Below are 55,444 nucleotides of genomic sequence, written 5' to 3'. Positions count from 1 at the left end.
GGAACAGACGCTACGCGAGCGCGCCAAGAAGGCGGAAATCACCCTTCTTGCCCAGCAATTGCCGAAGGCCGGCACGGTGAGCTTTACACGCCAGCAGGAGCCGCTCGGCCTCGGCCATGCCGTCTGGTGCGCCCGCGAGATCGTCGGCGACGAACCCTTCGCGCTGCTTCTGCCCGACATGATCATGAAGGGCGACAAGGGCTGCATGAAGGGCATGATCGACCTCTACGGCCAGAGCGGCGGTAATATCATCGCCGTCGAGGAATGTGCCCCCGACCAGGCGCATAAATACGGCATCGTCGGCGTCGGCGAGGCGATCGGCGATGGCTTCCGCATTACCGGCATGGTGGAAAAGCCTGCCAAGGGAACTGCGCCCTCCAATTTCTTCATCAACGGCCGCTATATCCTGCAGCCGGAGATCTTCAAGATCCTCGAGACCCAGGAGCGCGGCGCCGGTAACGAAATCCAGCTTACCGATGGCATGCTGAAGCTGCTGAAGGAACAGGATTTCGCAGGCTACCACTTCCGCGGCACGACCTACGACTGCGGCGCCAAAGACGGCTTCATCCTGGCGAACGTCGCCTACGCCCTCGAACGCGCTGATATCCGTCCGTCGGTCGAAGGCGGCTTCAAGGAGCTGCTCGCCGGCCTGAATTGAAGTTTAAGCACAGCTATGAATGATCGAGCGCCGCGCCTCCCACCGGGGGACGCGGCGTTTAGCGTTTCAGCTTCAGGCCGACGCCGGCGCGCAATTGCTGTGAGTCGTCGCCGTCTTTGCGCGTGGTCAGCTCGTAGCCGAGCGTGCTGGTCAGATCGAGATAGCGGTTGATGTTCCAGGTCAGGCCGGTCGCCGCGGTATAAACGATCTCGTCGTTGATGGTGCTGTCAGTCGGATAATCGCGCCATATGACGCCGCCGATTATCGTCCCGACCAGATTGTCACGGAGCTGATGGGTGACCTTCGTCGTCAGCGCGTGCGAGACGTACCCGCTCTCGCCTGCCGTGGTCGAGGGCTGGATGCTCGTCTGCAGGTCGAAATTGACATCGGTGCCGCGGATCGGCGACCAGAGCAGACTCGCATCGAGCGTCGCCGTATCGATCGAGGATAGGCGGCTGTCTTCGAAATCCGCCATCGCATAGCCGACGCCGACTTCACCCTTCAGCTTTTCGCCGAGATCGACCTCGACGCCGGCCTTGGCGCCATAGCTGTGGCCGGAACGTTCGTAACCGGCGGAGTCGCGCGTTTCGTCATAGATCGTGCGGCCGACCGTGGCTTCGATGAAGGGGATGAGCGCGGGTGACAGCTCATAGCCGACGCGGCCGCGCAGCGTGCCTGATGTCTGATTGCGGTCGCTCAAGGCGACGGTCGTGCCGTTTGCAAGCGTGGCGTCGGAATAGAGCGAACGGCTGAGAGCCAGTGCCGTCGTGCCGCGCAGGATGCCGAAATCGCGCTGTACGGAGGCGCCGGCGGTGAACTCCTGCACATCGGACTGCTGTGTGGCATCGGCGATGGCGTCGGGGTCGTCCGTATCTTCCCGGTAGAAATTATAACCGGCCGTGAGGTGCGCGACCGTATCGTCGGCAAGGTCCAGCCGGAGATCGCTGTTGACTTTGAAGGACGGCTGCTCCTCGCCTTCGCCGCTGATATTCCTCTGCCAGGCGCCTTCCGAGGTGACGGTCAGCTGGTGCCGTCCCCAGTCGGAGGTGAGCGTCGCGGCTGCATCCGTTTCAAGGAAGGCGCGCTGCTGCCTGGTATTGCCGTCCTTGGTGGTCTCGGTGTTGATGCTCTGGGTGACGCTCGGGCGGAGCACGAAGGTGCCGATCGGAACGCCGGGCGTTTGTGCCGTCGAGGCGCTTTCCGCAATCCTGCGGCCAGGCAGCATCTCGTCCACCCGCGCTTCGCGGGTGTTCAGCCGGCGCATGTTCTCATCGAGGATGGAGCCGGTAATGTCGTCACCGGATTGCGCGTCCGGTATGGCGGGCCTCTGCTGGGTATCATCCGAGCTTGCCGTCGTGCCCGTTGCCGCAGGAGCGGTGGAAACGTCGATTTCGCTGTCGAAGCCGGCGGTTGCGGCATTGTTCGTGGTGCGGCTGTCCTGGCTGGCGGAGCCGCTATTAGCAGGCTGTGAGGCGGATTGTGCGAAAGCCGCAGTCTGGCCGAGAAGCAGGCTGCCGAACGCAGTAAAGCAGACGACGCGCCTCATCGCGCGGAGCGGCGTCACACTGCTCGTCTGTTTTGGCTGGCCCATCAATTCGCCTGACATGCTCTCGGTTCTTACCCAAAGGTAAAGCCTTGTGGTTAATCATTCGTTGCCGCCGACGAGGGCTGTTCACAATTCGGAAATGGTGCGGGGTGGACTTGGAAAGTGAAAAGGTCTAACGCATCTCCATGAACAGAAGAGCGATCAAACTCGTTGAAAACAGCGTGCTCGAAACGGCAAAACGCACGATAGAGATCGAAAAACGCGGTCTTGAAGCGCTCGAACGGGCCTTTGACGACGGACTGGCCGGTCCTTTCACCCGCGCCGTCGAAATCATCGGCGACATTTCCGGGCGTGTCATCGTTACCGGCGTCGGCAAGAGCGGGCATATCGGCGTGAAGATCGCTGCGACCCTTGCTTCGACCGGAACGCCCGCATTCTTCGTGCATGCTGCTGAAGCCAATCATGGCGATCTCGGCATGATCGGGCAGAGCGATGCAATCATCGCAATTTCGTGGAGTGGGCAGGCGCAGGAACTCAAGGCGATCCTCTCCTATTCCAGGCGGTTTTCTATCCCGCTGATCGCCATCACCTATGATGAAAAATCGAGCCTCGGCCTTGCCGCCGACATCGTCCTGAAGTTGCCGAAGGAGACGGAGGCTTGCCCGCACGGCCTGGCGCCGACGACCTCGGCGATCATGCAGCTTGCGATCGGTGACGCATTGGCGGTAGCGCTGCTCGAAGCACGCGGCTTTACCGCCACCGATTTCCACGTCTTCCATCCCGGCGGCAAGCTGGGTGCCAGCCTGATGCATGTCGGCGATATTATGCATACCGGCGAGAAGCTGCCGCTCGTTGCCAAGGGCACGCCGATGCCGGAGGCGGTCACGGTGTTGTCGCGCAAGCATTTCGGCTGTGTCGGCGTGCTCGACGAGGACGGGCGGCTCTGCGGCATCGTCACCGAAGGCGACATGGCGCGCAACCTGACGCGCAACCTCGCCGAACTTGCTGTCGACGACATCATGACGAAGACTCCGAAGACGGTGAAACCGACGATGCTCGCAACGGCGGCCCTCGCCCTGCTCAACCAGCACCACATCGGCGCGCTGATCGTCATCGACGAGGACAGCCGGCCGGTCGGGCTGGTGCATTTCCACGACCTGCTGCGGATCGGCGTCGCCTGATCCGAGTTGTTTGATCAGACGGGTTCGACCCTGAGGTCGCGGCCGTTGCTCGAGACCACCTTGACCTGCGTTCCCACGGGTAGATCGGGTCCCATCACCTGCCATAGCGTATCATCGAGACGGATGCGGCCGCGGCCCTCGCGGATCGGCTCCTGCAGCGTCGCAGTGCGTCCGACGAGGCTCGCGCCGCGCTGATTGAGGAAGGGCTCGTCGGTGGCGGCATTGCGCAGCGTCAGCCGCCGGCCGGCGAAGGTCGTGGCGACGGCGAGCAGCGCAAAAAGAATCGCCTGGAGTTCCCAGACCCAGAAGGCGCTGTCCCAGAAGAGCAGCGACAGTGCGCCGACAATCAAGGCGGCAAGGCCGATCCAGACCAGGAAGAAACCGGGCACGATCATTTCCGCGGCAAGCAGCACAAGGCCTGCAACCCACCAACTCCATGGACCGAGTTCGGCTATGACCTTCGCCAGCATGGCTTATCGCTCCTGATCCGGGTTGAAAGGATTGGGGGCCGGGGGATTGATGGGCGGCGTCGAGCGGACCGGCGCGGGACGCGGACGCGGCGGGGGAGGCGGCGGCGGATTGCCGGCGTCACCGAAGACTTCGCGGGCGATCGCGCCGATGCCGCCGAGCGAACTCAGGATGGAAGAGGCTTCCATTGGCATCAGCACGATCTTGGAATTGGGCGCCGAGCCGACCGAGGCGAGCGCTTCGGTGTACTTCTGGGCGACGAAATAGTTGATCGCCTGTACGTCGCCGGCGGCAATCGCTTCGGAGACCATCTTCGTTGCCTTGGCTTCGGCCTCGGCCAGACGCTCGCGGGCTTCGGCGTTGCGGAAGGCAGCTTCGCGCTGGCCTTCCGCTTGCAAAATAGCCGATTGCTTGGCGCCTTCGGCTCTCAGGATCTGCGCATTGCGTGAGCCTTCGGCCTCCAGCACCTGGGCGCGCTTTTCTCGCTCGGCCTTCATCTGGCGGGCCATTGCGTCGACGAGGTCACGCGGCGGCTGGATATCCTTGATCTCGACGCGGGTGACCTTGATCCCCCAGGGCTGCACGGCCTCGTCGACGACGCGCAGCAGCCGATCGTTGATGGCGTCGCGATTGGAGAGCAGTTCGTCGAGATCCATCGAGCCCATGACCGAACGGATATTGGTCATGGTGAGATTGAGGATGGCGTTTTCGAGGTGGGAGACCTGGTAGGCGGCCTGGGCGGCGTTCAGCACCTGATAGAAGGCGACGGCATCGGCGGAAACCGAAGCATTGTCCTTGGTGATCACCTCCTGCGTCGGTACATCAAGCACCTGCTCCATGACGTTCATCCGGGCGCCGACGCGTTCGATGAAGGGGGTGATGAGGTTGAGGCCGGGCTCCAGCGTGCGCGTATAGCGGCCGAAGCGCTCGATGGTGTAGCGATAGCCCTGCGGCACGGTCTTGATCCCGGCGAACAGCACGAGGATGACGAAGATGACGAGCACGATCACGACGATGTCAAAGCCGCCGAACAGCATGAAAAATTCCTCCCATCGGCGCATGCGCCGCGCCCCACAACTGATGTGGTGAGTTAGCATGTTCTTTGCGAGGAAGAAATGATGGCTAAGCGAGCAGGCGCCTCCAACTCGAAAGGAGGTAATCTCGCGAACCTTTAAGGTGTGGCCGCAGCTGCTCGTCGAGTCTCTTAAACCCAGCCTTGCAATTCGCGGCGAACGACCTTTTCCAGCACCTTCATGCCGTCGTCGCTGTCGTTGAGGCAGGGGATATGGGTGAACTTGTCCCCGCCGTTCTCGTGGAAGGAGTGGGCGGCCTGTTCGGCGATCTCCTCCAGCGTTTCCAGACAGTCGGAGACGAAACCGGGATTGATGACGGCGATGCGCTTGACGCCGTTCTTGGCGAGCTTCTCCACTGTCTTGTCCGTATAGGGCTGCAGCCATTCCTCCGGCCCGAAGCGGGACTGGAAGGTGACCATGAAATTATCCTTGGTGAGCCCGAGCCGCTCGCGCAGCAGCCTGCCGGTCTTCTGGCACTGACAGTAATAAGGATCGCCCTGCTTAAAATAGGACATCGGAATTCCGTGGAAGGAGGCAAGCAGCATCTCCGGCTTCCAGTCGAGCGTCGAAAGATGTGTTTCGACGGATTGGGCGAGGGCTTCGATATAGGTCTCGTCGTCGTGATAGTTGGGCACGGTGCGTAGAGCCGGCTGCCAGCGCATCGAGAGAAGCTTTTGGAAGGCCTTGTCGTTGACGGTGGCGGTCGTTGCCGCCGCATATTGCGGATAGAGCGGGAAAAGCAGGATGCGGTCGCAGCCTGCTTCCTTCAGCGCGTCGATGCGCGACGCGATCGACGGCGTGCCGTAACGCATCGCCCAATCGACCTTGACGTCGGCAAGATCCTGCAGGCGCACGGTCATTAGCTCCGACTGGTTGCGCGTGTAGGTGCGGAGATAACTTTCGTTCTTCTCCTTGTTCCAGATCAGCTCATAGGCCTTGCCGACCTTCTGCGGACGCCTGTTGAGCACGACGCCGAACAGGATGGGGTACCACTTCCAGGGCGACCATTCGATGACGCGGCGATCGGTGAGGAATTCCCTGAGATAGCGGCGCATCGAGATATAATCGGTCCCATCGGGCGTGCCGAGATTGACCAGCAGCACACCGATCTTGCCGGATTTTACGGCCGGATGGTCCGCCGGACGAAGTGAAATATCTGCAGTCATTCTGGCCCCACGCTTTTGTCCGTCGGTCTAACGTGGCCTCGGGATCATGGTTCACCCTATAGAAAGAAAAACCGGCCCGGGAAACCCCGGACCGGTCATGGCAATCGGGACAAATTGTCTTATTTTGCCGGAACTTCGATCTCCTTGCCGATCGTCAGATGGCGCGGGTTCGGGCTGCCGTTAGCCTCCGAGAGCTTCCGCCACAGCGTGCCGTCGCCATAGAAGCTGACGGCAAGATCCCAGAAGGTGTCGCCGGCCGCGATGACATGGGTGGACGGCGTCGTTGCAGCGGGTGTGGAGGCTGCCGGAGCCGGAGCCGGTTCCACAGCGGGCGCGGGTGCTGCAGGCGTTGCCGGGGCCGGCGCAGCAGGGGCAGGCTCGGTGGCTGGTGCCGGTGCTGCGGGGGTCGCAGGGGCAGGCTCGGCAGCCGGAGCGGGTGCGGCCGGCGCCGCAGGGGCCGGAGCGGGCTCAGTGGCAGGCGCAGGTGCTGCTGGCGCGGGAGTAGGAGCTGCCGGTTCGGTAGCGGGTGCCTGGGCTACAGCTGCGCCGGTTTCGGTCACGCGGCCATCCGTATAGGGCTTGTAGGGCGAATGCGAGGCAACGTATTCGGCGGTCACGTCGGCGAGATCCGGGCCGTAATCATAGGCGTTCTTGCCTTCCTTGAAGATCGAATAGCCGTCGCCGCCTGATCGCATGAAGTTGTTGGTGGCGACCTTGTAGGTCTTGGCAGGGTCGATTGGCGCGAAGTTGTCGCCCTCCTTCACCTGGACATCGCTGACGCGGCTGCCGACGGGCTTCGACTGGTCGAACGAGAATTTCAGGCCGGCGACCTGCGGGAAGCGGCCGGCGCCCTGATCGATCTGGCTGACGCCGTTTTCGAGCGCCTTGACGACGTCGGCGCCCGTGGCTTCAAAAGTCGCGAGCGTGTTCTGGAAAGGCAGGACGGTGATGACCTCGCCCTGGGTGACATCGCCGCCGTCAATCGAGGCGCGCAGGCCGCCGCCGTTCTGAACGGCGATGGTGACACCTTGGTTCTTCGTGCGGTCGAGCATGGCGTCGGCCACGAGGTTGCCCATCGAGCATTCCTTGACACGGCAGACTTTGCGGTCGCCCTCGATCGGGCCTTCGGCGGAGCCGATCACCTTCTTGCGCAGTTCCTCGATCGGTTTTGCCAGTTCGGCAACTCGGGTGACGACGGCCGGATCGGGTGCGAAGGACGAGTCGATCAGGATGGGATCGCCCTTGGCTTCCTTGACGACGCCGTTATCGTCGAAATTGACGACGACGTCGCCGAGATACTTGCTGTAGGAGGCAGCCTGGACGACCGGCACCTTGTAGCCGCCGGGATTATCGACCATCGTCGGATACGGGCCTTCAGCCTTCGGATCGGTATTGGAGAGCAGGCTATGGGAGTGGCCGCCGACGACAACGTCGACATCCGGAATCTTGGCGATGAAAGCGAGATCACGGGGATAACCGACATGGGTCAGCGCTATGATCTTGTTGACGCCCTCGCTTTTCAGCTCCTGGACGGCTGATGTGATCGTCTGAACGTCATCTTCGATCGCGACATTCGGGCCCGGGGAGGAGAGCTCCGGCGTATCATTGGTGACGGCGCCGACGATGCCGATCTTCTGACCGCCGACATCGAGCACCAGCGAGGGCTTGATGCGGTCGCCGAGCTTGGAGGCGGCGCTCGCCTTGACGTTCGCCGTCACGACGGGGAATTGCACCTTGTCGAGGAAGGTCGCAAGTCCGTCCTCGCTGTCGTCGAATTCATGATTGCCGACGGTCATGGCGTCGAACTTCATCATGTTCAGGAATTCGGCTTCGGCCGCGCCCTTATAGGTCGTGTAGAAGAGCGAGCCCTGGAAATTGTCGCCCGCATTGAGGAGAAGGACATTCTTGCCCGATAGCGCCTGACGGCGCTGGTCGATCGCGGTCTTCAGGCGGGCGGCGCCACCGAAGCATTCCTTCTTGCCTTCCTCCTCGGCCGAGCAGGTGGAATCGAACTTGTTGATCGGCTCAATGCGTGAATGGAAATCGTTAATATGAAGAATATTGAGTTCGTAATCTGCGAAGGCGGCGCCCGCGCTCAGCGCCAGCATGGACGCGGTCAAAAGACCGAAGCTGAAAGACTTCGTCATCCCTGTTCTCCTGATTGAGGCGAGAGATCCCCCTGATCTCCGCCGATCCTTCCAAAGTCCGCCGGGGCAGTTTCCCGGCACGCAGATGTTCCATGACACGGCATATGACCGCAAGGGAAAGCTGGGCCAGACGGTACGCTTTCCAAGGGGGACGGGATAAAAAAGCCGGCTGCCGGCAGGGCTAAGATCAATAGCAGCAGGGGCCGTCGCTATCGCGAGCGGCGAAGCCCTGGGCACGATAAAGGTTGACCGGCAGAACGACGGCAAATGCGGCAAGCGGTATCGCGGGCAGAAGAAGAGGTAACCGCGAAGGCCCGCATGCCCGGCCTAGCGCCTCGTCCTTCAGCCGCGGCGGGAAAGCGTGAACTGGGCGCCGGAATCAGAGGTGCAATTGAGCTGGCTCGGATTGATGAGGGCGCAATTGACCTTGGATTGAGTCTTGCGCACCAGCGAAGTCATATTGATCTCCACCAGGGTTGGCGAGGTATTGATGTAGGTCCCTGAGGCGAGAAGCTGGTTGCTGTCGGTGGTGCGGGTCGTGAAGGTGCCGCCCTGGAAGGTGGAAACGATGCCGTTGGGATCGCTCCAATTGCCTTCGACGCCGGTGGGGGCGGGCGTGGCCGCAATCGGCATCGGGCGCGGCTCCGGTGAAACGCAGGCGGCAAGAGTGGCCGCTGCACCGACAAGAACGAGACCAGTTCTGATTTTCATAAGGCTTCTCCCGGCGAATCGGCGTGGCGGTCACCCGCTAAGTTCGGGCAAAACATGGCGTGCACTCGCCTTGATGGCAAGGCTTGGAGCTGTAGGAGGCGGCATTTATACAGCCAGCGTTACAAAAATGCCCGCCTTGCGGCGGGCATTGTCTAAATCCCCTGCGGGCGATCTCAACGAACGAGGATATTCTTGAACTGCCAGGGATCCTTGGTGTCGATATCCTCGGGAAAGAGGCCAGGACGGCCGTCGAGCGGGGTCCAGTCGGTGTAGTGTCCTTCGACCGGACCGAGATAGGGCATCTGCACTTCGAGGCAGCGCTTGTAATCGATCTCGTCGGCTTCGACGATGCCGGCCGTCGGATTTTCCAGCGCCCAGACCATGCCCGCGAGAACGGCGGAGGTCACCTGCAGGCCGGTGGCGTTCTGATAGGGGGCGATGCGGCGGGTTTCTTCCAGCGACAGGCGCGAGCCATACCAATAGGCGTTTTTCTCGTGGCCGTAGAGCAGGACGCCGAGTTCGTCGATCCCGTCTTCCAGCTCGTCTTCGTCGAGAACGTGATGGACCGGCTGCGGCGCGCCGCCGTTGCCGAACATCTCATGCAGCGAAAGCACGGCATCATTGGCCGGATGGTAGGCATAGTGGCAGGTCGGGCGGAAGGTCACTTCGCCGTCCTTGTCGCGGACCGTGAAGAAATCTGCAATCGAGATCGACTCGTTATGGGTGACGAGGAAGCCGTATTGCGGGCCTGGGGTCGGGCACCAGGTGCGCACGCGGGTGTTGGCGCCGGGCTGCTCCAGGTAGATCGCCGCCTGATTGCCTTTCTTGTGCTTCTTGGCGTTCTTCGGCATCCACTGCTCATGTGTGCCCCAGCCGAGTTCGGCCGGCTGCATGCCTTCGGAGATGAAGCCTTCGACCGACCAGGTGTTCCAGAAGACGTTGAGCGGCTTCGGATGCTTGGTGCGCTGGGTGTCGCGTTCGGCGATGTGGACGCCTTTGACGCCAAGCTTCTTCATCAGCTTGGCCCAGCCTTCACGATCGTGCTGGTCCGGCTCGTCGAACTTCACGCCGGTGTCGTTGGCGAGGTTGACGAGCGCCTGCTTGACGAACCAGGAGACCATGCCGGGATTGGCGCCGCAGGTGGAGACGGCGGTGGCGCCGCCCGGGTTCTTCGCCTTTTCCTTGCGCACGGTTTCGCGCAGCGCATAGTTGGTGCGGTCGGCATTGCTCATGCCCTTGTCGAAATAGAAGCCGAGCCAGGGCTCGACGACCGTATCGATATAGAGAACGTCGAGCTTGCGGCAGAGCTTGATGATGTCGAGCGAGGAAGTGTCGACCGAGAGGTTGACGCAGAAGCCCTGGCCTTCGCCTTCCGTCAGCAGCGGCTTCAGCAGCTCCTTGTAATTTTCCTTGGTGACATATTCCTTGATGTGGCGAACACCATGCTTCTGGAGGATCTCCATGTCGGCGGGCTCTTCGCGCGGGTCGATGACGACCATCCGGCTCTTGTCGAATTTGAAGTGGCGCTCGATCAGGGGCAAGGTGCCGCGGCCGATGGAGCCAAAGCCGATCATCACGATCGGACCGGTAATTTCGGCATATACCGGATAGTTCTGTTCCGTCATTCTTTTCTCCTGTGGAAGGGGACGAAGGCGCGAAGCCCGAAGAATTGTTGTGAAATTGCCGCAGAAATTGCGAAGTGACCGGCTCTAACCACAAAACGGCGTCACAATAAAGAGCGTTGACTGGGAAACGGTCAAATATCGGGAGGGGCGAAGCGGCCCGACCGAAACTCAGCGTTTCAGGATTTCCAGCCCCTCAACCGTCGTCGTCACGGCAATTTCAGTGATGTCGTATTCGGCGACGCCGTGGATGGTGAAGGGATCGGCGGCGACATAGGCTTCGATCGCTGCACGGTCACCGATGGCGAGCACCGCGCCGCCGGTGCGCGGCACTTTGCGGCCGGAGGCGAGGAACCAGCCCCTGGCATAACCTTCCTTCACCCAGGCCATGTGCGGTTCCATGTGGATGTCGGCCTCGTCGCTGGATTTCAGGTAGGTGAGGGAGAGGATGAACATGATCAGTTCCTGATGAGTTTTGCGCGGATCAGGCCGCGCAGCGAGTTGCCGAGATAGAAGGCGCCGGCATCCAGATCGGCGAGGCTCAAGCGGCCGACGCGGGCCTTGCGCGCGCAGATGAGTTCGGTGCGCAGCACCCCGGCCAGCAGGCCGCAGGAGATCGGCGGAGTGCGTAGAATGCCGCTTCCGTCGTCCAGAAAGATTGAGGTGATGGTTCCCTCGCAGACCTCGCCGCGTTCGTTCAAGAGGATGACTTCGTCGGCTTCTGCTAGAGCATATTCGGAGCGCGCGGTTTCGTAGACGGCGCGTCGCGTGGTTTTGACACGCAGCAGCCGGTCGGCGGGATCGAGGCGCGTTGCGGCAAGGCGGACGGTCCAGATAGTATCAGGCGCCAACGGGACGAAGGGCGCGCTCGTCACCTCGATGCGGCCTTGTGCGTCGAAGGTCATGCGGATGCGCAGCGGGCCTGTTGCCTCTCTGACGGTTTCATCGAGCTTTGCCGCTGCGCCGAGCGGCTGCGGAAAACCGAGTCGGCGGGCGGAGCGGGAAAGCCGGGCGAGATGCAGGCGCAGGCGAATGAAGCCTTCGCCGGGCTGCCAGCGCAGCGTCTCGATCAGCGAAAAATCGGTCATCGCGCGATCCACTGGTCGCCGATGGCGAAGCGGGCCTTGAGCAGACATTCCTCATATTCGGCCTCGGCGGTAGAATCGAAGACGATGCCGCCGCCGACATTGAAGACCGCCCTGCCGCCGTCAAAAAGCGTGACGGTGCGGATGGCAACGGAAAAACGCATGGCGCCGGTGGGCGAGATCATGCCGATCGCACCGCAATATGCGTTGCGGGGATCATCCTCGAGTGCGTGGAGGATTTCCATCGCCCGAATCTTCGGCGCGCCGGTGATCGAGCCGCAGGGGAAGAGGGCGGCAAAGATATCGCGGATCGAAAGGCTCTGACGAAGTCTTGCCTGCACATGGCTGACCATCTGGTGAACGGTCGGGTAGGTCTCGATCTCGAAGAGCTTCGGAACATCGAGCGTGCCGACCTCGGTGATGCGGGAGATATCGTTGCGCAGAAGATCAACGATCATGCGGTTTTCCGCCTGCGTCTTTATATCGGCGCGCATCATCTCGATGATTTCGGCGTCCTCGGCGGCGGTGGCGCCGCGTTTTGCCGTGCCCTTCATCGGATGAGTCTCGATCCAGCCCTGTTCGTCGGTGCGGAAAAACAGTTCGGGCGAACGCGACAGGATGACGGGACCGCCGAGATCGACCAGCGCGCCGTATTTAACCGGCTGGCGCTCGATCAGCGACCAGAAGGCGGCGCGGGGGTCTCCGCTCCAGCGGGCTTGGACCGGCATTGTGAGGTTTGCCTGATAGACGTCGCCGAGCCGCAGGTGCTCGTGAAGACGGTCGAAGCGCTCTTTATATATAGAGAAATCCCAGGCGGCTTTCGGGGCGGTGAGGAATTCCTCGTTTTCGAGGCGCTGTTTCGGCTGGGCGAGCGGGTGCGTGTCCGGCTGCGGAGCATCGAATACGCCGAAACAGAGGAGCGGCATTTCGCGACCTTCTCCGGCGAAGGCAGCGAGTTTTTCTTCGAAGAGATATCCGGCCTCGTAACTCATGTAGCCCGCAAGCCATTTTCCCTCGGCTCTGGCCTCTTCCATTCTGTCGAGGCCTCCGAAGAACTCGGCGCGCGTTCTGGCAATGATGATTTCAGCGGGCTCGGCGAAAAGCATCACCTGCTCTGACGTGTCGTCGCGGAAGAGAATATAGGGTTGATCGGCCACGCAACGCTTTCGGTTTGTTCTGCTCCTCATTGCTCAGATGCGTTCGGGAGCGTCAGATATTTTCTCTCTTCTCACGGGGGAGAAGATGCCCGAAGGGCAGATGAGGGGGTGGAGCGAAGCGACGTCCTGAGCATATGCGAAGGAGAGATTTTGCCGTGTCGCCCCCTCATCCGCCCGCCGGAACCTTCTCCCCGAGGGGAGAAGGGACTCGCGCTCACCCCTTATCTAACGCTTCCAACTCGTCGATCAGCCCTTCGATCATCGACAGGCCCTGGCTCCAGAACGACGGGTCGGTGGCGTCGAGGCCAAAAGGCTTGAGCAGCTCCGAATGATGCTTGGTGCCGCCGGCCTTCAGAAGTTCGAAATACTTCTCCTGGAAGCCCTTCTCGGCCTTCTGGTAGACGGCATAGAGCGAATTCACCAGGCAATCGCCGAAGGCATAGGCATAAACATAGAAGGGCGAGTGAATGAAGTGGGGGATATAGGCCCAATAAGTCTCGTAACCTTCGGAAATGTTGATCGCCGGCCCGAGGCTTTCCGACTGGACGGAGAGCCAGAGTTCGCCGATGTCGTCGGCTGTGAGTTCACCAGCCTTGCGGGCGGTGTGCAGCTTGCGCTCAAACTCATAGAAGGCGATCTGGCGCACGACCGTATTGATCATGTCCTCGACCTTCTGGGCGAGCATCGCCTTGCGCTCGCGCCTGTCAGCGGTCTTTTCCAGGAGCGCGCGGAAGGTCAGCATCTCGCCGAAGACGGAAGCGGTTTCGGCAAGTGTCAGCGGCGTCTGGCACATCAGCGCCCCTTGTGCGCCGGCGAGAACCTGGTGGACGCCGTGCCCGAGTTCATGCGCAAGCGTCATCACGTCGCGCGGCTTGCCCATATAATTGACGAGCACATAGGGATGGGCGGAGGGGACCGTCGGATGGGCGAAGGCGCCGGGCGCCTTGCCCGGGCGAACCGGCGCATCGATCCATTGCTCATCGAAGAATCGCCTGGCGATATCGGCCATCTCGGGGGCGAAATTGCCGTAGGCCGATAGCACCGTGTCCTTCGCCTCGGACCAGGAGATAACGGCGCCGGACGTTTCCGGAAGGGGCGCGTTGCGGTCCCAGAAATTCATCTGCTCCATGCCGAGCCATTTCGCCTTCATTCTATAATAACGGTGCGAAAGGCGGGGATAGGCTTCGCGGACGGCCGCGGCCAGGGCGTCGACAACCTCGCGCTCGACGCGGTTTGCCAGGTGCCTGGAGTCGGCGATATCCTCGAAGCCGCGCCAGCGGTCGGAGATATCCTTGTCCTTGGCAAGCGTATTGGTGATCAGCGTGAAGACGCGGATATTCGCCTTGAAGGTTTCGGCGAGCGCCATGGCCGCCTTGCGGCGCACTTCCGGATCCTTTTCCTGCAGCATGTTCAGCGCCACTTCGAGCGGCACTTTTTCGCCATCGATCTCATAGCGCAGTTCCGCCATGGTTTCATCGAAGAGGCGGTTAAAGGCGGAGGCCGATGTCATCGACTTCTCGAGGAAGAGCTGTTCCAGCCTGTCGTCGAGCTGATAGGGCTTGTCTTTCCGCAGGTCGATGAGCCAGGGGCGATAATGGCCCGCATCGGGATCATTAGCGATGCAGGCGTCGATCACGGCGTCGTCGATTCGGTTCAATTCCAGCGCGAAGAAAAGCAGATGGCCGGAGAATTCGGTGATCTTGGCCTGCACGTCGCCGTAGAGCTTGCCGTTTGCCGGATTGGTGGTATCGGAAAAATAGGTGAGGCCGGCAAAGGAGCCGAGGCGGCCCATGATGTCGTCAAGCGCCTCATATTCCTTGAGCGCAGCGCCGATGCCCTCAGTGCCGGTCTTCGCCGCAGCGTCGGCTAGCTTGCCCTTCCACTTTTCTTCGAAAGCGATTGCGGCCTTGCCGGCCTTTTCCATGTCAGCGACAAAGGCAGTCGACGTGGCAGAGGGGTAAAGATCCTGCAGCTTCCAGACCGGCAGGTCGCCGAGCGCCGGATCGGCCGCCGCCCCGGCTGACGCTGCTGGCGAGAAGAAAAAACCGACGTGCGGGAGCTCAATTTCCATGGGCGCAGTTCCTCTCCACTTTATTACAGGTCTGTTTGAATAAGCGTGAGAAGGCCCGGCATCAAGGGCCTTTCGGCGCATAAAGGGCCTCGCTTCGGCACGAAGTTGGCCACTTGCAATCGTTAAAATGCAATTATTTCTCAAAACTGGATGTTCAAGCCTTTCTGCCAGAGTGCCCTTCATGGTTTCGCATGAAGTGGAGCGACAATGACCGGTTACAATGAGCTCAAGGGAGCAGGGCAGATCCTGGTGGTCGAGGACGACCCGGTGCAGCGCCGTCTGCTCAAGAACGCAATCGAGCGTCACGGCCATGTCGTGCACCAAGCGGAAAACGGCCGCATCGGCCTGGAAATGGTCAAACGCGACAGCGGCCTTTTCAACGTCATCGTGCTCGACCTGATGATGCCGGAGATGACCGGCCTCGAATTCCTCGACGCGCTTCACGAGTTCGGCACCCAGATCCCTGTGATCGTCCAGACAGGGCAGGGCGGCATCGAAACCGTGGTGCAGGCGATGCGCGCCGGCGCCTTCGATTTCGTCGTCAAGCCGGTTTCCCCCGAGCGCATCGCCACTTCGATCTCCAACGCGATGAAACTCGACCAGCGCGAAGTGAAGGCGCGGGCCGGACGCCGGTCGCGCTCAGGCTCGGTCGGTTTCGACGATATCGTTTCGGCAAGTCCAGCGATGATCCGCGTCATCGATCTTGCCCAACGGGCGGCGCAATCCAACATTCCCGTCGTGCTCGAAGGCGAGTCCGGCGTCGGCAAGGAGTTGGTCGCGCGCGCCATCCAATCCGGTGGGGATCGCTCGAACAAGCCGTTCGTCACCGTCAATTGTGGGGCGATCCCGCATAACCTCGTCGAAAGCATTCTTTTCGGCCACGAAAAGGGCGCGTTTACCGGCGCGACCGAACGTCACATCGGCAAGTTCATGGAAGCAGATGGCGGTACCATCTTCCTCGACGAGATCGGCGACTTGCCGCTCGAGGTGCAGGTGAAACTCCTGCGCGCCGTGCAGCAGGGCGAAATCGAGACCGTCGGCGCACGCACCGCGCACAAGGTTAATGTCCGGCTGATTTCGGCGACCAACAAGGATCTGATCGAAGAGGTCAAGAACGGCCATTTCCGCGAGGATCTCTACTATCGCCTCAATGTCTTCCCGATTACCATTCCGGCGCTGCGCAAGCGCAAGGAAGACATCCCGCATCTGGTGCGCGTCTTTACCGACCGCTTCTCCAGCGAGCAGAAGAACGGCCGCCGCATGACCGTGAATTCGGGCGCGCTGGCGCTGCTGACGGCCTATGACTGGCCGGGCAATATCCGACAGCTCGAGAATGCGATCTTCCGCGCGGTCGTTCTCGCCGAAGGGCCGGAGCTGACGGAGGCGGATTTCCCGCAGATCGCCGCACAGCTTCCGGAATATGAAGTGGTGGACCACCTGGCGCTGGTTGCAGACAATACCGGCCTCGATCCCGACGAGAGCTATGGCGAAGATTTCCGGATGTCGGCGCCGGCGGAGGTGCATCACCGCCTGTCAGAGGCTTCCGAAAATGCGATCGCCAGCGTCAATCCCTCCGGAGACGTGCGCAAGCTTGCCGATGTCGAGGAGGAGCTCATCCGATTCGCACTCAAATTCTATCGCGGACAGATGAGTCAAGTGGCGCGCAAGCTTGGCATTGGCCGATCCACACTTTATCGCAAGCTCAAAGATTATGGCATAGATCCCGATAATCCCCAGAAGGATGCGGCCTAAGCCCTATTTGTTAAGACTCAGGCAACCACGATTTGTTACTAATCATAAACCACTTGTTAGTGGCCCGTTCACTATGTAAAGAAAAGGTTGATCATGTGTGGCATTTTTGCCATCGTGTGACCGCATTTGACAGTCATCTGAGACAGTACGGGACATTGTCTGTCTGACGGGGATCGAGTTGCCGAATCTGAATGGGAATTCCAAGCCTTCGCGCTTGAGCTGGCGTTCTTTGTGCGCCGACATCTGCGGAAAGGCATTAAGGACGGCAGCGGCCGCCCTTCTTGCGCTCGCGGTTTCCTCACCGGTATTCGTCAGTACCCCGTCTCAGGCAGCGGGCGACACCCGCAGCCTCAAGCTCTATTTCATCCATACCGGCGAAAAAGCCGTCATCACCTATAAGCGGAACGGCAAGTTCGACCCTAAGGGTCTGGAGCAGCTGAACCGCTTCCTGCGCGACTGGCGCAAGAACCAGCCGACCAAGATGGATCCGCGCCTGTTCGACCTGATCTGGGAAGTTTATCGCCAGAGCGGCTCGAGGGACTATATCAACGTCGTCTGCGGCTTCCGCTCGCCGGCCACCAATGAACTGCTGCGTGGCCGTTCGCGCAAATCCGGCGTCGCCGAAAAGAGCCAGCATATGCTCGGCAAGGCGATGGACTTCTTCATTCCCGACGTCAAGCTGGCAACGCTGCGGGCCATCGGCATGAAGATGCAGGTCGGCGGCGTCGGCTTCTATCCGAAATCGGGCTCGCCCTTCGTGCACATGGATGTCGGCGGCGTTCGCGCCTGGCCGCGCATGAGCCGCGACGAGCTCGTGCGCCTTTTCCCGAACGGCAACACCATCCATATTCCGGCCGATGGCAAGCCGCTGCCGGGCTACCAGCAGGCGATGGCCGATTACAAGCGCCGCGCCAGCGGCACGCAGATCGAGATCGCCAGCGCTTCCGAATCGGCCTCGAAGCCCAAGACGCTGTTCGAAGCGCTCTTTGGCGGCGGGGCGGACGAGCAAGAGGATGAGTCGGATAATTCCGCCCCTGTCGCCGTCGCCAAGGCGACGCCGCCGAAGGCTGAGCCTGCGCCTGCCGAGCCGCAGCAGACCGAGGTCGCCGACCTGAACGCGCCGGTGCCGCAGGTTCGCCCGGCATTTAGCAACCAGCCGGCCGGCAGCCAAATGGCGAGTGCGCTGGTGGCGCCGTCTTCGGGTAACGCAGCGCAGCAGGCCCTTGCCGTAGCGCTTCCGGCCGATCAGGCCCAGCCGCAGCAGTTCGCCGATCTCAGCGCTTACAGCATTCCGGTTCCCTCGCTTCTCGGCCAGCGCCGCGCGCCGGGCGATGCCGAGGTCGCGTCGGTCGATCCGAACGTGCAGAACGGAATGCCGGTTCCGACTCCGGTCGAGCGGCCTGCCGTCGCCGAAAATCTGCTCGCTGCGGCCAATGCCGATCCGGAAGCGGACGCAGACGAGGCCGATCAGGATGGCGGGCTGTCTCCTGCCATCGCCGATGCACTCGAGCGACAGAACAAGGATGCGGAAAGCCAGGTCGCCGCGCATGAGCCTGGCATGACCGTGGAGCAGGCAATCGCCGCAGCGATGCCGCAAAAGGCGCCTGCCGAAAAGCCGTCGTTGCAGCTCGCTGCCTTGGCGCCGGCGACGAAATCGGCGAGCTTCGGCGACGCTTTCGACGCTCCGGCTGCCGAAAACACCGTGGCGCCGGCCCTTCCCAGCAAGGGCGGCCGTCCGACGCAGAAGGAAGCCGCCGCAGCCGATGCAAGCCGTGCGACTGTTCGTACCGAGCCGAAGCTGACGCAGAAGATGATCTCGCAGTGGGCGCTGACCAATGCCCGTCTCGAAATGGCGTCCAAGCAGGTCAAGGCGCCGCGCTTCGTCAGCCAGACGATGCGCGCCCAGCCGACTGCTGTCTATGCCGAGGGCTTCAACATCAAGACCGCCTCTGTCGATCCCGCCCGCTTCAGCGGCACGGCAGTCAACTTCATGGAAGTGCGCAAGTTCAACACGAACTGAGCCTGCTAAGACCGAGAATATCGAAAACCGCCGGCTTTCCGGCGGTTTTTCATTGGCTGCTTCGACCGGCGAGGCAAGTATCAGTCACTCCGTCCGAACAAAAGAAAAGCCGCCGGAAAGCCAGCGGCTTGTCGACATCGGCGATGCCGGCGAAATCAGCCTTCCGGCGGCGCTTCGATCATGCCGAGCGCGTGCAGGTAGGTGTCGAGGATTGCTTCCTCTTCCATGCGCTCCTGTTCGTCCTTTTTACGCAGCGCCACGACCTTCTTCAGAATTTTGGTATCGAAGCCCATCCCCTTGGCTTCGCCATAGACGTCCTTGATGTCGTCGGCGATGGTCTTCTTTTCTTCTTCCAGCCGTTCAATGCGCTCGATGAAAGCGCGAAGCTGGTCGCGGGCGACGCCATGAGCATCAGACATCGTATTCTCCTGATTGGGTGATCAATTTGGGAAGCCAGTGACTGCCGCGAAAGCGGCGTCACGGTCAAGCCTGTTGACGGCGAAGGCAGCTATTTGTGTGGGTTGTTCAGTTCAAATGCGGCCTTTTGCACAGGCGAGGCCTCATTCTGGTGGAGTTTCTTCCAGTCCTCATAGGACATGCCATAGATCATCTCGCGCGATTCGTCCCGGCTGACCGGAACGCCTTCGGCCTCGGCGGCCTCGCGGTACCAGTTCGAAAGGCAGTTGCGGCAGAAGCCGGCCAGATTCATCAGGTCGATGTTCTGGACGTCGCTGCGGTCACGAAGATGTGCGACCAGGCGGCGGAAGGCGGCGGCTTCGAATTCGGTCTGTTGTTCCTTGCTGAGCGCGGTCATCTCGCTCTCCTTTCATTCAGTGGGTCCTCGATAGGGGGCGGTGCGCGACGGATGGACGTCGTATTCGTGCAAGGCCGGATCGGCGTTCATCGCTGAAAAAATCGGCGCCAGGCGCTCGGCCCATGCCGATATGCCGGCTTCATCGGCGATCAAGTCCTGACGCACTTCGAGCAGCGCATGCGGAATGCCTGTCACCAGGCAATGGCGGTACATGGTATCGCCCTTCAGTGCGCCGTCATAGGGTTCGTTGTCGCCGACGACGAGATCGGGATCGGCGCGCAGCATATCGAGCAGCGGGCCAACCGCGCGTCGGTCACTGTCCCAGAGGACCGCGGCGCGCCAGGGGCGGGGAACGCCTTTCCATGCCGGCGTGAAGGAATGCAGCGACAGGACCAGCGGCGCCTTACCCGTCGCATTTGCCACCTTGTCGATCGTTTCCGCCACCGCATCGTGATAGGGGCGATGAAAGGCTTCGATTCGGTAGTTCCATTCCTGAGGCGTGATCGGGTGATTGCCTGGTATGACGGCGCCGTCCGAGATCTTCATGATCAGCGTCGGATCGTCCTCCCCGCGGTTCGGGTCGATCAGCAGACGCGAGAAGCCGCCGAGCACTGCCGGTATGCCGAGCCTCGCCGAAAGCTGCCGCGTGAGGCCTTCGATGCCGATGTCGTAGGCGATGTGGCGGGCAAAGGCAGACTCAGGCAGGCCGAGCCTTTCATACCGGGCGGGAAGAAGGTTCATCGCGTGATCGGCGAGGATCACCATGCCTTTGTCATGTTGTCCGGCTAGAATTTCGAAGGATTGGAAGTCGTCCATGAAGAAGTTGCCGTTCGTCATTGCGCAGTGGGGTCAGTGATTGCATGTGCCTGCGACCGGTTCAAGCGGAGCAGGCGTTGAGAGCGGATATGAACCTCCGCAGACAGTTATGAAAGGAAATATAATCGATTAGCATTGCGTTGACTTTCGCATGACGGCGGCGCAAGAAGACACGGATACGAATAACCGTGGAGCTATTTGGGAGCCGTGTTGATTCAAGCCGCGCCAAGTTTCCTCACGCGGTCCGGACCGTTGGTCCGACTCGCCCTGTTTGCTCTTGCAGCCGCCACGCCGTTCTTCATCGCAGATGCCGCACGCGCTGATTTTCGCGTCTGCAACGGAACGCAGAATCTCGTTGGGGTGGCGATCGGCTACCGGGCCAAGGACGGCTGGATAACGGAAGGCTGGTGGCAGGTCCCGGCAACGACCTGCGCCACGCTGATCGAGGGAGAGTTGCAGTCGCGCTATTATTACCTTTACGCAGAGGACGCCGCGCGGGGAGGACGATGGACGGGTGACGTGCAGATGTGCGTGGCGGAAAACGAATTCAAGATCGCGGGTGTGCAGGATTGCTATGCCCGGGGTTACCAGAAGATGGGATTCAAGGAATACGACACGGGCCGCCAGGGCAGCTGGATGGTTCAACTCTCCGACACCCCAGGGACGCAAGAAAGCCAGAATTGATGAAGCGTAATCGCAAAATTAAAATCCTCGCCACCCTCGGGCCTGCCTCCGCCGAGGAATCGATGATCGAGAAACTGCACCAGGCCGGTGCCGACGTCTTCCGCATCAATATGAGCCATGCGAGCCACGATCTGATGCGCACGCTTATCCAGCGCATCCGCACGGTGGAGGCGCGCTCCGGCCGGCCGATCGGCATTCTCGCCGACCTGCAGGGACCGAAACTGCGCGTCGGCAAGTTTACCGACAGCAAGGTCGACCTGAAGCCCGGCCAGACGTTCACGCTCGACAACAATGAAGCGCTCGGCGACGCGACGCGCGTCTATCTGCCGCATCCGGAGATCCTGGAATCGGTGCAGCCCGGCCACCGCCTGCTGATCGACGACGGCAAGCTCGCGCTGCGCGCCGAAAAGTGCGACGGCAAGAGCATCGTGACGACGGTCATTTCGGGCACGCGCATTTCCGACCGCAAGGGCGTCAGCCTTCCCGACACGCTGCTCGGCGTCGGCGCGCTGACGGATAAAGACCGTGCCGATCTCGACGCCGTGCTCGCCACCGACGATGTCGACTGGGTGGCGCTTTCTTTCGTTCAGCGGCCAGATGACCTTGCGGAAGTGCGCAAGATCGCCCGTGGCCGCGTTGGCCTGATGTCGAAGATCGAAAAACCGCAGGCGCTCGAGCGGATCGAGGAGATCATCGAGCTTTCCGATGCACTGATGGTCGCCCGCGGCGATCTCGGTGTTGAAATGCCGCTCGAATCGGTTCCCGGCATCCAGAAGCAGCTGATCCGCGCCTGCCGCCGTTCGGGCAAGCCGGTGGTCGTCGCCACGCAGATGCTGGAATCGATGATCTCCGCGCCGGTGCCGACGCGCGCCGAAGTCTCCGACGTCGCGACCGCCGTCTTCGAAGGTGCCGATGCCGTCATGCTGTCGGCCGAATCGGCCTCCGGCGACTATCCGGTCGAAGCCGTCTCGACCATGGCGTCGATTGCCACCGCCATCGAGCGCGAGCCGCATTATCCCGGCATCATCTACGCCCAGCGCGCCCAGCCGGAGGCGACGGGCGCCGACGCGATCTCGCTTGCAGCCCGCCAGATCGCCGAGACGCTGAAGCTGTCGGCGATCGTCTGTTACACATCGTCCGGTACGACAGGCCTTCGCGCCTCGCGCGAGCGGCCGCAGGTGCCGATCCTGGCACTGTCGCCGATCATCAAGACGGCGCGCCGGCTTGCCATCGTCTGGGGCCTGCATTGCGTCGTCACCCATGATGCGACCGATCTCGACGACATGGTCAACCGCGCCTGCCGCATCGTCGCCGACGAAGGCTTCGGCAAACCGGGCGACCGTATCATCATTTCGGCCGGCGTGCCGCTCGGCACGCCCGGCGCCACCAATATGATCCGCATCGCCTATATCGGTTCCGACGGCCAGAGCGGCATCTGATCCGATTGCATCCTTGATGGAGCCCGCTGCCTGGACAGGCGGCGGGTTTTTTGTTGGTGGGATCGGCATTGCCAAGGGTCACGGCGCGTGCAAGTCTCGATCCTGGGTTGGAGGGATCATCATGGATGTCGTCACGCTTGTCGCTTTTGCAGCCGTTTCCTTCGTCGGCATCGCGACGCCGGGGCCGACGGTGCTGCTGGCGCTGACCAATGGTTCGCGGCATGGCCTGCGCCGCGCGGTTGCCGGCATGATCGGCGCGGTTCTTTCGGATTTCGTCCTGATCGGCGCCGTGGCTGTCGGGCTCGGGGCGCTGCTCGCGGCATCGGAATTCTGGTTCTCGATGTTGAAATGGGCGGGCGCTGCCTATCTCGCATTTCTCGGCATCATGCTTTTGCGCTCGAAGGGGGCGATTGATTCAGCGCTCAAATCGGGTGAGGCGCCAGGGGCGACATCGACCCTTTCGATCGGGCTAAAGAGCTTCATGGTCGCGGCGACGAACCCGAAGGGTTATCTCTTCTTTTCCGCCTTCCTGCCGCAGTTCATCGATCCCAGTGAGCCGCAGGCGGCTCAGTATGCCCTGCTTGCGCTGGTCTTTGCGGCACTCGATTTTCTCATCATGTTCGGCTACGCCTTCTTCGGGTCGCAGGCGGTGCGCTTCCTGAAAACGTCGGGCGCCTTATGGCTGGAGCGGGCCTGCGGCGGCGCCTTGCTGGCGCTTGCCGGGTCACTTGCCCTTTACCGCCGGGCAACTGCTTGAGTTTCAGGATCGAGGCAGGGACAGGTGGCCGACGCGATAGGCCTGCATGTGTTTGCCGATCTCGGGAATCTCCGGCCATAGCCTAAAACGTACCCGCGTCCATGTCGTCGGTTCGAAGCCCGAGACCGAGGCGAGTGCGCCTTTTGCCAGATCGGCTTCGGCTTCGTTGCTTTCGCACCGGCGCAACTCGGCGAGCGGCGCATAAGGTTCCGTCGACAAGATCTCGCGGGTCGCAAATGCGGCCGCGGCGATATCGGGCGAGATTCCCGCCTTCCACACCAACCATGTTCTCACTTGCGGCCAGCCGAAGGCGCCGGTGAGCGCCTCGAAGCCCGGACCACAGAGGAAGTCGCTTGCCCCTTCCGGCTTCTGCCAGAGATAAAAGGCCGCATAGAGATTGTCGCGGCTGCCGAATTCGCTCCTGCGGGCGCTGAGATAGGCCTTGAAGCCGAGATTCGGCAAGCCGTCGAGCAGCGGACCCTTGTCGCCGATGCGGCGGTCGATGATCGACATGTCGTAGTCGGCCGGCAAGGTGAAGCCGTATTGCATGCCGATCATTGGTTCCCCTCCGTTGTACGCAGTCGCCAGTCGGGATCAGTCATCTGGGCGATGCCGTTGCCGAAGGACCAGTCTTCGGGTGCGCTGGTGCTGATCACGATCATCACGTCCTCCGGGCGAAGGCCCGGCGATTGGCCGAGGAGATCGGCGAGCCGACGGTAGAGCGCCGACTTCATCTCCACCGTCCGCGGCCTGCCAATCGTGATCGAGATATAGACGAAATCGTCCGAACGCGGGCCGGCGAGATAGCTTCGGTCGAAGATCAGCTCATTTTCGTCGTGCTGATGGATGGCCTGAAAGCGATCATTTTCGGGCACGTCGAAGGTCTCGACCAGTGCGCGCTGGATGTTGTCGGTAAGTGCTGCGAGAAAGTCCGGGGATTTGCCTTTGCGAAGAGAGATGCGAACGAAGGGCATTGAAGTCTCCATGGTTCAAGCCAGGCGGCAGCCTTGACAACACCATCATCGCAGCACACGATAATACTGAAAATCAGAATTTGATGGATATATCATCCTGAAAACCGGGACTGTATGATGCGGCGGACGATCTTCGATCTCGATGTGCTTCGAACCTTTTCTACCGGCGTGGCGCTTGGCAATTTCGCCAAGGCGGCAGAAAGGCTTGGGCGGTCGACCTCGGCGGTCAGCGCGCAGATGAAGAAGCTGGAGGAGCAGGCGGGCACGCCGATTTTCCGCAAGGCGGGGCGCGGGTTGGCGTTGACCGATGCCGGCGAGACGATGCTCGGCTATGCCCGGCGGCTCCTGGAGCTCAACGACGAGGCAGCCGCGGCCGTGCACAGCGTTGAGCTGGAGGGCTGGGTGCGGCTCGGGCTGCAGGAGGATTTCGGCGAGACTTTGTTGCCCGAGGTGCTCGGTCGTTTCGCGCGCGCCCACCCGAAAGTCCGGATCGAGGCGCGGGTGGTACGCAATTCCGAACTGCTCGAGCGCGTCACCTCAGGCAAGCTCGATCTGGCGCTCGCCTGGAGCGACAGCACGCTGACGGCGCATTGCGAGCGGATCGGCGAGGTGCCGATGTGCTGGATCGGGCCGGACGAGGGAGTGTCGGGCCGGTATGGAGCAAGCGGCGACCCCATGCCGCTCGCCTCGCTGGAGGCGCCTTGCCTGATGCGAACTGCGGCGACCCGGGCACTCGATGAGGCGGGCATTTCCTGGCGGCTTGCTTTCGTCAGCCCCAGTCTCGGCGGCCTCTGGGCTGCGACGGCGGCGGGGCTCGGCCTCACCGTCCGCACGCCTATCGGTCTGCCGGCGAAGGTCCGGCCGTTGGCGCCTGAAGCAATCGGGCTGCCTCACTTGCCGAAGCTCGGCTTGGTTCTGCACCGGGCGGAGGCCGAACTGCAGCCGGCCGGGGCGCGGCTTGGCGCGCTCCTACTGGAGTCCGTGCATGACGCCCTGCGCGGGGCAGGTGGCTGATATCTTCGTTGACCCTTCGGGCGCAGGCCTGTAGCCTCACCCCACTATGAAGATGCTTACTGTCAATATCGCTTCGGTCTTCTTCTTGAGCCGCTGACGGCGCTGCCTTGGAGAGGTTTTGCCTCCCGGGCCTATGGAGACGCGACCGCAGACCAGCTTCGGCTGGCTCTTGGTCGTGGAGCGAAACAACCTCCGCCCGGCAATCCGGCTCGAGAGGTTTACGACAGAGAGTTTTCATGACCGACGAACATTATCCGCCGGCGCTTACCGCAGCCGAGATCGAAGGATTCATCCGCGACGGGTTTGTCCGAATCGACAGAGCCTTTTCACGCGAACTGGCCGAAGAAGCACGCGCCATCATGTGGTGCGATATCCCCTGCGCTCCTGACGATCCCAAGACATGGACGCGGCCGGTGATCCGGCTTCCGGGCTATGGCGGCGGGCCGTTCGCGGCAGCCGCTAACACGCCTATCCTGCATGCTGCTTTCGACCAGCTCGTCGGCATCGGGCGCTGGGCGCCGCGTGACGGGCTCGGCAGTTTTCCGGTGCGCTTTCCACATCCCGATGACCCGGGCGATGCCGGCTGGCATGTCGATCTGAGCTTTCCGGGCGAGAATTGCGACCCGAACGAACAGCAGGATTTTTCAGCCTGGCGAGTCAACATCACCTCGCGCGGCCGGGCGCTGCTGATGCTGTTTCTGTTTTCCGATGTCGGCGAGGAGGATGCGCCGACCCGCATCAGAGTGGGTTCGCATATGGATATGGCGCGCTACCTCGCGCCGGCGGGCGAAGCCGGGCGCTGGCGCATGGATCTCGAAGCCATGGGGACTGATCGTCCGCTGGCATTGGCGACGGGGCAGGCGGGCACAGTCTATCTCTGCCATCCCTTTCTCGTGCATGCGGCGCAGAAACATCGCGGCACTACGCCGCGTTTCATGGCGCAGCCACCGCTTGGCCTCACGCGGCCCTACAGGCTGGAGCGAAAGGACGGCAACTATTCGCCGGTCGAGGTGGCGATCCGGCGGGCACTGCACGATCCAACCTGCTGACGGCTGATCATGCATTCGGCGCGAGCGGGCCGGATGCCTCACGCTTGGTACTGCTGGTGAGCGTTGCGGCGGATCGCCTGGGGCGGCTGACCGAAGGCACGCAGAAAGGCACGCCGCATGCGCTCGCGGTCGGCAAAGCCGGTCTCGTCGGCGACCACTTCGATCGGATGGCGACTCTGCTCCATCATCAGCCGAGCGGCTTCAAGCCTCAAGTTCTCGACGGCCTTGGCGGGCGACTGGCCAGTTTCGGCGCGAAAAGCCCGGCTGAATTGGCGGGGACTGAGATGAGCGGCTTCCGCCAGCTTTTCGACGGACAGCTGCGATTTCAGGTTATTGCGCGCGAATTCGAGCGCCTTCTGAATGCGGTCTGATTTCGGCTCCAATTCCAGCAGTGCGGAAAACTGCGACTGGCCGCCGGCGCGGCGGTGATAGACGACAAGCATGCGCGCGACGGCGCGGGCGACCTCGATGCCATGATCCTTTTCGACCATCGCCAGCGCCAGGTCGATACCGGCGGTCATTCCGGCGGACGTCCAGACCGAACCATCGATGATGAAGATGCGGTCCTCCTCCACCCGGATCGTCGGATAGCGCGCTTTCATTTCGCGGGCAAGGCACCAATGTGTGGTCGCGCGGCGGCCGTCGAGAATACCGGCTTCGGCGAGGAAGAAGGCTCCGGTGCAGATCGAAGCGATACGACGAGAGGCGCCCAATGCCGCACGCATGAAGGCGCTTTCGCCGGGCTTCGGCAAGACGAGGTCGGGTGCGCCGACGACGATCAGCGTGTCGAAGGCCGGATCACCGAAAGGCTCGGTCTCGGTCGACATACCGAGCGAGGTACGCAGCACTCCGCCGGCCTCAGAAATGTAGGTGATGTCATAGGCCTTCCGGCCGAGTTCGAGATTGGTGAACTCGAAGACCGAGACGGCGGCCAGACTCATGATCTGAAAGCCGGGATAGAGCAGGAAAGCGATGTGCTGCATGGCGAAACTCCAATGTCGCAAAAAGTGGCATATATGACATTTAGGACACCGGCAACCCCGAGTATTGTTATCGTCACGCGCAGGGCTAGTCCGGCGCATTAAGGAGATGGAGCATGATACAAGAACGAAAGGGTACCGCGCTTGTCACCGGCGCGTCCTCGGGAATCGGCGCAATCTATGCCCACAGACTGGCAAAGCAGGGATACGACCTGATCATCGTTGCGCGCAACGAGGAGCGGCTGAAGGCATTGGCAGATCGGCTGACAACGGAAACCGGCAGGACGGTTGAGACCCTTGTCGCTGATCTCGGCAAGAAGATGGATCTTTCGCGCGTCGAGAGCGTGCTGAAGGGAGACCGGAGCATTACGCTTCTGGTCAACAATGCCGGCTTCGGCGGAACGGCCCCGTTGCTTGCCGCCGATGTCGATAAGATGCAGGAGATGATCGAGCTTAACGTCACTGCACTGATGCGGCTGACTTATGCCGCCGTTCCTGGTTTCGTCTCGCGCGGCGGCGGAACGATCATCAATATCGCTTCCATCGTGGCGATCGCGCCGGAACTGTTGAACGGCGTCTATGGCGGCACGAAAGCCTTCGTGCTTGCCTTCAGCCAGTCGCTGAAACATGAGCTGGCGGAGAAGAACATCAATATCCAGGCCGTGCTGCCTGGCGCTACGGCGACCGAATTCTGGGGCATTGCCGGCACGCCCGTCGAGCACCTGCCCGGTGAAATCGTGATGTCTGCGGAAGACATGGTCGATGCCTCGCTCGCAGGCCTTGAGCAGGGCGAATTCGCGACGATTCCTGCGCTCGAAGATGCGGGCTTGCTGGCCGCCTATGAGCAGGCGCGCCAGGCACTGATGCCGAACCTGTCTCGCAGCGTGCCGGCGCATCGCTATAAGGCGTGATCGGCAACCTCAGCCGAAGCGTTCGAGCGCCATGGCGAAGATATGGGCATCGACGTTGCCGCCTGACGTGACGGCAACGATCGTGTCGCTTTCCAGCGCTTCACCGTGGAAGAGGCCAGCAGCCAGCGCCACTGCACCGCCCGGCTCGACGACGATCTTCAGCCTGACGAAGGCGAGCGCCATGGCACGCAGCACCTCCTCGTCGGTGACGACGATGCCGGCGCCGGCGAGGCGCTTCAAGATCGGGAAGGTGATGTTGCCCGGCTGCGGCGTGATGATCGCATCGCAGATCGAGCCCGACATCGAAACGTTGCGCTCAATCCTGCCGGAGGCGAGCGAGCGGGTGGTATCGTCAAAATTCTCGGGCTCGCAGGGACGGACGCGAAAATCCGACGTGCTGGCTTCGAGGGCAAGGGCGATGCCGGAGCTTAATCCGCCGCCGCCGCAGGGCACGAGGACTTCGGCCGACGTGACGCCCTCTTCTTCTGCCTGCTCGGAGATTTCGAGGCCGGTCGTGCCCTGGCCGGCGATCACCAGGGGCTCGTCATAGGGCTTGATCAGCGTCAGGCCGCGCTCGGCGGAGAGCCGGGCGCCGATTTCGTCGCGATCCTCGGTGGCGCGGTCGTAGAGCACGACTTCCGCACCGAAGGCGCGGGTGTTGGCGATCTTCAGCTTCGGCGCATCGCTCGGCATGATGATGACGGCGGGCACGCCGTGCAGCCTGGCGGCCAGGGCGACACCCTGGGCATGATTGCCGGAGGAGAAGGCGATGACGCCGCTCGCCCGTACAGCCGGATCGAGGCCGGAGACGGCAGACCAGCCGCCGCGGAACTTGAACGAACCGGAATGCTGCAGACATTCCGCCTTCACGAACAGGCGCCGGCCGGCAATCTCGTTCAGGAAGGGGGAGGAGAGCAGCGGCGTGCGTCTGATATGACCGCGCAGACGGGCGCGGGCGGCGACAATCATTTCAATGCTGGTCATTCGGGATCGTCCTGCTTGCGGATTCGAACATGCATAGGACGGGGTAAACGGTTTGTGAACGGCGACTTTGTCACCGTGACATGAATGACCGGCGCGCCTATGCCCGAGCCTCACCGACCGTCAATAGCCGCCCGCCGACCCTTCTGTCGCGCGGGCGTCCATCGCGCCGTTGTAGCGGGCGCCGCCGCCCTTTTCGATGGCGGCAAGGCTTTTGCCGCCGACGAGGATCCCGGCGGCCTGGCCCCAGAGCGGCGCGTCATTGCCGCCATCGAAACTGTAGCCCATGGCGGCAAGCGTCTTTTCCGTATCCCGCGACAGCGCATAGGGCTCGAGATAGACCTTGTCGGGTTGCCATTGGTGATGGAAACGCGGCGCATTGACCGCCTGGCTGATATCCATGCCGAAATCGACGACGTTGAGGATTGCCTCCAGCGTAATGGTGATGATGCGCGAGCCGCCGGGGCTGCCGATCACCATGAAGGGCTTACCATCGCGCGTGACGATCGTCGGGCTCATCGAGGAGAGCGGCGTCTTCTTCGGCGCGATGGCGTTGGCTTCGCCCTGAACGAGGCCATAAAGGTTCGGCACACCCGGCTTGGAGGTGAAATCGTCCATCTCGTTGTTGAGCAGAACGCCGGTACCCGGTGCTACGACCGCCGCGCCGAAGGAACCGTTCAGCGTGTAGGTGACCGCAACAGCATTGCCCTCGTCATCGATGATCGAATAATGGGTCGTCTCGTTGCTTTCCTTGCCGCCGAGCGGTTGCAGATCGGCCGAAGTGCCGGCCTTGTAGGGATCGATCTTTGTTGCGATCTCTTTGGCGTAGCTCTTGTCGAGCAGTTTTTCCACCGGGTTCGCGACGAAATCGGGGTCACCGAGCGCCGCGTTTCGATCGACATAAGCGTAGCGCATCGCCTCGACCATGATGTGCACGGTTTCGGCCGAGGCATAGCCGAGATAGGAGAGCGGATAGCCTTCGAGGACGTTGAGGATCTCGCAGAGGATCACACCGCCGGAGGAGGGCGGCGGCGAGGAAATGATGTCATAGCCGCGGTAATTGCACTCGATCGGCTTCAATTCGCGCACGGCATATTGCTCGAAATCCTCCTTGGCGAGGACGCCGCCCTTGGCCTGACTCGCCTTGACGATCGCCTCGGCCGGGGCAGCCCTGTAAAAGGCGTTCGGTCCCTTTTCCGAGATGGCTGCGAGGACTGCGGCGAGATCCGGCTGCTGCAGTTTTTCGCCCGGTGCATAGGGCTTGCCGTCCGGTTTCAGGAAGATATTGGCCGCCGTTTCATCCTTGGCGAGGCGCTTGGCGCTGCTGGCGAGAATTGCCGCGTCACCCTGTTCCAGCGTGAAGCCTTCCCTGGCGAAGCGGAGCGCCGGCGCGATCAGATCCTCGCGAGGCCGGGTGCCGTATTTCTCGCGGGCAGTCTCCAGGCCCATGACGGAGCCCGGAACGCCGACGGCGAGATAGCCGTCGAGGCTGGCGCGCGGCACGATATCGCCTTTGCTATCCAGATACATGCTCTTCGTCGCGGCCAGCGGCGCGCGTTCGCGGAAATCGAGGAAAGTTTTCGTGCCGTCCTTCAGCCGGATGGTCATGAAGCCGCCGCCGCCGAGATTGCCGGCCGAGGGATAGACGACCGCCAGCGCATAACCGACGGCGACCGCCGCGTCGACGGCGTTGCCGCCGCTCTTCAGCACCTCGACGCCGACATTGGTCGCCAGATGCTGGGCGGTGACGACCATGCCGTGCTCTGCTTCGACCGGTGCCGGCGACGCGGCGAAAGCCGTGGTCAGACTCAGCGACAATGCCGATATGACAGAGATCGTCCCAATATGCAGGCGGCCCATGAATTCCCCTCCTATGGACAACAACGGAAAGACATATGGGGCTGCCGCGGCCCGCGGCAATGCGAGGAAGTTGGCTTTGTGCGAGGAGCTGGCCAGGTGTCTGCCAGGACACAGCTGGAGAGATCAGGCGCCGTGGAGGACCCCCGGCGTAAGCGACGGTTTGATTTCCGTCGCTTGATCGCGAAGAGGGGCGGCGAGCCTCTCCTCGGCCCGGCGCGCGGCTGCCTGGAGATCGCGCGGCTCGCCGGCGATCTTTTCCATGGCGGCGATGGCGACATCGGTGGCAAGGTAATCCGGCTTGTGGCCGACACCGCGAACGGTGACGAGTTCAGAACCGGCTATATCGCGGGCAAGGCCGCGCGAATGCAGGTGTTCCCAGACGATCTCGTCGCGGTCGCCTGTTATGATGACGGTCGGCGCGGTGATCTGCGAATAGAGCAGCGACTGCTCCTTCACATAGGCGAGCAGTTTTTTGAAATCGACGGCGTTGTGGTGGAATGTGCGAGGCCGCAGCACCAGCGAGGGCCCTGTTTTTTCGATGTAATCGGCAGGGCAAGGATTGGGGCGGAAAACATTCAGCGTGCCGCGCTCCAGTCGGCTCAGTCCGAGCGGCACGACAATGGCGTGGTTGAAGAGCCAGCCGATGACCGGCAGGGTCGCCACGTGATAATACCAGTCGATGCCGCCAGGCCACGGATGGGTGGCGGGCGCGAGAAAGAGCAGGCCGGCGGTCTTATCAGGATGACGCAGGCCAAAGGCGGCGGTTATCGCGCCCCCGAAAGAATGGCCGACGATGATCGCCTTCTTGATGCCGCGCTTGTCCATCAGTCGGGCAATTGCATCGGCCTGGCCCGAGGGCATAGTGTTCTCAGGGCCGCCACGCTCGGAATAACCGTGCCCGGGGCGATCGACGAACAGCATTTCCGCCCGGCCTTCAAGTGGCGCGCGGAAGGCGCCGAGCTGATCGAGAAGATTGCCGCTGGCGCCGTGGATGAAGACGAGCGCCGGCAGATCCGCATTTTCGGGACGCTCAACATGGACGGCGTTCATGCGGTAGCCGTCCACATCCGTCAATTCGCCGATATTCGGATAGGTCTGCTCGAATTGCCGCGCCTTATAAGTGGAGTAACCGATGGCGGCGGCGAGCGGGGCGAGAAAAACGGAAACTTCTGAAAGCATGATCTTAACGGCGACAATCGGCAGTTCTTGCGAGGACGATGGTCGCGGTTCCCTCGACAGGTCTAAAATTGCGCGCTTCGGCCGGAGGTCAAGCTCGCTGACTCGGCTTCAGGTGCGATTGCCGGCGAGTTTTTCCGCAAGCGTGTTGACCTGTTCCTGCGCGGTTCGATCGGCTGGATAGATATCCAGGAACCGCTCCCAGGCCTTCAGCGTCAATTGGTCGTTGCCGGAATTGCTGAGGATCGCGGCCATGCCGGAGAGCGCGCCGAAATGGCGCGGCTCGAGATCCAGCACACGCTCAATGTCGGACATCGACTTACGGTAGTTGCCCATGACGAAATTCAACGTGGCACGGCGATTCCAGCTCTCAGCATAATCGGGCTTCAGGGCAATCGCCTCATCGAGGAAATCGAGAGCGGCGGGAGTTCGCTTTTCCTCGATCGCCTTGTCGGCCCATTGCATCAGCAGATTGATGGTCGCGCTGCCGGAATCGTTCCATTCCAGGCGAATTTCGTTGGCGATGCTGCTGGCTTTGTCAGGATCGCGCTCGCGCTTCAGCTGGCTGAAGAGCTGGTCAAGACGCTGCTTCGGCGAACTGTTCGAATCCCTCTGCTCGACGATCACGTCTTTTTCCGCCGCGGTGGCCGGAGGCGGGGTGATGAAGAGGATGGAGGCGAGCGGCAGCACCGCTGACGTCAAAGCAAAAAAGCGCATGGCGGACATATTAGCCCGCCAGCGCCGAAGATCAAACAAATTAGACGTGATCACCGCAGCGACCTGCCGGATATGCCCAAGCGCAACGCGCGCGGCGCAACGATCCGGATGCGCGCAATCAGCCCTGACGAGCCTTGTAGCGCGGGTTCAGCTTGTTGATGATGTAGATGCGGCCCTTGCGACGAACCAGACGGTTGTCACGGTGACGAGCCTTGAGCGACTTGAGCGAATTCTTGATCTTCATTTTTCTGATCCGCGATCTCTGTGGGGGAATTCACATTCGCCCGTGTCTTTAACAATCAAAAGCGCGCCGTCGGGGCGCGCTCTTTAGGTGGGGGAGCAGATACCTCGTCACCTCCAGCGTGTCAACCACGTGACGGTGTTTTTCCCAAGAGGCAGCGGTGTTTTCTCACCCGGAAACCGGTAATTTCCGCGTCAAGGTGGTGACATGGCCCATCTTGCGGCCGGGGCGCCACTCGGTCTTGCCGTAGAGATGGACCAGCGTATCGGGGCGCCGCAACCAGTCGGGAACAGCAAGGATATCATCGCCGATGAGGTTCTGCATGACGCAGTCGGAATGGCGGTCGGCATTGCCGAGCGGCAGGCCGGCGACGGCGCGGATATGCTGCTCGAACTGGCTGACGATGCAGGCGGCCTCCGTCCAGTGGCCGGAATTGTGCACGCGCGGCGCCATCTCGTTGGCGATCAGGCCACCGTCCGCGAGCACGAAAAATTCGATGCCGATAACGCCGACATAGTTCAATGCGGCGAGGATCTTTTCGGCCGCGTGGCGGGCGGCGTCCGCCGTCTGTGGAGAGATCATTGCCGGAACCGTCGAGGTGTGGAGGATGCCGTTCCGGTGGACGTTCTCGGCAGGATCGAAGCAGACGGCGGTCCCATCCGCGGCACGCGCGGCGATGATCGAGACCTCGCGCTCGAAGGCGACGAAGCTTTCGAGGATGAGCGGTACGGCGCCGAGAGCCGCATAGGCGCCGTCAGGATTGTCGGCCGGCGAGCGAAATACCTTCTGCCCCTTGCCGTCATAACCGAGACGGCGGGTCTTCAGCACGCCCTGACCGCCGAAGTCGCGGAGCGCCGTTTCGAGATCCGCCTGGCTGTCGACAGCATGAAAGCGGGCGGTTGATATGCCGCAGCCGTTGAGGAAACGTTTTTCGACGAGCCGATCCTGGGCGGCTTCCAGCGCCTTGGCAGGCGGATAGACAGCGATCCTTGCCGAGAGCGCTTCGGCGGCTGCGACGGGCACGTTTTCGAATTCGTAGGTGACCACATCGCATGCGTCCGCCAGTTCGGCCAGCGCCGCCGGATCGTCATAGGCGGCGACGATCTGCCGGTTGGCGAGCTGGGCGGCCGGACAACCGGCCTGCGGCTCGAGGATGATGGTGCGGAAATTCAACCTGGCGGCGGCGATAGCCAGCATGCGGCCGAGCTGGCCGCCGCCGATAATGCCGATCGTTCCTATGGTCATTGGTCGTCCATCGGATATTCGGCGACGGCCGCACTCTGGCGTTCGCGCCATTCATCGAGCCGCTCGGCGATCTCTTCGTCGGAGAGGGCAAGAACGGCGGCGGCAAGAAGGGCGGCGTTGACCGCGCCCGCCCTGCCGATGGCAAGCGTTCCCACAGGAATGCCGGCCGGCATCTGCACGATGGAAAGAAGGCTGTCCTGCCCGGACAGAGTTTTAGACTGGACCGGCACGCCGAAGACCGGCAGCGGCGTCATCGATGCGGCCATGCCCGGCAGGTGCGCTGCGCCGCCGGCGCCGGCGATAATCACCTTGAAACCTTCGGCCCGTGCGCCCTTGGCGAAATTCACCAGGCGATCGGGGGTGCGATGCGCCGAGATGATGCGCGCATCGTAAGCGATTTCCAGCGCCTCCAGCGTGTCGGCCGCGTTCTTCATGGTCTCCCAATCCGATTGGCTGCCCATGATGATGGCGACGGGTGGTCTGTCTGTCATCTCTAGGCCGTTCCTTTCAGGCAATGATGTCGGGAACAATCTGATCTTCCAGCTTGGAGAGCTTGTCCTTGATGACAAGCTTCTTCTTCTTCATGCGCTGGATTCGCAGAGCGTCGCATCCGGTCTCGATCATGGCATTGATCGCGGCGTCGAAATCCTCGTGCTCCTGGCGCAGACGCGCCACCATGAGCCTGATTTCCGCCTGTTCCTGATCGGCCATGTGCATTCCCCGTTATCGTCCTCGGATCTTGTCCGATCTGCCGATGATTTCCGCAAGCTCCTATCACCAAATACGGGTAACGGCTAGTTAGTGTTGATCATGAATTTGCCATCTCATCTTCATCTTTTGGCCTTCGACAAGCCTTCAAAAATATGTCACAGTCCGCCGGTTCAAACCTTGATCCCCGACGATGTTGGCCGGGGAGGGTAAGAGGAAGGAAGGGTCAAATGACAGTTCAAGCTCATCTTGAATCGCTCCAGAAAAAGCATGTCGCTCTCGAGGAGGAGCTGCATGCACTCAGAACAGCTCCCTCGATCTCAGATACTGAAATTGCCGAATGCAAGCGCCGCAAGCTGCGCATCAAGGACGAGATTCAGCGTCTCAAGTCATCCGTCCATTAATTTTCTCAAGGGTCGCCGGGCGATCATCTTGCCCAAGAGGTAAATCCATCCATTCCGCTAAAATTTGCAAGAACCGGTGATCCCGCCAGAATTGCGCCAGCCCGATGCCCATGACGTCGCGGCTGGCGCTTTTGCATCTCCTTGGCCCGCAAATGGCGTTCCGCTGATTTGACACCGCGCCCGGGTGTTATGGGAGGGCGATCAGGCCCAGAACTGATCCAGCCACAGATTGAGCTTGTCGAAACCGCGGTTATTGACCGCATAGATGCGTTTCGTGCCTTCCGAGGTTACGGAGACGAGATTGCTGTCGAGCAGCGCCTTCAGGTGCTGCGATACAGCAGGACGGCTGATCGGCAGGCCCTCGGCAAGTTCGTTTACCGTGCGCGGTGCGCGCCGCAACTCTTCCAGCAAAAAGCGCCGGTTCGGATCGGCAATCGCAGAGAAAGGGTCCGTGTTCGACATGGCGGGAAAGCTACGTCAAACCGGCCGTTGCAGCAAGGAAATTGTGCATTGCAGCGTGGCGCTGAGCTTACCAGCCAAGGCCGTCGCGCATGATCAGAAGGGCCGCGATCAGGGCCATCGCATACATGAAGGGATAGAAAATCTGCGGCTTCATGCGGCGTACGCCCCACGCGCCGGCAATCGTGGCGAGCGGAGCGAAGGGCAAGAGCGTCGCGGAGGTCGTAAGGTTCTGTGCGTCGAGCTGGCCGAGCGCAAAATAGGGGATCAGCTTGATGGCATTGAGGATTGCGAAGAAGCGCACGCTGGTGCCGGTATATTCACGCGGCCCCAGTTTGAGCGGCAGGGCATAGATCTGAAACGGCGCGCCGCCGGCATGAGCGACGAAGCTGCCATATCCCGAGAATGCGCCCCAGAGACTGGCTGCCACCGGCCGCTGGTCGCGCGGCGGGATTAGTTTTCCGGCGCCGGGGCCGAAATTGTTCCAGAAATAACGCAGGCAGAAGAGGATGGTCACGGCGCCGATGACGATGCGCAGCATGTCGCCCGGAACGAGCGCCGAGGTGGCCCAGCCGAGCGCAATGCCGAAAATTGCACCCGGCAGCATGATCTTCAGCGTTGCCCAGTCGCCATGTCTGCGCCAGATGACGAGTGAGATCATGTCCATGAAGACCAGGATCGGCAGCAGGATCGCCGCCGCCTCGACAGGCGAGACAACGAGGGCGAGAAAGGGCAAACCGATCAGCGACAACGCATCGCCCATACCGCCTTTTGCAAGGCCGACCAAGACAACGGCGGGCACGGCGGCGTAGTAGAATGACAAGTCCTGCGGCATGCTTTCGACGTCCTCCTCTTGCAAGCCTCGTCTAACGGAACTACTCACACAAAACGAGTGCGGATCCGCCCTTTCGAGAAGGGAATTCGCAGGAAACGGAAAGACCTCATGACCGAACCCGAAAACCGCTGCCGCCTGGTGCTCATCGCCCCTGATATCGCCGATGCCGATGAACGGGCAAGCATCGTCGCCGACGCGCTCAAGGGCGGCGACGTCGCCTCGGTCATCGTGCCGCAATACGGGCTCGACGACGCCAGCTTCCAGAAACATGCCGAGAAGCTGGTGCCGGTGATCCAGGATGCGGGGGCCGCCGCGCTGATTGCAGGCGACAGCCGCGTTGCGGGACGGGCGAAGGCCGATGGCCTGCATCTTGTCGGCAATGCCGAGGCGCTGTCGGAGGCGACCGACAAACACGCGCCGAAGCTGATCGTCGGCGGCGGCAATGCGGCCGACCGGCATACCGCACTGGAGATCGGCGAAGTGAGGCCGGACTATATCTTCTTCGGCAAGCTAGACGGGGACATCAAGCCGGAGGCGCATCCGAAGAACCTTGCCCTCGGAGAATGGTGGGCTTCGATGATCGAGATTCCTTGCATTGTCATGGGCGGCACCGATCCGGCCTCGGCGCTCGCCGTCGCAGAGACCGGCGCGGAGTTCGTGGCGCTGCGGCTGGCCGTTTTCGGCGATCCGGCCCGGGCGCCGTCTGTCGTCGCCGAGATCAACGCATTGCTTGACGAAAAAGCGCCACGGTTTGAGGATTGAAATCGCGCTCATGCCGATCCCGCCCATCCGTCTTCTGAAATATCTCCTCGCCGGCGCCGCCACCTTCGCTGCGGTCGCGCCGAATACAAGCCTGGCGCAATCGACGGAGAGCGTCATCAGCCAGCCAAACACGGCGCCGGCGTCGACTTTTCGTACCGACCGGCCGTCCGGCTCTACTGTGAAGCCTTCCGACGGCGTCGGAGTATACGACCGGATGGGCGCGAAGCTGCCGGACCTGCCGCCGGAAAAGGACTATAAGGGCCCGATCGACGAGGCCTATGGCGCCTATCAGCGGGGTTATTATCTGACGGCGATGGACAAAGCGCTGCCGCGCGCCCAGCTCGGTGATCCGGCCGCGCAGACGCTGATCGCAGAAATCCTCTCGCAGGGATTGGGCGTCAAGAAGGACGTCAAGAATGCCGCCTTCTGGTATGGCAAGGCGGCCGAAGGCGGCGATGCGGCTGCGATGTTCAAATATGCGCTGATGCTGATGGAAGGCGAGGGCGTGCCGCGCGACAAGGCCAAGGCCGATGAGTATATGCGCAAGGCGGCCGAGGCCGGCAATCCTTCAGCCGAATTCAACTGGGCGCAGATTGTCGTCGCCGACAATCCCGGCGAAAAGGGGCTCAAGCTCGCGCTGCCGTTCTACGAGAAATCAGCCGAGCAGGGTATCGCCGATTCGCAATATGCTGTGGCGCAGCTCTATGCGACGCTGAAGGACCTGCCGGAAGAAAAGAAGCAACTCGCCCGCGAGTGGATGGCGCGCGCCGCCCGCGCCGGTTTCGATACGGCCCAGCTCGATCTCGGTATCTGGCTGGTCAACGGTATCGGCGGACCGAAGGATTACGTCAAGGGTTTCGAATGGCTGAGGCTTGCCGCCAATGGCGGCAATGTCGCCGCCCAAAACAAACTCGCCCATCTCTACATCAACGCCATCGGCACGCCGCCCAACCCGATCGAGGCGGCCAAGTGGTATGTGCTGTCGCGCCGTGCCGGGCTTGCCGATCCCTCGCTTGAAGATTTCTATCTCGGCATCGAGGACGATCAGCAGAAAGCGGCGATCGAGGCGGCCAACAAGTTCCGGCGACGGTAGCGATCATTCTTCGCCTCTGACGACAAGCAAGCGGGCTCGCCCAGTTTGAAGCACTTGAGCTCCCAAGCAGCGTGATCAGAAAAGAGCGTCGGCAAAAAGATCCTCGTCGTCTTGCTCTTTCGGAGTTTCGACCGGAGCCGCGGTATCGTCAACGCTCGCCGGGATGATGCCGCGATGGGTATTGCGTTCCTGGACCATCGTGTAGAGCTTGAAGATCTTGCGGTCGAGCGGGGCGATCGTCTCGGCGAGATCGGAGATGTCGGCGATCTCCGCACCGGCGACATTTACGAGCAGATCGGCAGAGCGGGCAAGGACGTCGCCGAGATCATGCTGGAAGTCGAGCTTGCCGATCAGCAGGCGGATCTTGGTGGCGACCTCGCCGCCGTTCTCGGCAAGCACCTTCAGCTCATCTTCCATCACGTTCGCGGCCGAGCGGATATTGTCGACGGCCGACGTCAGGCTCTCGTCCAGGCCGCCGGCTCGGGCATCGGTCGCGGGAGCGACGCGGCCGGCCGCGGCTTCGAGCGCCGGCAGGCCGTTGACGATGGAGTCGGCCGAATCGTCGAGTTTGCCGGCGAAGATGCGCAATTCGGCGGTGACGACGTTGATGGACTTTCCTTCCTCACCGAGGCGGCTGCAGCGCAGGTTTGTATTCAAAGCCATATAATGGATATCGGTCTTGACGGCGCGGATGTTGCCGATCGCCTCGAACAGCTTGGCGGCGGTACCGATCGTCGACTGGCTCACCTGGTCGGCCTGCCGGCTTGCCGCGTCGACCTGCTTGACGATTTCATGGGCGGCCGAGACGCTCGATTCGAGCGCCCGCATGAAGTTGCCGTCGGCCTCACCGCTCTCGCTGCTCATCTGGTCGCGCAGCTTGAGGATTTCTCTCATGTCGTGGTCGAAACTCGCGATCGTCTTGACGACGTTTTCCGAATCCCGCTGGAATTCGGCGCACATCTCGCTCATCTGCGCCGCCGTCAGATGATGAATGACGTTCTGAAGCCGCTGGCGTGCGCCAACGTCGAGCTTGGCGCCGTCCTCGCCGGCAAAGAAATCCTCGAGCAGCGAAAAGGTCGCCTGTACATGCTCGATGCGCTGCCGGGTGATGTCGCCGATCTGCAGGGCGGACAATGTCGAAGCGACCTTGGTTTGAACACCGCGGGCAATCGCGGCGACTTCGCGGGCAACGACGCTCAATTCCTTCCGGTGCCTGGTGATCTTGGCGGCATCGTCGCGGAGCGCAGCCGCGACGGCCGGAACCGTACCGGCATAAGCTCTCGAAACGCTCGCCCCCAGGGAGACGGCGAGCTTGACCTCTTTCTCGAGGCTGTCGAGATGGGCAGCGAAACGGTTGACCTCATCGGTGCCAGAATAGATGCGTTCCAGGATCTCCTGGGCGAAGCCGGCGAATTCGGCAAGGCCGGCGCCGGTGATCTTGACGGTCACGGCAAAAGTTCTGAGATAACGCATCGTCTCCTGCATGTCGGCGACGTGCTTGCGCAGTTCCCTGCCGGTTTGCGCCAGCGAAACGAGGGCCTGCTGACGGTTTTCCTCAGTGACCGGCAGTGCCATCAGGCTTTCCACAGTTGCCTGGAGATCGGCGCTGGTATCGCTTGACTCCTTGTTGTCGAGCGCCGTTGTGACGCTTTCGAGCGAGTTCAACAGACGGTTGAGGACATCCATCACCGACAGCAGCACCGTGCCCGCTTCAAGGAAACGTTCCTCGACCTGGCTGCGAGCGGCTTCAAGTGTCTGGCTGACGTCCCGTCCCGGTGTGTAGGCCGCAGCGTGAGGTGATACCTGAGCGTGTGCCAATTTTATACCTTTTCTTAAAACACAGGCAATTTGACTCTATTTTTACGGGCAGGATGGAAACGACCGGTAAACGCGCCAGACTCGCCTGCGTTGTGATTAACGAAACATGTGGAGGAGGCTCATTCCTGAACCGCATGGCCGGCAGCCATTATCCAACCCGCTGATTTTTCGGGGTTTAATCCTGATTGCTGAGAGAAAAATACAACTTATCCCGGATGAGATTTCGGAGTCGCGCAATCCGCTATGCAGCACTTTTCTACAACCGCTGTTTACCCCGCATTAACGCTGCCGTGAGAGTCCTCTTAGGGTCATCAAGTATTTCTCCGACCCGGGGGGCTGCATTGAATACTCCAAAGCAATATTACGAATCTATAAATTTGCCTGACGTGCTGAGCATTCGGTATGTGTCCGAAATATATTGCAGAATTTCTGATGAATTTCACCGTCGTGATACGGTCATCATCAGCATTCCCGAGGGTGCGGAAGCGGATCTGAGTTTCATTCAACTCATCGAATCCTCGCGCCGTCAAGCAAAGGCCAATGGAAAGACGTTCAGACTTTCTTCGCCGGCGAGTGGCTCGGTCCTAAAGGTACTTGAACGCGCAGGTTTTATAGAATCCTTCGATAAAGAAGACAAAAATTTCTGGTTGCATAAAGAGGTGACGTTATGAGTGCAAACATCCTGACCGTAGACGATTCCGCCAGCATCCGCCTGACCACCAAAGTCACACTGACAAATGCCGGCTACAGCGTCACCGAGGCGATCAACGGGGCCGAGGGCCTTGCGGCAGCCAAGGGAAGCAGCTTCGACCTGATCGTGACCGATCTCAACATGCCTGTCATGGACGGACTGACGATGATCGAGGAATTGCGCAAGCTGCCGCCGCAGGCGGGCGTCCCGATCATCTTCCTGACGACGGAATCGGACGCCGATCTCAAGGCCCGCGCCAAAGCGGCCGGTGCTACCGGCTGGCTGACCAAGCCGTTCGACCCGGAAAATCTCGTGAAGATCGTCAAGAAGGTCTTAGGAAGATGAGCACCCTCGATCCGGTCGCCGTATTCCGCATGGAAGCTGCCGAATGCCTCGAAGCGATCGAGGCCGGTCTGCTCGACCTCACGCACCAGCTCGGCAACAAAGATCTCGTCGACGCCGTGTTCCGCGGGCTTCACACGCTCAAGGGCTCGGGAGCGATGTTCGGTTTCGAGGCGCTCGCAGCCTTCACCCATCATTGCGAAACCGCCTTCGACCGAGTCCGCAAGGGCGAGGTCGCAGCGACCAGCGAACTCGTCGCCGCCGTACTCGCTGCCCAGGACCACATGCGTGCCCTCGTCGACCAGCCCGACGCCGATCACGGCGACACCGGGCACAAGCTTCTGGCGCAGCTGCAGGCTGCCGTCGGCGGCAAGGCTGCGGCGCCGGCCGCAGCGGCAGCCGTTCCGGCGGCGGTGCGCGAAGTTCCGGCAAAAAAGAAGAATAGCTGGCGCATCCGCTTCAGCCTGCCGGCCAATTCGATGGCCAACGGCACCAATCCGCTCGGCCTGCTGGACGAGTTGCGTGATCTCGGCGAATGCACCGTGCTCGCCGATACTTCGGCCATTCCGCCTCTCGACGAGCTCACTCCGACGGAACTCTATGTTTCCTGGGATGTGACGCTGACCAGCGAGCAGGATCGTTCGGCGATCGACGACGTCTTTATCTTCGTGCTCGACGACATGGACCTCAGCGTCGAAGAGATCGATGGCGCGGCAGCGGCAACCGCCGCTCCGGCCGAAGCAAAGCCGGCGCCTGCTCCTGTTGCATCGCCGGCGCCTGTTCCGGCGGCTGCCGTGCCGGAATTCCGTCCTGTCGAAGCGGTGCCTGTCAAGCGCGAGGCGCCCGCTGCCGCCAGCCAGGCGAAGGCTGCCGAGAATGTCCGCGTCCCGGCCGAGCGCCTGGACGAGCTGATGGACCGCGTCGGCGAACTCGTCATCGCACAATCGCGCCTTAGCCAGCTCGCCAGCGCCAGCGTCGATATTGCGCTGCGCTCCGTCTCGGAAGAAATCGAACGCCTCTCCGGCGAACTGCGCGACACGATGATGGTGCTGCGCATGGTGCCGGTCGCAACGCTCTTCTCCCGCTTCCGCCGTCTTGTCCACGATCTCGCCCGCGAGACCGGCAAGGTGATCGAGCTGGTGACGGAAGGGGAGACGACCGAAGTCGACAAGACGGTGATCGAGCGCCTGGCCGATCCGCTGGTGCATCTGGTGCGCAACTCGATCGATCATGGCCTCGAAATGCCGGCCGACCGCCTTGCCGGCGGCAAGACCGAAGCCGGCACGGTGACGCTCTCTGCCCGCCAGGCCGGCGGCGAGGTGATCATCTCCATCAAGGACGACGGCCGGGGCATCAATCGCGAACGGGTCCGCGCCAAGGCTGAATCCTCCGGGCTGATCCAACCGGGCCAGCCGCTTTCGGACTCCGAGCTCTTGCAGCTGATCTTTGCTCCCGGCTTCTCGACGGCCGCGGCGATCACTAGTCTCTCCGGCCGCGGCGTCGGCATGGACGTGGTCAAGAAGACGGTCGAGGCGCTACGCGGCGCGATCGATGTCGTTAGCGTGCCGGGTCAGGGATCGGAAGTATCGCTGCGAATCCCGCTGACGCTTGCCATCATCGACGGTCTGCTGGTGCGCGTCGGCTCTGGCCGCTACGTCATCCCGCTGTCGGCGGTGGAGGAATGCCTCGAACTTTCGCTCGAAGAAGATCTCCGGTCGCGCGGCCGCAGCTTCATCTCGCTGCGCGACAGCCTGGTGCCGTTCCTGCGGCTGCGCGATCTCTTCCGCACCGGCACGAAGCCAGACGTGCATCAGAAGGTCGTGGTGATCTCGACCGGCACGGAGCGCGTCGGGCTGGTCGTCGACCAGATCATCGGTGACCACCAGACGGTCATCAAGTCGATGTCGAAACTGCACAACGACGTGGCGACTTTCTCGGGCGCCACCATTCTCGGCGACGGCAGTGTCGCCCTCATTCTCGACGTCGGCCACCTGGTTGCCGCGGGTCAGCAACAGGAGGCGCAATTGCGGGTAGCAGGATGAGCGCAGCAGCAACAGCCGAACGGTTCGACAATCACTGGAGCTATGCCGAGGAGGTCGAGGTGCTGACCTTCGATCTCAATGGCGAGACCTTCGCACTGGAAGCGGTCATCGTTCAGGAAATCCTGGACCTGCTTCCGGAGACCGCAGTGCCGGGCAGCCAGCCCTTCGTCGCAAGCGTGATAAACTTCCGCGGCAAGGTCATTCCGCTCGCCGACCTGCGTCTCGCCTTCGGGATGGAGGCGGCGGAAGCCACGATCGACAGCCGCTTCATCGTCATCGAGATCGATCTGCAGGGCGAGCCGACGCTCGTCGGTCTCAGAACCGACAAGGTGAACGAGGTGACCACGCTTGCAAAGACCGCGAGCGAGGCGCCGCCGAGCGTCGGCATGCGCTGGCGCGCCGACTACATCAACTGCCTGGTGAAGAGGGGCGGAGAATTCATCATTCTCCCGAATCTGCAGGCGATTTTTTCGTCGAGGCATAATGCGGCGGGGGCCGTCAACTGACGCCGGATGAATTCAAATTGGGGGTAAACCGATGCGACTGACAATCAAGACGAAGCTGGTGACCGCGTTCACCTTCATCATCCTCATGCTTCTGGGCACCGCCGCTTACGGTATCTTCAGCCTGGGATCGCTGAACGATACGATCGGCAATCTTCTTGCCGGCCCGGCAGCCCGCCTCGATCTTGCGCAACAGATCAACATTGCGCAGCTCGAAGCCATCCGCCAGCAGAAGAACCTGCTCACTGCCCGAACCCCGGAAGAAAGCGCCGGTGCGATCGACAAGGGCAACCAGGCCCGCAAGGATTTCAGCGACGCCTTCGACCAAGCGCTGGCGCGCGCAACGGAAGAAGGCAAGGCGCGCTGGGCGCGCATTGCCGAACTTTCCAAGGCCTTCAACGCAGCCGACGACCAGATCCGCGACTATCTGAAGGCCGGCAATATCGATGGCGCAAACACCGTCTCGATCACGGCGGCGCGTGCCGCCGTCAACGATATCGACTCGACACTCGCCGAGATTTTGGCGCTTGAAAAGCAGCGCATGAAGGCCGCCGATGCCGATGCCGATACGCAGTATGCAACGACACGCACGACAATGATCGCCGTCGCCGGCGTTGCGCTGCTGATTGCCGCTATTACCGCCTTCTGGATTGCCAGCACGATCAGCAAGGGCCTCAACCGCGCCAACATGGTGGTTCGCGAAGTGTCGGAAGGCGATCTGACGAAGATGGCCGAGATCACCAGCCATGATGAAATCGGCGAACTCCTGGGCAACGTCAACATTATGATCGAACGACTGCGGGGCGTCGTCGCCGACGCACTGTCGGCCGCCGAAAACGTCTCGTCCGGCAGCCAGCAGCTTTCGGCAAGTTCCGAGCAGGTGTCGCAGGGCGCTTCGGAGCAGGCGGCTTCCGCCGAAGAGGCTTCCGCCTCGATGGAGGAGATGGCCGCCAACATCAAGCAGAATGCCGATAACGCGGCCCAGACCGAAAAGATAGCCCGTCAGTCGGCCAAGGATGCGGAAGCCAGCGGCGAAGCGGTAACCCGTGCCGTCGACGCGATGCGCACGATCGCGCAGAAGATCAGCATCGTGCAGGAAATCGCCCGCCAGACTGATCTGCTCGCTCTCAACGCGGCTGTGGAAGCGGCCCGCGCCGGTGAGCACGGCAAGGGTTTTGCGGTCGTGGCCTCGGAAGTGCGCAAGCTTGCGGAGCGCAGCCAGTCGGCCGCCGCCGAAATAAGCTCAATGTCGAGCGATACCGTCAAGGCCGCTGCCGATGCCGGTGAGATGCTCGGTCGCCTGGTGCCCGATATCCGCAAGACGGCGGAACTCGTTTCCGAGATCAGCGCCGCCTGCCGCGAGCAGGATATCGGCGCCTCGCAGATCAACGAGGCGATCCAGCAACTCGACAAAGTGACGCAACAGAACGCCGGCGCCTCGGAAGAAATGTCGGCAACCTCCGAGGAACTCGCCTCCCAGGCGGAAGAACTGCAGACGTCGATCGCCTTCTTCAAGGTCGATACGGCAGGCAGAGGGGGTTCCGGCGCCCATAAGTCGCCGGCGAAAGGCCCGGCAAAGGTGGTCAAGGGTCCGGCTGCTGCCCGCAGGCCTGCTCCGCATGCCCAAAGCCAGGGCCGCGGCCAGACGATTTCGGCTCAGCAACAGCGCCTCAAGGGTTTCGCTCTCGATATGTCGATGGGCGGTCCCGATGACGGCGACGACGATTTCCGGGAGAGCGCATAAGCGACCCTCGGGAGACGTGTCTTGGCCTTCGCCCTCATGTGATCCCTCGGGCTGCTCCGGTGGCCCGAGGCGGAAATATCCCCAACGCGTGTAGGCGTTGGCGCTGCGACCGATAGATGTCCGGCTGCCGGGAAGTGAATGCAGTCGCTTTCCCCCTTTCAGACACATCACTCTGAAGTTCGGCGTTTCTTGGACAGGAACGTCTCTCTATCCAATCGTTTTAGCGCATAGAACGGGGTATCACATGCGTTTCACCATTAAGCTCAAACTAGGCCTTGCTTTCGCAGTCATCACGCTGCTTTTGATCGGCATCGCGGTTTACGGAAGCCTGAGCCTCGGCACCTTGAACGAGGCGAGCGGCAATATGATCGACGGGCCGGTGCGCCGCCTGGAGCTCGCGCTGAATGCCAATATTGCTGAAGTCAATGCGATCCGCGCTCAGAAGAACGCGCTGCTGTCGACCGATCACGAGACCGCCGCCGGCTTCTATAAGGAAGCCGACCAGAACCTGCAGACCCTGTTCGACAGCGTCGATGCCGGCCTTGCCATCGCCTCGCCGGAGGGCAAGCCCCATTGGGAGAAGCTCCGGACGATCGCCGGGAAATTCCGAGAAAAATCCGCCGAACTGCAGCAGCTCGATGCTAAGGGCGACAAATCAGGCGCGCTGGCGCTTTCGCTCGGCGATCTCAGGGTGATGACCGATGAAATGGCCGGTGCGATCGCCTCCCTGACGGAGATCCAGCGTAAGGGCATGCAGGCGACCAACCATGCCAATACGGATCTTTATAATTCGACAAAGCTCATCCTCACCACGGCATCCGTCATCGCCGTGCTTTTGGCGCTGGGCGCAGCCTTGTGGATCACGCTCGGCATCAACAATGGTCTGAGGAAGATCACGAGCGTCGCAAACGCCGTGGCAATCGGCGATCTCAATCAGAAAGTCGACGTCAGGACCAATGACGAGATCAAGGACCTCATCGATACGGTCAACACCATGACCGCCAATCTGCGTGCGACCGCCGCCCTTGCCGACCAGATCGCCATGGGCGACCTGACCACCGATGCCAAACCGCTCTCGGACAAGGACGCGCTCGGGATTGCGATGCAGAGCATGATTGCCAACCTCAGAACCACGGCGGGGATAGCCAACCAGATCGCGAATGGCGATCTCACCGTGTCACCGAAGCCGCTTTCCGACAAGGATGCGCTGGGTCTTGCCCTGGAGCAGATGGTCGAGCGATTGCGCGGCGTGGTTGCCGACGCGATTTCGGCCGCCGAAAATGTTTCGGCAGGCAGCCAGGAGCTTTCGGCAAGTTCCGAACAGGTGTCGCAGGGTGCAACCGAGCAGGCGGCTTCTGCCGAAGAGGCCTCCGCTTCGATGGAGGAGATGGCCTCGAACATCAAGCAGAATGCCGACAATGCCGCCCAGACCGAGAAGATCGCGCGGCAGTCGGCCAAGGACGCGGAAGCCAGCGGCGAAGCGGTAACCCGTGCGGTCGACGCGATGCGGACGATTGCCCAGAAGATCGGCATCGTGCAGGAAATCGCCCGCCAGACCGATCTGCTCGCCCTTAACGCGGCTGTGGAAGCAGCACGGGCCGGTGAACACGGTAAGGGCTTTGCGGTGGTCGCATCGGAAGTGCGCAAGCTTGCCGAACGCAGTCAGTCGGCAGCTGCCGAAATCAGCGCCATGTCGGGCGACACTGTGACGGCCGCACAGGAAGCCGGCGAGATGCTCGGCCGACTGGTGCCCGACATACGCAAGACGGCGGAACTTGTATCCGAGATCAGCGCCGCCTGCCGCGAACAGGATATCGGCGCCGCTCAGATCAATGAGGCGATCCAGCAGCTCGACAAGGTGACGCAGCAGAATGCCGGCGCCTCCGAGCAGATGTCGGCAACTTCCGAGGAGCTTGCCGCCCAGGCCGAAGAACTGCAGACGTCGATCGCCTTCTTCAAGGTCGATACGGCAGGCGGCCGCCGTGACCGCGCGCCGGCTGCCAGGACGCCGGTGCGGGCTCCGGCCCCGGCCGCCGGCCGCAAGCCTCCGGCCAAGAAACCGGCCGCCGGCAGCGTCGCTGCTCAACAGGCGCGAGTGAAGGGATTCGCCCTCGATATGTCGATGGGCGGTCCTGATGACGGCGACGACGAGTTTAGAGAGAGCGCTTAGCGCTCCTCTGAGCAGAACGATTGCGTTCTCCTGGAGAAACGCTTGAGCGCTGTCTCGATCCGCAAATGTTGTGGGCCAGCCAGCATGGCCCGCGACCCACACTTCCGGCGTTTGGGGCGCCGGCAGGTAAGTCTACTGCTTTCTCTCCGTAGGATCTTTTCCGGCTGCCAGGGTGACGGTCCGCAGCCCGGCGCTCATCGCCGGCCGAGGGCTGGGCGTCAAGAAGCTGGCCGCCAACAATGTCGCCGGCCAGCAGGCGGGTGAAAGGTTTCGCTCTCGATCTCTCCATGGGCGGTCCCGATGATGGTGACGCCGAATTCAAGGAAAGTGCATGATCATGGCAACGACATCTCTGGAAGCGCAATTCGTGACCTTCAGCCTCGGCGAGGAAATTTTTGCCGTGCCGGTCGAGGTCGTGCGTGAGATCCTCGACTATGCGGAAGCGTTTAAAATTCCGAATGGTCCCGACTATCTGCTCGGTCTGCGTGATGTGCGCGGGCAGGGCGTGCCGACCATCGATCTTCGATTGAAGCTTGGCATGACGAAGACGGTGCCGACGCCACACACGCGGGTGCTCGTGCTCGACGTGCCGATGGAGAGCCGGCTGCTAACACTCGGCCTCGTCGCCGACCGCGTCTTCGAGGTTACACCGTTCCGGCGTGACCAGATCGAGGCGGCGCCTGACATCGGCGTGCGCTGGCGCTCGGACTATATCGCCGGCGTCGTTCGCCGTGAAAACGGCTTTGTCGTCATCATCGATCTCGCACGTCTGTTGTCGCGCGAGGATGCTTCGATACTGCAATCGGCGGCCTGACCGCTCGTCAACCCGGAGTAATGCGTTCCATGAGTACGGCAGCACGGGTGGAAACCCAATTGCCCGGCGACCGGATCAGCAAGCGCAATTTCGACAAGCTTGCCCGGTTCATCTACGACTATAGCGGCATCAAGATGCCGCCGACCAAGCTGACGATGCTTGAAGGGCGGTTGAGACGCCGCCTTCGCGCGACCGACCATTCGACCTTCGACGATTATTGCGACTTCCTGTTCAATCACGACGGTCTCGCTCAGGAAGCCGTCTATCTGATTGACGTAGTGACGACGAACAAGACCGACTTCTTCCGCGAAGCAAAGCACTTCGACTATCTCCAGAGCGTCGCGTTGCCAGCGATCGTCAACAGCGGCGTGCGCACCATTCGCGCTTGGAGTTCGGCCTGCTCGACGGGAGCCGAACCGTATACGATGGCGATGGTGTTGGCCGAGTTCACTGAAGGCCGCAACGATGTCTCCTACAGCGTTCTGGCGACCGATCTTTCCACCGATGTGTTGCAGACGGCGCGCCGGGGCATCTACCCGGAAGATCTGATTGCGCCTGTGCCGCGGGACCTGCAGCGCAAATATGTGCTCACAGCCAAGCAGCCGGATCGACGGGAAGTGCGCATCACGCCGAAACTGCGCAGCAAGATCGGCTTTGCGCGCATGAACCTGATGGACGAGAAATATCCGATCGGCGACCCGATGAACCTCATCTTCTGCCGCAATGTGTTGATCTATTTCGACAAGCAGACTCAAGCGGGCGTGCTTAGCCGTCTCTGTAGCTGCCTGGCGAAGGGCGGTTATATGTTCATCGGGCATTCGGAATCGATCACCGGCTTCGACCTGCCGCTGCAGCAGGTCTCGAACACGGTGTATCAGCGCATCTAGAGGCGTTTATGGCTAAGAAAATCCGCGTTCTCATCATCGACGATTCCGCCAGCGTCCGGCAGATGCTGGCCCATGTCCTGGAGCAGGATCCCGATATCGAGATCATGGCGGTGGCGTCCGACCCGTTCGTGGCGGCGCGCAGGCTGCAGGAGGAGATCCCCGACGTCATCACGCTCGATGTGGAGATGCCGCGCATGGACGGCATCACTTTCCTGCGCAAGCTGATGTCGCAGCGGCCGATCCCGGTGGTCATGTGTTCGTCGCTGACGGAAGCGGGTTCGGAAACGCTGATCCAGGCGCTGGAGGCCGGCGCCGTCGACGTCATTCTGAAATCGAAGATCGGCGCCGCCGACGGCTTGGCCGATGACGCGTTGCGCATTCGCGAAGTCGTCAAGAGCGCCTCGCACGCCCGGCTTCCCGCCGTGCGCCGCGCCGCCGGTACCATCCGCTCGGCTTCGGCCGAAGGCCCGGCCAAGAAGCTGACGGCAGATGCCATGCTGCCGCCGCCGACGGGGCGGGCAATGGCGAAGACGACGGAGATGGTCGTCTGCGTCGGAGCCTCCACCGGCGGCACCGAGGCGCTGCGCGAATTCCTGGAGGAACTGCCGGCCAATGCGCCTGGCATGGTGATCGTCCAGCATATGCCGGAGAAATTCACCGCCGCCTTCGCCAAACGGCTGAACGGGCTCTGCGAGGTCGAGGTCAAGGAAGCCGCCGACGGCGATCCGGTGCTGCGCGGCCATGTGCTGATCGCGCCCGGCGACAAGCACATGCTGCTCGAACGACAGGGTGCGCGCTATTATGTGAGTGTGAAGACCGGTCCGCTGGTCTCCCGCCACCGGCCTTCCGTCGATGTGCTCTTTCGTTCGGCAGCGCGTTCGGCCGGCTCGAACGCCATGGGGATCATCATGACCGGCATGGGCGACGACGGCGCCCGCGGCATGCTGGAAATGCATCAGGCCGGCGCCTATACGGTGGCGCAGGATGAGGCGAGTTCCGTCGTCTTCGGCATGCCGAAGGAGGCGATCGCCAGGGGAGGGGTCGACCGCATTCTGCCGCTCGATCAGATCGCCCGCGAAGTGCTCATAACGCAGCAGAAGTTCTAATATCGGTTTCAATCGAGCAAGGCCGGCGGTGTCAGGGGATGCCGCCGGGGCATTGATCCTTAGGCGTGCGCGTCAGGCGAGATAACCACCATCGATCGTCAAGCTGGCGCCGGTGACGAAGCCGGCTTCGGCGCTGGCGAGATAAGCGGCGAGACCTGCGATCTCTCGATCCTCGCCCAATCTGCCGAGCGCCATCAGCGGCTTGAGACGCTCATGGTCGTCCTCATTGGGGTTCATGTCGGTAACGGTCGGGCCGGGCTGAATATTGTTGACGGTGATGCCGCGCGGACCGAGATCGCGGGCAAGTCCGCGGGTCATCGAGGCAATGGCGCCCTTTGTCATGCTGTAGACCGCCGATGTCGGAAAGCCGCTGCGCTCGGCGGTGACGCTGCCTATGGTGATGATGCGGCCGCCCTCTTTCATATGTCTTGCCGCTGCCTGGACGCCGACGAAGACAGCGCGGACATTGACGGCGAACATGCGGTCGAAATCCTCGAGCGAATAGTCGTCGAGCGGATTGCGGATAAGAATGCCCGCGTTGCTGACGAGAATGTCCAGACCTCCGAAACGGCCGACCGTCAGTGAGACGGCGTTCCTCACAGCTTGTGCATCGGCGCTGTCAGCATGGATCGACAACACCCTTCCGCCCGCTGTTTCCAATTCCTCGACGATCGCCTTCGCCCTCGCTTCGGAATTGGAGTAAGTGAAAGCGACCGCGGCGCCATCGGCAGCAAGTCTTCGTACGATGGCGGCGCCGATGCCGCGTGAGCCGCCGGTGACGAGGGCGATCTTGCCCGAGAGCGGTTGGGACATTTGCGTTTCCTTTCTTTTTGGATCATTTAGTCTAGAATAGAGCGTGAAAAATCTTGATTGTGCGGTATCCGTTCGTTCAGCGAAGGCTCCTGACCGCCAAGCGGGCAATGCGGCGCAGTGTCTCTGGTGAGGCACCGTTGCGGGCACTTATTTTCATGCCCGATAACGCAGCGCCGAGAAAATGAATGGCATCGGAGATCTCGATGTCGTGTGCAAGTTCTCCGGCGCTGCGAGCCTGCTTGAGGAGGACTTCAAGGGCTGAATGCAGTGCCCGGCCGGCGCTGTCGGTAAGAGCTCCGATCTCCGCGTCGGTGCGGCCGAATTCGCAAATGGCGCTGACGCCGAGGCAGCCGCGCTTCGCCTCGGCTGCAGGACGGGAAGCGAAAGCGACAAGCGCGCTTTCCAGCGCCTGAATCGGTTGGCCCGGAAGGCGAAGGTCAGCGACGATCTTGCCGATGCTGTCGGCATTGTAGCGCTCCAACGCTTCGAGATAGAGACCGCGCTTGTCACCGAACGTGTCGTACATGCTTTGCCGGCTGATCTTCATCGCTCTCAGCAGTTCGTCGGTGGATGTGCCCTCATAGCCGTGCTCGGAAAACACGCCGATGGCGGCATGCAGGGCGTCATCGCGATCGAATTCCTTGTGTCGTGCCATGATCAGCAATTAGCATTTTCTAGACTGATCTGTCCAGAATAAATCGATGGTTTTCGACGAGACACGGCGACATGCGTGCCTCCCCTTGAAATTTCCGCGATTTTGTGGTCTTGAGGCCGCCAATCTTTGCAGCGCTGCCTGTCATGCATGTTCAGGGACATTCCCGCCCCTGGCAGCGCGCCTCGTATCAGTCCCAAGGAAAATGTGCAGATGGCCCGTTCAGCTCTTCTCAATGTCATGGTTCAGGCTGCCCTCAAGGCAGGAAAATCGCTGGGGCGTGATTTCGGCGAGGTGCAGAACCTGCAGGTTTCGGTGAAGGGACCCGGCGACTTCGTTTCCGCCGCCGACCGCAAGGCCGAAAAGATCGTCCGGGAAGAGCTCATGAAGGCGCGTCCGACCTACGGCTTCCTGGGCGAGGAGAGCGAAGAGATCAAGGGCACGGACGGCGCGCATCGCTGGATCGTCGATCCGCTCGACGGCACGACCAATTTCCTGCACGGCATCCCGGCCTTCGCCGTCTCGATCGCGCTCGAACGCAACGGCGAGATCGTCGCCGCCGTCGTCTTCAATCCGGCGACAGACGAGCTCTATACGGCCGAGCGCGGCGGCGGCGCCTTCCTCAATGACCGGCGCCTGCGCGTCGCTGCCCGCCGGGCGCTGTCGGATTGCGTGATCGGCTGCGGCGTGCCTGCGCTCGGAAAGCGCAATCACGGCAAGTTCCTGGTCGAACTTCGCCACGTGATGGGCGAAGTTGCGGGCATCCGCCGCTTGGGCTCGCCGACCCTCGATCTCGCTCATGTCGCCGCCGGACGTTTCGACGGTTTCTGGGAAGCGGAGCTTGCGCCCTGGGACATGGCAGCCGGCATCCTGCTCATCCGCGAAGCCGGCGGGTATGCGACCGATTGGGATGGCGGAACGGCCGTTCTGGAGGGCGGCGCGATCGTCGCCGGCAACGAGGCCATCCATAAGGCGCTGATCGAGGTCATCAGGCGGCCGATACCGGCCAAGTGACCGGACGAAAATCCGTCTGTTGTAAAGTCACGGTTTTCGCCCCGGCATACTTCAATTCGGCACAATGTTGCTCTAGTCTCCGCAGCAATGAGTTCGGAGGCTGCTGAACCTATGGAAAATGTGAATGTGGCGGAGATCGGCTCCACCGAAAAGACGACGGGCAGCTATGCCCACAGGCTTTCCAGCCCTATGCCCTTCCTTTGGACGATGCTGCTTTTCCTCGTCATCGTCGGTTTCATTGCCGCCATCCTCTTCAGGCAGACGCAGACTGCCTTCATGCACAATCCCGGCCTCAACGGCCTGATTCTCGGCGTTCTCGCCGTCGGCATCATCCTCGTTTTCAACCATGTGCTGGCGCTTCGCCCCGAAGTGCGCTGGTTCAATTCCTTCCGCGCCGCAGGCAGCGCCGACAAGGTCAACCGCAATCCGCGGCTGCTTGCGCCGATGCGCGCCCTGATCGGCGGCCGCAAGAGTTCGGTGGCGCTGTCGACGACGGCACTGCGCTCGATCCTCGATTCGATTGCCACCCGCCTCGACGAATCACGTGACGTTTCGCGCTACCTGATCGGCCTCTTGGTCTTCCTCGGCCTGCTCGGCACCTTCTGGGGCCTCATCGGCACGATCGGTTCGATCAGCACCGTCATCCAATCGCTCGATGCCAGCTCGAACGGCACCGGAGACGTGCTCTCGGCGCTGAAGGAGGGACTTTCCACGCCGCTTTCAGGCATGGGCCAGGCCTTCTCCTCCTCGCTGCTCGGTCTTTCCGGCTCGCTTATTCTCGGCTTCCTCGACCTGCAGGCCGGCCGCGCACAGAACCGCTTCTACATGGAGCTGGAAAACTGGCTCTCCTCGGTCACCGATGTCGGCTCCGACCTTGCGCCGGCGCTCGACGCCGTTGCCGGGTCTTCCTCTGACGACATGCGCGCACTCTCCGAGTATCTGCGAAAGGTCTCCGAAGAAGGCGGTGTCGGCAACCAGCGCTCCGTCGCCGCCATGGCAAGCCTTGCCGAAGGTATTCAGGGACTCGTCAAGAACATGCGCAATGAGCAGCAGATGCTGCGCGATTGGATTGAAGCGCAGCAGGACGAGGCGAAAGCAATGCGCCGCACGCTCGACCGGCTCGCCGAGCGCATCGGCCTGCAGGAGCGGGGAGGCGAAAGAACCGAGCGCCATCGCGAGCGTGCAAGCCACACAGAGAAGAGTGAGGGCAAGTAAGCCATGGCTCTTGCCCGCAACCGCCGCCGCGAGCGCACGGTGGATTATTGGCCGGGCTTCGTCGATGCGCTGTCGACGCTGCTCATCGCCATCATGTTCCTGCTGACGGTCTTCGTCGTCGGGCAGTTCATTCTCAGCCGCGAGATCACAGGGCGTGACGAGGTGCTGAACCGCCTCAACAGCCAGATCAACGAGCTGACGCAGCTTCTCGCGCTCGAAAAGGGCAGCAATCAGGATCTGCAGGATTCGGTCGCCAACTTGCAGGCTTCGCTCGCCAGTGCGGAGGGCGATCGCTCGCGACTGCAGGCACTGCTGAACGCAGGTGCGGGCGGTCAGGACGCGGCGCAGAAGCGGATTGGCGCGATGACGCAGGAGCTCGACGAGCAGAAGCAGGTGAGCGAGCGGGCATTAAGCCAGGTCGAACTCTTGAACCAGCAGATCGCCGCACTCCGCAGCCAGATCGCCGCCGTCGAAGCGGCGCTGCAGGCGTCGGAGGAGAAGGATCGGGTCTCGCAAACCAAGATCGCCGATCTTGGCAGCCGACTCAACGTGGCGCTGGCTGCACGCGTGCAGGAGCTCAACCGCTACCGCTCCGACTTTTTCGGTCGCTTGCGCGAAATCCTCTCGGATCGCGAGAATATCCGCATCGTCGGCGATCGGTTCGTATTCCAGTCGGAAGTGCTGTTTCCCTCGGGTGGCGCCGATCTCAATCCGGAGGGGCAGACGGAGATGGCGAAGCTCGCCGCCGCCCTCCTCGATCTCGCCAAGGAAATTCCCCCGGAGATCAACTGGGTGCTGCGCGTCGACGGACATACCGACAATGTGCCGCTTGCCGGAACCGGCCGCTATCGCGACAACTGGGAGCTCTCCTCGGAGCGCGCAATTTCAGTCGTCAAGTTCCTGATCGGGCAAGGCGTGCCGGCCGACCGGCTGGTTGCCGCCGGCTTCGGAGAGTTCCAGCCGATCGCACCGGGTGATACGCCGGATGCCCGTTCCACGAACCGCCGCATCGAACTGAAGCTGACCGAGAAATGATCAGCCCGACTTTGCCTGGCGT

General features: G+C 61.8%; 55 protein-coding genes and 2 pseudogenes (2 of these 57 running past the window's edge). 26 read left to right on the top strand and 31 right to left on the bottom strand.

Annotated features, from left to right (window positions below; translation table 11 throughout):
• On the top strand, window positions 1-658 hold the 3' portion of the coding sequence (gene galU / locus GA0061105_RS16885) for a UTP--glucose-1-phosphate uridylyltransferase GalU (protein ID WP_064694338.1). It extends 230 nt beyond the left edge of the window; the window shows 658 of its 888 coding nt (coding positions 231-888); its start codon lies beyond the left edge, outside the window; it ends in the stop codon at window positions 656-658.
• A 58-nt stretch (window positions 659-716) separates the two neighbouring features.
• Here galU and GA0061105_RS16880 read toward each other — a convergent pair whose 3' ends face one another.
• On the bottom strand, window positions 717-2,249 hold the full coding sequence (locus tag GA0061105_RS16880; protein ID WP_092751643.1) for an outer membrane beta-barrel protein: 1,533 nt from the start codon (window positions 2,247-2,249) through the stop codon (window positions 717-719).
• Window positions 2,250-2,389: 140 nt separating this feature from the next.
• On the opposite strand from GA0061105_RS16880, the gene GA0061105_RS16875 reads away from it, so the two are divergent.
• Complete coding sequence (locus GA0061105_RS16875) at window positions 2,390-3,385, top strand: KpsF/GutQ family sugar-phosphate isomerase (protein WP_064694340.1); 996 nt, start codon at window positions 2,390-2,392, stop codon at window positions 3,383-3,385.
• A gap of 14 nt (window positions 3,386-3,399) precedes the next feature.
• On the opposite strand, the gene GA0061105_RS16870 is transcribed toward GA0061105_RS16875, so the two are convergent.
• The 10 genes from GA0061105_RS16870 to GA0061105_RS16825 all read right to left on the bottom strand — a co-directional run bounded on the left by GA0061105_RS16870 (window position 3,400) and on the right by GA0061105_RS16825 (window position 14,885).
• Entirely contained in the window at window positions 3,400-3,855 is a 456-nt protein-coding gene (locus GA0061105_RS16870; protein ID WP_092751641.1) for an NfeD family protein, read from the bottom strand.
• 3 nt (window positions 3,856-3,858) lie between these two features.
• Complete coding sequence (locus GA0061105_RS16865; RefSeq protein ID WP_064694342.1) at window positions 3,859-4,890, bottom strand: SPFH domain-containing protein; 1,032 nt, start codon at window positions 4,888-4,890, stop codon at window positions 3,859-3,861.
• Between the two features lie 167 nt (window positions 4,891-5,057).
• A complete protein-coding gene (gene hemH / locus GA0061105_RS16860; protein ID WP_092751639.1) occupies window positions 5,058-6,092 on the bottom strand; it encodes a ferrochelatase in 1,035 nt (344 codons plus the stop codon).
• A 119-nt stretch (window positions 6,093-6,211) separates the two neighbouring features.
• Entirely contained in the window at window positions 6,212-8,239 is a 2,028-nt protein-coding gene (locus GA0061105_RS16855; protein ID WP_092751637.1) for a 5'-nucleotidase C-terminal domain-containing protein, read from the bottom strand.
• Between the two features lie 342 nt (window positions 8,240-8,581).
• Window positions 8,582-8,950, bottom strand: coding sequence for an outer membrane lipoprotein Omp10 (gene omp10, locus GA0061105_RS16850; protein WP_092751635.1), 369 nt, complete (start codon window positions 8,948-8,950; stop codon window positions 8,582-8,584).
• 173 nt (window positions 8,951-9,123) lie between these two features.
• Window positions 9,124-10,575: a homospermidine synthase gene (locus GA0061105_RS16845; RefSeq protein WP_092751633.1), complete on the bottom strand. Its 1,452-nt coding sequence runs from the start codon at window positions 10,573-10,575 to the stop codon at window positions 9,124-9,126.
• Window positions 10,576-10,743: 168 nt separating this feature from the next.
• Complete coding sequence (locus GA0061105_RS16840) at window positions 10,744-11,028, bottom strand: YciI family protein (protein ID WP_092751631.1); 285 nt, start codon at window positions 11,026-11,028, stop codon at window positions 10,744-10,746.
• A 2-nt stretch (window positions 11,029-11,030) separates the two neighbouring features.
• A complete protein-coding gene (locus GA0061105_RS16835; RefSeq protein WP_092751629.1) occupies window positions 11,031-11,660 on the bottom strand; it encodes an aminotransferase class IV family protein in 630 nt (209 codons plus the stop codon).
• A complete protein-coding gene (locus GA0061105_RS16830; RefSeq protein WP_092751627.1) occupies window positions 11,657-12,844 on the bottom strand; it encodes an aminodeoxychorismate synthase component I in 1,188 nt (395 codons plus the stop codon). Before GA0061105_RS16830 ends, GA0061105_RS16835 begins: the two co-directional genes overlap by 4 nt.
• 184 nt (window positions 12,845-13,028) lie before the next feature.
• Entirely contained in the window at window positions 13,029-14,885 is a 1,857-nt protein-coding gene (locus GA0061105_RS16825; protein WP_092751625.1) for a M3 family oligoendopeptidase, read from the bottom strand.
• Window positions 14,886-15,092: 207 nt separating this feature from the next.
• Between GA0061105_RS16825 and GA0061105_RS16820 the strand changes: the two genes are divergently transcribed.
• Both GA0061105_RS16820 and GA0061105_RS16815 read left to right on the top strand, forming a co-directional pair.
• Entirely contained in the window at window positions 15,093-16,637 is a 1,545-nt protein-coding gene (locus GA0061105_RS16820) for a sigma-54-dependent transcriptional regulator (RefSeq protein ID WP_064694351.1), read from the top strand.
• A 178-nt stretch (window positions 16,638-16,815) separates the two neighbouring features.
• Window positions 16,816-18,657: a peptidoglycan L,D-endopeptidase MepK gene (locus GA0061105_RS16815; protein ID WP_092751623.1), complete on the top strand. Its 1,842-nt coding sequence runs from the start codon at window positions 16,816-16,818 to the stop codon at window positions 18,655-18,657.
• 155 nt (window positions 18,658-18,812) lie between these two features.
• On the opposite strand, the gene GA0061105_RS16810 is transcribed toward GA0061105_RS16815, so the two are convergent.
• From GA0061105_RS16810 to GA0061105_RS16800, 3 genes are all read right to left on the bottom strand, one after another.
• Window positions 18,813-19,076 (bottom strand): DUF2312 domain-containing protein, encoded by a 264-nt coding sequence (locus GA0061105_RS16810; RefSeq protein WP_008533181.1) that lies wholly within the window; start codon window positions 19,074-19,076, stop codon window positions 18,813-18,815.
• A gap of 89 nt (window positions 19,077-19,165) precedes the next feature.
• Window positions 19,166-19,471 (bottom strand): DUF1244 domain-containing protein, encoded by a 306-nt coding sequence (locus tag GA0061105_RS16805; protein WP_092751621.1) that lies wholly within the window; start codon window positions 19,469-19,471, stop codon window positions 19,166-19,168.
• 12 nt (window positions 19,472-19,483) lie between these two features.
• Window positions 19,484-20,287: an N-formylglutamate amidohydrolase gene (locus GA0061105_RS16800; RefSeq protein WP_092751842.1), complete on the bottom strand. Its 804-nt coding sequence runs from the start codon at window positions 20,285-20,287 to the stop codon at window positions 19,484-19,486.
• Window positions 20,288-20,497: 210 nt separating this feature from the next.
• Between GA0061105_RS16800 and GA0061105_RS16795 the strand changes: the two genes are divergently transcribed.
• The 3 genes from GA0061105_RS16795 to GA0061105_RS16785 all read left to right on the top strand — a co-directional run bounded on the left by GA0061105_RS16795 (window position 20,498) and on the right by GA0061105_RS16785 (window position 23,167).
• Window positions 20,498-20,971, top strand: coding sequence for a DUF1036 domain-containing protein (locus GA0061105_RS16795; RefSeq protein ID WP_064694354.1), 474 nt, complete (start codon window positions 20,498-20,500; stop codon window positions 20,969-20,971).
• The gene (pyk, locus tag GA0061105_RS16790; protein ID WP_092751619.1) at window positions 20,971-22,410 is read left to right on the top strand and encodes a pyruvate kinase; all 1,440 of its coding nucleotides are present in this window, start codon (window positions 20,971-20,973) and stop codon (window positions 22,408-22,410) included. Before GA0061105_RS16795 ends, pyk begins: the two co-directional genes overlap by 1 nt.
• A gap of 121 nt (window positions 22,411-22,531) precedes the next feature.
• A complete protein-coding gene (locus GA0061105_RS16785) occupies window positions 22,532-23,167 on the top strand; it encodes a LysE family translocator (RefSeq protein ID WP_064694356.1) in 636 nt (211 codons plus the stop codon).
• Window positions 23,168-23,170: 3 nt separating this feature from the next.
• Here GA0061105_RS16785 and GA0061105_RS16780 read toward each other — a convergent pair whose 3' ends face one another.
• Together GA0061105_RS16780 and GA0061105_RS16775 are read right to left on the bottom strand one after the other, a co-directional pair.
• A complete protein-coding gene (locus GA0061105_RS16780; protein WP_092751617.1) occupies window positions 23,171-23,725 on the bottom strand; it encodes a DUF4865 family protein in 555 nt (184 codons plus the stop codon).
• Entirely contained in the window at window positions 23,722-24,141 is a 420-nt protein-coding gene (locus tag GA0061105_RS16775; RefSeq protein WP_092751615.1) for a tautomerase family protein, read from the bottom strand. Before GA0061105_RS16775 ends, GA0061105_RS16780 begins: the two co-directional genes overlap by 4 nt.
• 117 nt (window positions 24,142-24,258) lie before the next feature.
• Between GA0061105_RS16775 and GA0061105_RS16770 the strand changes: the two genes are divergently transcribed.
• Together GA0061105_RS16770 and GA0061105_RS16765 are read left to right on the top strand one after the other, a co-directional pair.
• A complete protein-coding gene (locus tag GA0061105_RS16770) occupies window positions 24,259-25,155 on the top strand; it encodes a LysR substrate-binding domain-containing protein (protein ID WP_092751840.1) in 897 nt (298 codons plus the stop codon).
• Window positions 25,156-25,391: 236 nt separating this feature from the next.
• Window positions 25,392-26,204, top strand: coding sequence for a phytanoyl-CoA dioxygenase family protein (locus GA0061105_RS16765; RefSeq protein ID WP_092751613.1), 813 nt, complete (start codon window positions 25,392-25,394; stop codon window positions 26,202-26,204).
• 38 nt (window positions 26,205-26,242) lie between these two features.
• Here the strand turns inward: GA0061105_RS16765 and GA0061105_RS16760 are convergent, their stop codons facing one another.
• Complete coding sequence (locus GA0061105_RS16760) at window positions 26,243-27,187, bottom strand: GlxA family transcriptional regulator (protein WP_092751611.1); 945 nt, start codon at window positions 27,185-27,187, stop codon at window positions 26,243-26,245.
• Window positions 27,188-27,300: 113 nt separating this feature from the next.
• Between GA0061105_RS16760 and GA0061105_RS16755 the strand changes: the two genes are divergently transcribed.
• Complete coding sequence (locus GA0061105_RS16755; protein ID WP_092751609.1) at window positions 27,301-28,095, top strand: SDR family NAD(P)-dependent oxidoreductase; 795 nt, start codon at window positions 27,301-27,303, stop codon at window positions 28,093-28,095.
• 9 nt (window positions 28,096-28,104) lie between these two features.
• Here the strand turns inward: GA0061105_RS16755 and GA0061105_RS16750 are convergent, their stop codons facing one another.
• The 8 genes from GA0061105_RS16750 to GA0061105_RS16715 all read right to left on the bottom strand — a co-directional run bounded on the left by GA0061105_RS16750 (window position 28,105) and on the right by GA0061105_RS16715 (window position 35,026).
• Window positions 28,105-29,079 (bottom strand): threonine ammonia-lyase, encoded by a 975-nt coding sequence (locus GA0061105_RS16750; RefSeq protein WP_092751607.1) that lies wholly within the window; start codon window positions 29,077-29,079, stop codon window positions 28,105-28,107.
• A gap of 120 nt (window positions 29,080-29,199) precedes the next feature.
• A complete protein-coding gene (gene ggt / locus GA0061105_RS16745; protein WP_092751605.1) occupies window positions 29,200-30,936 on the bottom strand; it encodes a gamma-glutamyltransferase in 1,737 nt (578 codons plus the stop codon).
• A 123-nt stretch (window positions 30,937-31,059) separates the two neighbouring features.
• On the bottom strand, window positions 31,060-32,115 hold the full coding sequence (locus GA0061105_RS16740) for an alpha/beta fold hydrolase (protein WP_064694363.1): 1,056 nt from the start codon (window positions 32,113-32,115) through the stop codon (window positions 31,060-31,062).
• A 108-nt stretch (window positions 32,116-32,223) separates the two neighbouring features.
• Window positions 32,224-32,838, bottom strand: a complete 615-nt coding sequence (locus tag GA0061105_RS16735; RefSeq protein ID WP_092751603.1) for a tetratricopeptide repeat protein — start codon at window positions 32,836-32,838, stop codon at window positions 32,224-32,226.
• Between the two features lie 109 nt (window positions 32,839-32,947).
• On the bottom strand, window positions 32,948-33,073 hold the full coding sequence (gene ykgO, locus GA0061105_RS16730; RefSeq protein WP_003582204.1) for a type B 50S ribosomal protein L36: 126 nt from the start codon (window positions 33,071-33,073) through the stop codon (window positions 32,948-32,950).
• Between the two features lie 165 nt (window positions 33,074-33,238).
• Window positions 33,239-34,315, bottom strand: coding sequence for a 5-(carboxyamino)imidazole ribonucleotide synthase (locus tag GA0061105_RS16725; RefSeq protein WP_092751601.1), 1,077 nt, complete (start codon window positions 34,313-34,315; stop codon window positions 33,239-33,241).
• Entirely contained in the window at window positions 34,312-34,806 is a 495-nt protein-coding gene (purE, locus tag GA0061105_RS16720) for a 5-(carboxyamino)imidazole ribonucleotide mutase (protein ID WP_064694366.1), read from the bottom strand. The genes GA0061105_RS16725 and purE overlap by 4 nt, the downstream gene beginning before the upstream one ends.
• A gap of 16 nt (window positions 34,807-34,822) precedes the next feature.
• A complete protein-coding gene (locus tag GA0061105_RS16715) occupies window positions 34,823-35,026 on the bottom strand; it encodes a YdcH family protein (protein ID WP_010028538.1) in 204 nt (67 codons plus the stop codon).
• 227 nt (window positions 35,027-35,253) lie between these two features.
• Between GA0061105_RS16715 and GA0061105_RS16710 the strand changes: the two genes are divergently transcribed.
• Complete coding sequence (locus GA0061105_RS16710) at window positions 35,254-35,427, top strand: YdcH family protein (RefSeq protein ID WP_009996782.1); 174 nt, start codon at window positions 35,254-35,256, stop codon at window positions 35,425-35,427.
• A 201-nt stretch (window positions 35,428-35,628) separates the two neighbouring features.
• On the opposite strand, the gene GA0061105_RS16705 is transcribed toward GA0061105_RS16710, so the two are convergent.
• Window positions 35,629-35,889, bottom strand: coding sequence for an ArsR/SmtB family transcription factor (locus GA0061105_RS16705; protein ID WP_003552646.1), 261 nt, complete (start codon window positions 35,887-35,889; stop codon window positions 35,629-35,631).
• A 67-nt stretch (window positions 35,890-35,956) separates the two neighbouring features.
• The gene (locus GA0061105_RS16700) at window positions 35,957-36,721 is read right to left on the bottom strand and encodes a sulfite exporter TauE/SafE family protein (RefSeq protein ID WP_092751599.1); all 765 of its coding nucleotides are present in this window, start codon (window positions 36,719-36,721) and stop codon (window positions 35,957-35,959) included.
• 108 nt (window positions 36,722-36,829) lie between these two features.
• On the opposite strand from GA0061105_RS16700, the gene GA0061105_RS16695 reads away from it, so the two are divergent.
• Window positions 36,830-37,483, top strand: coding sequence for a thiamine phosphate synthase (locus GA0061105_RS16695; protein ID WP_092751597.1), 654 nt, complete (start codon window positions 36,830-36,832; stop codon window positions 37,481-37,483).
• Window positions 37,484-37,493: 10 nt separating this feature from the next.
• Entirely contained in the window at window positions 37,494-38,576 is a 1,083-nt protein-coding gene (locus GA0061105_RS16690) for a tetratricopeptide repeat protein (RefSeq protein ID WP_092751595.1), read from the top strand.
• Window positions 38,577-38,651: 75 nt separating this feature from the next.
• Here the strand turns inward: GA0061105_RS16690 and GA0061105_RS16685 are convergent, their stop codons facing one another.
• Window positions 38,652-40,394: a chemotaxis protein gene (locus tag GA0061105_RS16685; protein WP_092751593.1), complete on the bottom strand. Its 1,743-nt coding sequence runs from the start codon at window positions 40,392-40,394 to the stop codon at window positions 38,652-38,654.
• 341 nt (window positions 40,395-40,735) lie between these two features.
• On the opposite strand from GA0061105_RS16685, the gene GA0061105_RS16680 reads away from it, so the two are divergent.
• The 10 genes and pseudogenes from GA0061105_RS16680 to GA0061105_RS16640 all read left to right on the top strand — a co-directional run bounded on the left by GA0061105_RS16680 (window position 40,736) and on the right by GA0061105_RS16640 (window position 50,693).
• Window positions 40,736-41,065, top strand: coding sequence for a glycosyltransferase family protein (locus GA0061105_RS16680; protein WP_092751591.1), 330 nt, complete (start codon window positions 40,736-40,738; stop codon window positions 41,063-41,065).
• Window positions 41,062-41,430: a response regulator gene (locus tag GA0061105_RS16675; protein ID WP_092751589.1), complete on the top strand. Its 369-nt coding sequence runs from the start codon at window positions 41,062-41,064 to the stop codon at window positions 41,428-41,430. Before GA0061105_RS16680 ends, GA0061105_RS16675 begins: the two co-directional genes overlap by 4 nt.
• On the top strand, window positions 41,427-43,469 hold the full coding sequence (locus tag GA0061105_RS16670) for a chemotaxis protein CheA (protein WP_092751587.1): 2,043 nt from the start codon (window positions 41,427-41,429) through the stop codon (window positions 43,467-43,469). The genes GA0061105_RS16675 and GA0061105_RS16670 overlap by 4 nt, the downstream gene beginning before the upstream one ends.
• Complete coding sequence (locus GA0061105_RS16665; RefSeq protein WP_092751585.1) at window positions 43,466-43,975, top strand: chemotaxis protein CheW; 510 nt, start codon at window positions 43,466-43,468, stop codon at window positions 43,973-43,975. Before GA0061105_RS16670 ends, GA0061105_RS16665 begins: the two co-directional genes overlap by 4 nt.
• A gap of 31 nt (window positions 43,976-44,006) precedes the next feature.
• On the top strand, window positions 44,007-45,716 hold the full coding sequence (locus tag GA0061105_RS16660; RefSeq protein ID WP_092751583.1) for a methyl-accepting chemotaxis protein: 1,710 nt from the start codon (window positions 44,007-44,009) through the stop codon (window positions 45,714-45,716).
• 244 nt (window positions 45,717-45,960) lie between these two features.
• Window positions 45,961-46,719 (top strand): annotated as a pseudogene (locus GA0061105_RS34065) (MCP four helix bundle domain-containing protein); the annotation flags it as partial.
• 108 nt (window positions 46,720-46,827) lie between these two features.
• A pseudogene (locus tag GA0061105_RS34060) lies at window positions 46,828-47,886 on the top strand (methyl-accepting chemotaxis protein); the annotation flags it as partial.
• Between the two features lie 331 nt (window positions 47,887-48,217).
• Window positions 48,218-48,700: a chemotaxis protein CheW gene (locus GA0061105_RS16650; RefSeq protein WP_208601659.1), complete on the top strand. Its 483-nt coding sequence runs from the start codon at window positions 48,218-48,220 to the stop codon at window positions 48,698-48,700.
• A 29-nt stretch (window positions 48,701-48,729) separates the two neighbouring features.
• Window positions 48,730-49,587 (top strand): CheR family methyltransferase, encoded by an 858-nt coding sequence (locus GA0061105_RS16645; protein WP_092751579.1) that lies wholly within the window; start codon window positions 48,730-48,732, stop codon window positions 49,585-49,587.
• Window positions 49,588-49,595: 8 nt separating this feature from the next.
• Entirely contained in the window at window positions 49,596-50,693 is a 1,098-nt protein-coding gene (locus GA0061105_RS16640; RefSeq protein ID WP_064694377.1) for a protein-glutamate methylesterase/protein-glutamine glutaminase, read from the top strand.
• 72 nt (window positions 50,694-50,765) lie between these two features.
• Here the strand turns inward: GA0061105_RS16640 and GA0061105_RS16635 are convergent, their stop codons facing one another.
• Both GA0061105_RS16635 and GA0061105_RS16630 read right to left on the bottom strand, forming a co-directional pair.
• A complete protein-coding gene (locus GA0061105_RS16635; RefSeq protein ID WP_064694378.1) occupies window positions 50,766-51,506 on the bottom strand; it encodes a 3-oxoacyl-ACP reductase family protein in 741 nt (246 codons plus the stop codon).
• Window positions 51,507-51,582: 76 nt separating this feature from the next.
• A complete protein-coding gene (locus GA0061105_RS16630) occupies window positions 51,583-52,161 on the bottom strand; it encodes a TetR/AcrR family transcriptional regulator (protein WP_092751838.1) in 579 nt (192 codons plus the stop codon).
• A gap of 210 nt (window positions 52,162-52,371) precedes the next feature.
• On the opposite strand from GA0061105_RS16630, the gene GA0061105_RS16625 reads away from it, so the two are divergent.
• The 3 genes from GA0061105_RS16625 to GA0061105_RS16615 all read left to right on the top strand — a co-directional run bounded on the left by GA0061105_RS16625 (window position 52,372) and on the right by GA0061105_RS16615 (window position 55,422).
• Window positions 52,372-53,172: an inositol monophosphatase family protein gene (locus GA0061105_RS16625; RefSeq protein ID WP_064694379.1), complete on the top strand. Its 801-nt coding sequence runs from the start codon at window positions 52,372-52,374 to the stop codon at window positions 53,170-53,172.
• A 111-nt stretch (window positions 53,173-53,283) separates the two neighbouring features.
• Window positions 53,284-54,387 (top strand): MotA/TolQ/ExbB proton channel family protein, encoded by a 1,104-nt coding sequence (locus tag GA0061105_RS16620; protein WP_064694380.1) that lies wholly within the window; start codon window positions 53,284-53,286, stop codon window positions 54,385-54,387.
• 3 nt (window positions 54,388-54,390) lie between these two features.
• The gene (locus GA0061105_RS16615; protein WP_064694381.1) at window positions 54,391-55,422 is read left to right on the top strand and encodes a peptidoglycan -binding protein; all 1,032 of its coding nucleotides are present in this window, start codon (window positions 54,391-54,393) and stop codon (window positions 55,420-55,422) included.
• Here the strand turns inward: GA0061105_RS16615 and GA0061105_RS16610 are convergent, their stop codons facing one another.
• Window positions 55,423-55,444: the final stretch of an RNA polymerase sigma factor gene (locus GA0061105_RS16610; protein WP_092751577.1), read on the bottom strand. Its footprint extends 1,229 nt past the window's final position; 22 of the gene's 1,251 nt are visible here — the last part of the coding sequence; its start codon lies off the right edge, out of view; the stop codon is at window positions 55,423-55,425.

The sequence above is a fragment of the Rhizobium aethiopicum genome (genome assembly GCF_900094625.1).
GTDB classification, from domain to species: domain Bacteria; phylum Pseudomonadota; class Alphaproteobacteria; order Rhizobiales; family Rhizobiaceae; genus Rhizobium; species Rhizobium aethiopicum.
This window is presented reverse-complemented; position numbering and strand designations above follow the sequence as displayed.

Excerpts from the sequence above, each read along its gene's own strand:
- GA0061105_RS16880 (WP_092751643.1), bottom strand. The coding sequence starts at position 2,249 with ATGGGCCAGCCAAAACAGACGAGCAGTGTGACGCCGCTCCGCGCGATG.
- GA0061105_RS16875 (WP_064694340.1), top strand. The coding sequence starts at position 2,390 with ATGAACAGAAGAGCGATCAAACTCGTTGAAAACAGCGTGCTCGAAACG.
- GA0061105_RS16870 (WP_092751641.1), bottom strand. The coding sequence starts at position 3,855 with ATGCTGGCGAAGGTCATAGCCGAACTCGGTCCATGGAGTTGGTGGGTT.
- GA0061105_RS16865 (WP_064694342.1), bottom strand. The coding sequence starts at position 4,890 with ATGCTGTTCGGCGGCTTTGACATCGTCGTGATCGTGCTCGTCATCTTC.
- hemH (WP_092751639.1), bottom strand. The coding sequence starts at position 6,092 with ATGACTGCAGATATTTCACTTCGTCCGGCGGACCATCCGGCCGTAAAA.
- GA0061105_RS16855 (WP_092751637.1), bottom strand. The coding sequence starts at position 8,239 with ATGACGAAGTCTTTCAGCTTCGGTCTTTTGACCGCGTCCATGCTGGCG.
- omp10 (WP_092751635.1), bottom strand. The coding sequence starts at position 8,950 with ATGAAAATCAGAACTGGTCTCGTTCTTGTCGGTGCAGCGGCCACTCTT.
- GA0061105_RS16845 (WP_092751633.1), bottom strand. The coding sequence starts at position 10,575 with ATGACGGAACAGAACTATCCGGTATATGCCGAAATTACCGGTCCGATC.
- GA0061105_RS16840 (WP_092751631.1), bottom strand. The coding sequence starts at position 11,028 with ATGTTCATCCTCTCCCTCACCTACCTGAAATCCAGCGACGAGGCCGAC.
- GA0061105_RS16835 (WP_092751629.1), bottom strand. The coding sequence starts at position 11,660 with ATGACCGATTTTTCGCTGATCGAGACGCTGCGCTGGCAGCCCGGCGAA.
- GA0061105_RS16830 (WP_092751627.1), bottom strand. The coding sequence starts at position 12,844 with ATGAGGAGCAGAACAAACCGAAAGCGTTGCGTGGCCGATCAACCCTAT.
- GA0061105_RS16825 (WP_092751625.1), bottom strand. The coding sequence starts at position 14,885 with ATGGAAATTGAGCTCCCGCACGTCGGTTTTTTCTTCTCGCCAGCAGCG.
- GA0061105_RS16820 (WP_064694351.1), top strand. The coding sequence starts at position 15,093 with ATGACCGGTTACAATGAGCTCAAGGGAGCAGGGCAGATCCTGGTGGTC.
- GA0061105_RS16810 (WP_008533181.1), bottom strand. The coding sequence starts at position 19,076 with ATGTCTGATGCTCATGGCGTCGCCCGCGACCAGCTTCGCGCTTTCATC.
- GA0061105_RS16805 (WP_092751621.1), bottom strand. The coding sequence starts at position 19,471 with ATGACCGCGCTCAGCAAGGAACAACAGACCGAATTCGAAGCCGCCGCC.
- GA0061105_RS16800 (WP_092751842.1), bottom strand. The coding sequence starts at position 20,287 with ATGGACGACTTCCAATCCTTCGAAATTCTAGCCGGACAACATGACAAA.
- pyk (WP_092751619.1), top strand. The coding sequence starts at position 20,971 with ATGAAGCGTAATCGCAAAATTAAAATCCTCGCCACCCTCGGGCCTGCC.
- GA0061105_RS16785 (WP_064694356.1), top strand. The coding sequence starts at position 22,532 with ATGGATGTCGTCACGCTTGTCGCTTTTGCAGCCGTTTCCTTCGTCGGC.
- GA0061105_RS16780 (WP_092751617.1), bottom strand. The coding sequence starts at position 23,725 with ATGATCGGCATGCAATACGGCTTCACCTTGCCGGCCGACTACGACATG.
- GA0061105_RS16775 (WP_092751615.1), bottom strand. The coding sequence starts at position 24,141 with ATGCCCTTCGTTCGCATCTCTCTTCGCAAAGGCAAATCCCCGGACTTT.
- GA0061105_RS16770 (WP_092751840.1), top strand. The coding sequence starts at position 24,259 with ATGCGGCGGACGATCTTCGATCTCGATGTGCTTCGAACCTTTTCTACC.
- GA0061105_RS16765 (WP_092751613.1), top strand. The coding sequence starts at position 25,392 with ATGACCGACGAACATTATCCGCCGGCGCTTACCGCAGCCGAGATCGAA.
- GA0061105_RS16760 (WP_092751611.1), bottom strand. The coding sequence starts at position 27,187 with ATGCAGCACATCGCTTTCCTGCTCTATCCCGGCTTTCAGATCATGAGT.
- GA0061105_RS16755 (WP_092751609.1), top strand. The coding sequence starts at position 27,301 with ATGATACAAGAACGAAAGGGTACCGCGCTTGTCACCGGCGCGTCCTCG.
- GA0061105_RS16750 (WP_092751607.1), bottom strand. The coding sequence starts at position 29,079 with ATGACCAGCATTGAAATGATTGTCGCCGCCCGCGCCCGTCTGCGCGGT.
- ggt (WP_092751605.1), bottom strand. The coding sequence starts at position 30,936 with ATGGGCCGCCTGCATATTGGGACGATCTCTGTCATATCGGCATTGTCG.
- GA0061105_RS16740 (WP_064694363.1), bottom strand. The coding sequence starts at position 32,115 with ATGCTTTCAGAAGTTTCCGTTTTTCTCGCCCCGCTCGCCGCCGCCATC.
- GA0061105_RS16735 (WP_092751603.1), bottom strand. The coding sequence starts at position 32,838 with ATGTCCGCCATGCGCTTTTTTGCTTTGACGTCAGCGGTGCTGCCGCTC.
- ykgO (WP_003582204.1), bottom strand. The coding sequence starts at position 33,073 with ATGAAGATCAAGAATTCGCTCAAGTCGCTCAAGGCTCGTCACCGTGAC.
- GA0061105_RS16725 (WP_092751601.1), bottom strand. The coding sequence starts at position 34,315 with ATGACCATAGGAACGATCGGCATTATCGGCGGCGGCCAGCTCGGCCGC.
- purE (WP_064694366.1), bottom strand. The coding sequence starts at position 34,806 with ATGACAGACAGACCACCCGTCGCCATCATCATGGGCAGCCAATCGGAT.
- GA0061105_RS16715 (WP_010028538.1), bottom strand. The coding sequence starts at position 35,026 with ATGGCCGATCAGGAACAGGCGGAAATCAGGCTCATGGTGGCGCGTCTG.
- GA0061105_RS16710 (WP_009996782.1), top strand. The coding sequence starts at position 35,254 with ATGACAGTTCAAGCTCATCTTGAATCGCTCCAGAAAAAGCATGTCGCT.
- GA0061105_RS16705 (WP_003552646.1), bottom strand. The coding sequence starts at position 35,889 with ATGTCGAACACGGACCCTTTCTCTGCGATTGCCGATCCGAACCGGCGC.
- GA0061105_RS16700 (WP_092751599.1), bottom strand. The coding sequence starts at position 36,721 with ATGCCGCAGGACTTGTCATTCTACTACGCCGCCGTGCCCGCCGTTGTC.
- GA0061105_RS16695 (WP_092751597.1), top strand. The coding sequence starts at position 36,830 with ATGACCGAACCCGAAAACCGCTGCCGCCTGGTGCTCATCGCCCCTGAT.
- GA0061105_RS16690 (WP_092751595.1), top strand. The coding sequence starts at position 37,494 with ATGCCGATCCCGCCCATCCGTCTTCTGAAATATCTCCTCGCCGGCGCC.
- GA0061105_RS16675 (WP_092751589.1), top strand. The coding sequence starts at position 41,062 with ATGAGTGCAAACATCCTGACCGTAGACGATTCCGCCAGCATCCGCCTG.
- GA0061105_RS16670 (WP_092751587.1), top strand. The coding sequence starts at position 41,427 with ATGAGCACCCTCGATCCGGTCGCCGTATTCCGCATGGAAGCTGCCGAA.
- GA0061105_RS16665 (WP_092751585.1), top strand. The coding sequence starts at position 43,466 with ATGAGCGCAGCAGCAACAGCCGAACGGTTCGACAATCACTGGAGCTAT.
- GA0061105_RS16660 (WP_092751583.1), top strand. The coding sequence starts at position 44,007 with ATGCGACTGACAATCAAGACGAAGCTGGTGACCGCGTTCACCTTCATC.
- GA0061105_RS16650 (WP_208601659.1), top strand. The coding sequence starts at position 48,218 with ATGATCATGGCAACGACATCTCTGGAAGCGCAATTCGTGACCTTCAGC.
- GA0061105_RS16645 (WP_092751579.1), top strand. The coding sequence starts at position 48,730 with ATGAGTACGGCAGCACGGGTGGAAACCCAATTGCCCGGCGACCGGATC.
- GA0061105_RS16640 (WP_064694377.1), top strand. The coding sequence starts at position 49,596 with ATGGCTAAGAAAATCCGCGTTCTCATCATCGACGATTCCGCCAGCGTC.
- GA0061105_RS16635 (WP_064694378.1), bottom strand. The coding sequence starts at position 51,506 with ATGTCCCAACCGCTCTCGGGCAAGATCGCCCTCGTCACCGGCGGCTCA.
- GA0061105_RS16630 (WP_092751838.1), bottom strand. The coding sequence starts at position 52,161 with ATGGCACGACACAAGGAATTCGATCGCGATGACGCCCTGCATGCCGCC.
- GA0061105_RS16625 (WP_064694379.1), top strand. The coding sequence starts at position 52,372 with ATGGCCCGTTCAGCTCTTCTCAATGTCATGGTTCAGGCTGCCCTCAAG.
- GA0061105_RS16620 (WP_064694380.1), top strand. The coding sequence starts at position 53,284 with ATGGAAAATGTGAATGTGGCGGAGATCGGCTCCACCGAAAAGACGACG.
- GA0061105_RS16615 (WP_064694381.1), top strand. The coding sequence starts at position 54,391 with ATGGCTCTTGCCCGCAACCGCCGCCGCGAGCGCACGGTGGATTATTGG.